Source organism: Chryseobacterium balustinum, from assembly GCF_900168205.1.
GTDB classification, from domain to species: domain Bacteria; phylum Bacteroidota; class Bacteroidia; order Flavobacteriales; family Weeksellaceae; genus Chryseobacterium; species Chryseobacterium balustinum.
This window is the reverse complement of sequence record NZ_FUZE01000014.1, coordinates 1-57,671: the sequence shown is the minus strand read 5'-3', so window position 1 is coordinate 57,671 and position 57,671 is coordinate 1. Positions and strand designations below refer to the sequence as shown.

Below are 57,671 nucleotides of genomic sequence, written 5' to 3'. Positions count from 1 at the left end.
ACGTTCTAAAAATTCTTTTACACTATCACTTTTTTGTAATTCTGTGATGTATTTCTGAGAAAAACTGACCCAAAGTTCAGGATCATGATTAAACCATTTGCGTAGCTTATCAGAAGGCGCAAGATCTTTATTCCATTCATTGATATGAGCATTTTCCTTTGACATTCCACGAGGCCAAAGTCGGTCCACCAACACCCGATAACCATCTGAGGATGGCTTTTCATAAATTCGCTTCATTTTAATTTTCATACAAAAAAAATTTTACACAAAAGTCGTTAGGAATAACTCTTAAGAACGTACATACCATTAAGCTAACAATAGTATTCTAAAGATTGAAATTCGTGACAATATAAAAAGCTGCCCAGGCTACGAATATCAGAGCAATTACCCACACCCAAACCGGTATCGTACGAGGATTTTCGCTTCCTTTGATAATGAAGCTTTGATTTCTTCCTGTATCATACGCGTTGACCATTAAAGGTATCGTGCCATTAACTACTTCATCATCAGAAAGTCCTTCTAAATGAATAATAGGGCCATTACGAACGATAAAAGGTATGATTTTTAGCCCCTCTTTCTGATCAAATTTACTAACAATTCTAAGGAGGTGTTTCCCATCGGCCAATTTTGTTGTATCAAGATTAAAAACTATCGGGGTCTGAAGTTCTGCAATGGGATTCACTTCTTCATCGATGTATAAAAAAACAGTGGCGTTATGTTTTGACATTTTTTTGAAGCTTTAGAAATCCAATATTGTATTTTTGATATGTTTTCTGTTCTTTTCTCCCGGGATGACCAGAAACTTAAAAGAAAAAAATAAAGTCCCAAGTGTAATTATGCCAATACTTGATACAATTACCCAGTCCCAATTTGATTCGGGTCCAGTACCATGTGTTAGATCCTGCGTTATTTTAGGCTGTTGAAGTTTACAGGCGTCACATGCCTGAACATACCCGGCCCAAAATAAAAAAACAAAAAATCCTAATTTTATCTTTTTCATATTATTTTATTTTATCCATAATTACTTTCACTTCATCAGCCGTCACTTTTTTTCCGGTGTTCCCCCAGCTTGTTCTTTCATGATTAATGAGGGCAGCAACTTCTGCCGGTGAAAATCCTGCATTAGTTCCAACAGCAGGCATTGTAGCGTATTCAGGTCGGGGATCATAACCTTTCATTATAATAGTTACATATAATTCCAAATCATCACCTAAAACGACCGGGCTTCCTTTTAATGCTGGGAAAGCTCCCGGTAATCCCTCTCCGTTCGCCTGATGACAGCTCGCACAATTTGTAGTAAACAACGTTGTTCCATCAGGGAGATTATCGCCTTGAGAATTTCCGTCTGCTTTTTTTTCTACTTTATATAAAAATTCTCTGGTCGGTATACTTTTAGGAAGCTCAGTTTGTTTTAAGCTCAATAAATACGCAACCAAATCCTGAGCATCTTTTGAAGGAACGATTTTTCCCTTAATTCCTATTTTAAACTTATCCGGAACATTTACTTCGACATCACCTGTCTGCAATTCGTCTTTTATTAAAAACATCCATTGGTATGATGGCATCACTGATTCAGGGACAACTGATCTCGGATTAAATAAATGCGAATATTGCCATTCTTTACTTGGTTGCCTGCTCCCAATATTGATAAGATCAGGACCTGTCCTTTCAGTTCCCATTAAAGTGGCGGTGTTCTGGAAAAGATTCAACCTTCTATTTCTGGCGTAATCGATGGCAAGACTAGGTCTGCCTCCAAAAACCTGATCCATATCAACATTTCTAACCTGCTGTGTATGACAACCTACGCAACCTTCCCGGATATAAATTTCCTTTCCGTGACTTTCTTCCTCTGTCAGTGCTTTACTTCCAGGTAATGGTTTGTATACTTTCTGATTGTTAAATGCCGGCAAAATACAGATAACCAATGTAAGAAAAAGGAAAAAAGCTAATGCCGATGAAAACAGTTTTTTATGATCGCTAAAAAAATCCATTATGACCTTTGTTGTTTTGTGTGAACTATTTCTAAAATCTCTTGTGGGGTATGAGGAAGACGTATCTCTTTTCTTGGTTTAATCATTCTATAAAAATTATATGCGAAAACGATATGCGAGATCCACATCATAGTTCCTCCAATTGCTCTCCACAACCAAAAAGGCATCATTTTTACCACTCCTTCTATAAAAGGTTTTTTCTCCATCCACATCATTCCTTTTTCGGTAGAGCCAATCATCAAAGAAACAGTATATACCAAAACTCCAATTAATGCCAACCAAAAATGTAATCCTACAGTAATACTTGGCGGTTCATATGAAGTGAGTCTCGGAACCAAGGTATAAGTAAAAGACCATAGCATGAAGGTAATGATCCCATACATCGTTAAATGTGAGTGAGCCACCGTAAAGTCAGTAAAATGCCATAGTAGGTTTGTTGCCCTGAAAGCTTCTGCCGTCCCCTGCATCGAGCCCGTAAAATAAAAGAGAATAGAAACTACGTAAAAAGGCAGTACATAACTCAGTTTCAGACGATGCCAGGATCCGCGAATGGTCATCATGAAATTAATGCTGCCTGCTGCAACAGGGATCACCATTCCAACACTGGCAACAATAGCAATGGTCTGCATCCACCAGGGAATAGCACTGAAAATAAAATGATGCGTTCCAATAAGAGTATAAAACAAAATCTGCGTCCAAAATGCAAGTATGCTCAGACTATACGAATATACCGGACTATTAAGTTCCTGAGGAAGAAAATAATACATTAATCCTAAATTGAAGAACATGAACCACATTCCCACACCCTGATGCATAAAATAACCCTGAGTAATTGTTTCTCCCAAACCGTCCTGCCAAAAAGGAAGATAGGCAACGATCAGGATAACCACCACAAACATCATTGCCGAAACAATATACCAATTTGAAACATAGATTTCTTCTGTCTTACGGAATGCGATGGTATTGATATGATTATAAATACTAATAATAATTCCCACTGCAAAAAGCAGCATGACCGGCCAAATGTATTCCCTGTATTCGCCTCCACTGTTGTTAATCCCCGCCATTAAACAAATACTGCCTAATAAAACAGCTGAATTCATTAATATCAATGTTATGTAACCGATCTTAAGGTTGAAAACTTTCGTATTCCCCACCCGTGGTATAACGTAATACGAAAAGCCAACCATCGCCATAGATGCCCAGCCCCAGAAAACTATATTTGTATGGACCGGTCTAAGTCTTCCAAAGCTTAACCAGCTGATATGATCAGCATCAGGCGCAACAAATTTAATTCCTAGATACTCGCCGACCGTGGTACCGGCAAAGAGCCAGAATACGCTACAACCCAAAAACCAAAGGATCAGTTTTTTTTCATCATTTGGAATAATGATGTTTCTACCCTCTTCTCTTTTAGATTGCAGGAAACGAATGTCGTGCACTTCATTTGCCTCATCGATCAGCCCCCGAGGATCTCTTACCTCTTTATTTTCCGAAAGCTCATCTCCGGAAAGTTGAAATTCAAGTTCTTTTCTCCGTTCTTCCAAAGCGGAGATTTCCCCCGGCTGCAGCCTGCTAAGATGTTCGTATATTCTTTTTAGCTCACTTCTTTTAATTGTATCAGAAATCATCCGGTTTACCCTTATTAAAATTAGAATAAGTGCAAAAATCACAGGAATCAAGAAAAGGACAATAGTGATTTGTAAACCAGGCTCATTGAGAAGTTCATCCATCGTATTAATTTTAGAAAAAATTATTTTTTTGTTTCTCCTAAATTACAATGAGCGAAAATCCTCATGATACGATCTCAATCATACTCAATTTCGGTATTTAATAGTATATTAGATGATTTTTTATAGTCAGCAAATGATTTCTTTCCATCAACTTAATAGTTCGGATAACAGTTTCCACTCGTAAACCTGTTAGATCCGCCATTTGCTGACGCGTTAAGGGAACTAAATATTCTTTATTCGACTTCTTGTGTACATTGTGCATATTTTTGAAATAATCCATTAAAGCTTTAAGCCTTACAGTCGGATCTTTAGAAAAAACATGCTGAGACATCAGCATTTTGTAGTGTAACCTTCGGGATAAACCTGTACTGACGTCTATTGCACATTCTGGATTATCCTTTAGTAAATCAAAAAAATCTTTAGCGGAAATCTCTATAATACTACATTCAGTTAAAGCTACTGCATTGGTAGGATATCTTTCATTTATAAAAAGTAAGGCATCACCAAAGCTTTGAGGTGCCTCAAATATATTCTGGATAAATTCTTTACCGTCTTCACAATAATTGTTTAATTTGATTTTTCCCGAAATAATCTGGAAATAATTTTTGCAAATTGTGTTTTCCTCATAGATAAAATCTCCAACATCGTAATGTTTTGTACTATAATTATATTTTTTTAAATGCTTTTCAGGAATCATTCTGATATATATAATTGTTAATAATGAATAAGTTTAATACTTAATGTAATATTGTTTTCGAAATGCATCAGGCGTAAATGATGTATACTTTTTAAAAAATTTCACGAAATATGACGGATCGGAATAATTTAACGTTTCAGCAATACTTGCAATGGATAAATCAAAATTAACCAAGAGCCTTTTAGCTTCTAAGATGATCCTTTTTCTGATAATTTCTCCTGCCGATAAATTGATCTGCTGTTTGCATATGAAGTTCAATTGGTTAGGAGTAACATTCAGAAAAGCCGCATACTCTTTGGGCAATTTATATTGATGAAAATTAACTTCTACAATTTCTATAAACTGCTTTAATATCAAAGAATTATAATTGGTGTCTGTAAAAACGGTTTCAGTGGTAATTTCTTTACATGCCAGTGCACAAATTTGTAGTACCAATGACGCAATCATTACTTGTGACCAAGGTTGAATGTCAGCCATTTCTGAAATAATTTCCTCAAAACAAAGCTTAATTCTTTTCTGGTTCTGTGCGGAAATTTTGACCATTTGGTCGCTTCCGAATAAATTGAAAAAAGGAAACTGATCAATCAATGATGAATTTATCTTCAGCTGGTCAAAAAAAGTAGTTGAAAAATTGATTACATAACCCTCCGTATTTTCGTCTAATCGCCAGCTGTGAACCTGATCCGGACGCATAAAAAATATTTTATTAGGAATAACATCGTACGAATTGAAATCTATTAAATTTTCACCGCATCCTTTTTCAAAATAGGTAACATGGTAGAAAGAATGCCGATGTACCTTCTCTGTGCCGGGATTCCGCTTTAAGAATTCTGAAAACTTATCAACCGTAAACATTTCACTAATAGAATTACATGTCGACAGACCTCCTATCTTAAACGTTGGATAAACCTCCTTCATAGCTTAGTTATTATAATAATTCAACGATCATAAATATAGCTATTTTTTCGATGATTAACACCATAAATAATTGATAATGCTATGCTACTTTTGGCATAATGAATACACAGAAATTTAACTATGACAATACCATAGTACGTGCCTTTTTGTATGCAACAATAGTTTTTGGACTGATCGGATTCCTGTTTGGTCTCACTGCGGCTCTGCTGTTATTCTATCCAGAGCTGCCGGAATTCATTTTTGGAACTGATGACGAGTCAATAAAAATTTTAAGAAACGGAGGGATACAAGCGTTAATAGATACCAACGGAGCATTCGGTTTCGGCAGAATAAGGATGCTACATACCAATACTGTAATTTTTGCTTTTGTCTGCAACAGCGTTTTTGTCGGAGTATATTACTCTGTACCAAGACTCTTAAAAACAGAAATGTTTAGCAAGACATTAAGCTGGATTCATTTCTGGACTTGGCAATTAATGGTTGTAATAACCTTTATAACTTTCTTTATGGGCATCAATACATCTAAGGAATATGCTGAACATGAATGGCCAATCGATATACTTCTTACGTTTTCATGGGTGATTTTTGGAATGAATATGTTCGGAACTATTGCGAGAAGAAGAGTGAGACATCTATATGTTGCGATTTGGTTTTATTTAGGAACATGGATAGCCGTAGCGATGCTTTATATATTCAATAACCTTGAAGTCCCCTTGTCCTTTACAGGATGGAAGTCGTATTCTGCTTATTCAGGAGTTAAAGATGCCATCGTACAATGGTGGTATGGTCACAATGCGGTAGCATTTATTTTAACTACCCCAATTTTGGGTTTAATGTATTATTTTTTACCAAAGGCCGCTGAACGTCCGGTCTTCTCATACAAGCTTTCAATTATTCATTTTTGGTCATTAATATTTGTGTACATATGGGCAGGGCCGCATCATCTTCAATATACCGCAATACCTGCATGGGCACAGGCTGTAGGAACTGGTTTTTCAATTATGCTGATAGCACCATCATGGGGAGGAATGCTGAATGGATTGCTCACATTGAGAGGATCTTGGGACAAAGTTAGAGAAAATCCTGTTTTAAAATTCTTCGTTGTTGCAGTAACTTGTTATGGTATGGCAACGTTTGAAGGACCTCTTTTAGCAACAAAAAACATTAATAAAATTGGCCACTTTACAGACTGGGTGATAGGTCATGTTCATCTCGGAGCATTAGGCTGGAATGGCTTTATGGCTTTTGGTATGATTTATTATCTGATCCCCATCTTATGGAGAACAAAAATATGGTCGGTCAAGATGGCAAACTGGCATTTTTGGCTAGGCACTTTTGGAATTATCTTCTATGCGGTTCCAATGTACATTTCAGGATTTACGCAAGGATTAATGTGGAAACAGTTTAATCCCGACGGAACATTATTGTGGAAAAACTGGCTGGATACGGTAACTGCAATTATCCCATATTTTAAAATGAGATTTTTAGGTGGCTTGTTTTATTTTTCAGGTGCTGTCTTAATGGTTATTAACTTGGTTGCTACGGTCAGAAAGGGTTCTTTTCAAAGAGAAGTGCCGGCCGAAGCTCCGGCTTTGGCAAATATCAGCAATAAAAGAAAAGAAGGTGAAGGCCTGCACCTTTGGCTGGAAAGACTGCCCGTTTTACTTACCGTATTATCTTTCATTGCGGTATCAATTGGTGGAGCTGTGGAAATAATACCAACTTTAATGCTCAAAGAAAATGTACCTACCATTACCTCCGTAAAACCGTATTCTCCATTAGAATTGGAAGGCAGGGATTTATACATCCGTGAAGGTTGCAATGCCTGCCATTCGCAAGTTGTAAGACCCTTTAGAGACGAGATTGTAAGATTCAACGGCAAAAACGGGCAATACTCGAAGGCAGGAGAATTCGTGTATGACAGGCCGTTCTTATGGGGTTCAAAAAGAACAGGTCCCGATTTACACCGGGAAGGTGGTAAAAACCCAAGTTCATGGCACTATAAACACATGTACAATCCCAGATCTACATCTGCAGGATCTATTATGCCCCGCTATCCATGGTTAATAGCCAATAATCTGGATCGCTCCCAAATGATCGATAAGCTTAAGTTCATGAAAAATACTTTTGACGTGCCATATACAAAAGTACAGATTGATACTGCAGATAAATGGGCTGATAACCAGGCAGCGAAAATTGTAAAAGATATCTTTATAGAAGCGTCTGACCTTAAGGAAGCTTATGCAAAAAGACCTCAGGGAGAATTAGAGAAAAAAGAAATTATTGCGCTTATTGCTTATCTTCAGAGATTAGGCATAGATATCAAAACAACTGATATAAAAACAGCTGATAATAATTAAAATACAAGATGAAATAACTTCCTAAAATTTAAGATCATTTTTTTAAAATTCATGATGCAATATTCTTCGAAACATTACAGATGATCATTTTCCGGTCATTTTATCAGTCGCGTATTTCTGTTACCCAAGTCCAGCGAAATTCGACCATGGAAAAAATGAACGCTTTCTTTCAAAAATAAAATCATTAAAATTATAATAAAACTGAATGTCAGAGATAGATCAACAAACCGTGCGCGGCGGCCAAGCTCAGGTTGTAGAACCAGAATCTTATAGAGATTCCATAGGAACAATGGATCAAACCGGTAAGAGAAAATGGGTTTTCCCAAAAAAGCCAAAAGGCAAATACACCAACTATAGAGAGCTTGTAAGCTATATTCTATTGATTATATATTTTGCAATACCGTTTATTAAAATTAACGGAAATCCTGTCTTTTTATTGAACGTCATTGACGGAGAATATTTTATTATGGGACAGCCTTTCTATCCTCAGGACTTCTTTATCCTTACCTTAGGTGCCATTGCTTCTCTGATTTTTATTATTGTTTTTACCATCGCATTCGGTAGGATTTTTTGTGGATGGATTTGCCCGCAGACAATTTTTATGGAATCCATTTTTCGGAAAATAGAGTTTTGGATCGAAGGTGATCGCAATAAACAGATGAGACTGGACCGGCAGGAATGGAATACTGAAAAAATTTGGAAAAGAATTTTAAAATGGTCTGTTTACATCGTTATTTCATTCATTATCACCCACATTATGTTTATGTATATCGTCGGTTATGAGGATGTGCTCCAAATAATATCAGGCGGGCCATTTGCCAATATTACTAGTTTTATTGTCATGATTCTTTTTACAGCAACTTTTTATTTTGTGTTTGCGTGGTTTAGAGAACAGGTTTGCACTTTGGTATGTCCATACGGAAGATTACAGGGAGTCCTGATTGATAAAGAAACCATCAACGTTTTTTACGATTTTAAGAGAGGAGAAACACGTTCCAAATGGAGAAATGGTGAAGACAGGAAAAGTACCGGAAAAGGTGACTGTATTGATTGCTATCAGTGCGTCGCTGTTTGTCCAACCGGTATTGATATTAGAGATGGCCAGCAGTTGGAATGCATAAATTGTACGGCGTGCATTGATGCGTGTGATGAAGTAATGGAGAAAGTTGGCTTGCCTAAAGGCTTAATAAGATACGCTTCAGAAAGAGAGATTGAAACAGGCAGCCCGTATAAATTTACAGGCAGAATGAAAGGCTTCGCAGTAATCCTGGTCTTATTGCTAGGGTTTCAAGGATTTCTTCTTTCCAGCCGTGAAGAGATGGAGGCAAAATTTATCAAGCCGGCAGGTAGCACATTCTTCGTAAGAGATGGTAAGATTATCAATACATATAATTACACGTTCCTCAATAAAACCAATAGTAAAAAAGTTGTCACTATAAAAGTAATCGAACCGAGAAATGCTGAAATTGGTTATAGTGCTTCTGATAAAATAACTGTCGATCGTGATAAAATATCAAAAGGTACTATAAACATAAGTTTTCCAGAATCACAGATGAATCTTTCCAAACAAAATATTACCATAGGCATATATGATAATAAAAATAATTTAATAGATTCTTATGAGACTTATTTTGAGGGACCTTTCAAATTACAGATCCAGTAAAAGAAGCTAAAGATCAGTATACTAAACTTCATCAGCAGATGACTTATTAAATGGTTATTTTTAATAGATTATACTAACAGTTTTACGATACTCAAAACTTTAAAGATATGAATTGTTCCTAGTTACTATTATTGATTACATATGGTATTGAACTAAGCAAGCCTCATTCAGTTTCTTTTTAAATGATTAAGCATACATACTGAATTAACATAAAGGGTACGATCAATATATACTTTGAATCAGCAACATAAATTTAATAGTTGGTAGTAATTAAATAAAGCTCATACTATACTAATAGCTTTAAAGTTGCAAGGATATGTTGTATTACAACGTTATGTTAAATAAAAGAGTACCAATGACGTGAATATTATCACCATATTGGTACTCTTTGATCCGTAAACGATTTAGTATTCTAGTTTAGATGCAACGAAGCCGGACCGAATTCTTCGAAATAAATTGCCGATTTCTGAACCCCATTCTCTACAAGAAAATTATAATGTTTTTTAATGAATAAAGCCGGACCACAGATATAATATTCTGCTTTATGATCAAGTACTTTTTCTTTTAATACTTCCAGGTCTACCCAGCCTTTATATTTGTTTTTCTGTAGTTCATTCAATTGTTCATAGAAGACGTGTTGGTTGATATTCGAATAGAAATTCGATAATTCAGTAATCTTGTCTTTGAATGCATGCACTGCTTCATTTCTACAACCATGTATCCAGGTAATAGATACTTTATTTTCATCCGCCTCGTTGGTTAGATTTTCTATCATCGACAAAAGCGGCGTCTGTCCAACACCCCCGCTAATGAATACTTTATGTGCTAAGGTCGATTCATTCAATATAAAGGTACCTGCCGGCGCAGAAAGTTCAACAATACTTCCTTCTGTAATGTGGTTATGGAGACGATTGCTAATCATACCGTCCGGATGCTTGCTACCCACTTCTTTTTTAACAGATATTCGATAATATTCGCTATTGGACTTACACGAAATACTGTATTGGCGCGGTTGTAATAACTGAAGCTCTGGTAGGAATAAACGTAAACTAATATACTGACCGGGTAAATGACTTTCTACTGATCCCCCATCAGCAGGATAAAGATAAAAGGACGTTATTTCAGTTGATTCCACAACTTTTTGTTTAACTACAAAAGGCCTCCAGCCGCTCCAACCACCTTTTTGTTCGGTATGCTTTTTATATAATTCTTTTTCCCGGCCACTCATCAAAGAGGCCAATTGGTTATAGGCTACTGTCCAGGCGTCTAATAATTCCACGCTCGCAGCTAGGCCTAGTACTTCCTTAATTGATGCTATTAGATGCCGCCCTACAATGTCATAATGTTCCGGACGAATATCAAGGCTGGTATGCTTCTGACCGATACCATCCACCATCGGCAACAGCACAGATGGATCTTCAATGTGCTCTGCGTACATTAAAACTGCCATGGCAAGGGCTGTTTGTTGCTTGCTGTTCTGCTGATTTCCCATGTTGAATATATTTTTCAATTCCGGGTTGTAATGAAACATACGATCGTAAAAATGTGAAGTTAATAAAACACCATGCTCTTTCAATACAGGTACGGTATCTTTTACTAATTGTTTTTGTTCGATTGTCATAAATAGAAATTTAGTTATTAAAGACAAAAATATCTTTTATTATGATAAAAAAAATTATTTGTTTAAAGTCAATGTACCGTCCAGTAATTGTTTATTGAAAGCACCAATAGTACTTTTATGTAACATATAAGTTATCTGATTACGAATTTTTTTAAATTCATTATGCAATGGACAAGGGTTGCTTTCTGAGCAGTAACTAAGTCCCATTCCGCAGCCTGTAAATATTTCATCACCTTCTAAAGTTATTACAATATCTGCTATAGGCCGGTTCAGCCCGTTTGCATCAAGGTAGAATCCTCCGTTTGGGCCTTTGACAGATAATATGATACCTGCACGACTAAGTCTCTGAAGTATTTTACCAAGAAAATATTCAGGAGAATTAATGTTTTCCGCAATTTCTTTAATTCCTACACGCTTTCCCTCATGAGATTGGCTGGCAATATAAAGAACAGCTCTTATGGCATATTCGCAGGTTTTAGAAAAAAATCCCATATAAATTATTGTTTTTGCTCTTGCAAGTATGTCTTCTATTAATGTTGGCTTGTGACCGATTTATTCATTGATAACAGTACTATACTATCTTTTGTTGCTTTTAGATCATGCAGCATATTCGCTTCCAAAGCTATTATCATGCCTTTATCCAAGGTAAATCGCTCGGAATCTACCCCGAAGTCAATACTACCATCAATAACAGTGACCACAATCGGATACGCTGCTTTATGCGCAATCATTTCCTGACTTTTTTTAAAAACAATCCTTATTTCCTTGGCATGTAAAGTATTGATAAGTACACTGATTGAGGGATCGTTCTCACCGTATTGAATGTCTGTTAAAATTGAAGCTATCTTAATCATAGATTTATTATTATTAATGAAATTAAAGTGGTCTTAATTATTGTTTTGTCTCTCATTAGTTTCAGCGACAACAATTTTAAGATGATACATACCAGTTTTCAAAACTTCACGTTAAAACTTTTGCACTGTAATGCCCTTCATAAATGTGACGAGCTTCATTTTTGATTGTTGGATTGAATTTTTATCAGAAAAAGTCTAGCCATTTTTTCGGCTCTCCATTTAGCTTCTTCAGCGATCCGGCCTTCAAAATGTTTATCTATTGTTGCAGACCAGATATTTAGCCAACGCTCAAAATGCCTTCCATTAAGTGGCATTTGTGCGTGCGAAGGGAATGGACTTCCATTATACGTATGTTCACCAAGTAAAACTGTTTGCCAGAAAGTGTACATTTTTTCCAAATGTTTTGTCCAGTCTTTTATCGCACCAACAAAAATACCACCAATCAATAGATCTCGTTGAACTTCACTATAAAAAGAATCCACCAAAAGTTTAATGTCATCAAAGTTTTTAATGCTGCTTTTCATTAAATAAATTTTTAACCCACATTCATGATGCGGAATGTTATGCAAATATAGAGAAAATAAATAAAAGACAAAAACATCTTTATATATTTTAAGAAGTTGGCTCAAACTAATCGATTTAGATCTCACGCCTGCTAACACTCTTCTATGACGAATTTTACACAGGAAAACAAAAGGATGATTGACATAAACTTGTATATTTTTATAACGATCATTTTTTTTAACTGATTGTAACCTTTCTACCTGTCATTTACTCTAATAAAGTATAAAGTAATTAAGATAAAAACATGGAAAATACTTTCAAAAGTAAAGCGCTTAAACAAGCATTCAATCTGTTAAGGTACACCTTTGTAGTTGTTCCTATAGTTGCGGGAGCAGACAAATTCACTAACTTGCTTACAGATTGGCAACAGTATGTCAACCCTTCAATTGGGAACGTTTTGCCCATTTCTGCTTCGGTTTTCATGATGATTGTAGGTGTAATAGAAATTTTGGCTGGCATTATTGTTCTCAAAAAAGCAGAAATAGGTGGCTATATCGTGGCAGGCTGGTTAACAGTGATAGCAATTACATTATTATTAAGTCTTAACTTCATTGATGTGGCAGTACGTGACTTAGTAATGGCAATTGCAGCTCTTTCAATGGCTAAAATAGCAAAAATTCTAAGCTAAACATGGATCAGTTCGGTCAATTAACAGAAGTTGAAATTATCAACCGTATTTTAAAAGGAGAAAAACCTCTTTATGAAATTATCGTAAAACGTTTTAATTCCTATTTATACAAAATTGGAAGGTCATATAATTACAACCATGAAGATACACAGGATTTAATGCAGGATACTTATATTGATGCTTACAAAAATCTGGGCCAATTCGAAAAACGCGCTGGTTTTAAGACCTGGATAATCAGAATAATGTTAAATAACTGCTATCGTAAAAAACAGAAATTCAGCTATAAAAATGAATTTGCGAATGAGATTATTAATGAAAATGAAACGCCTATGTTCAGCAATTCAATGACCGACATACAAAAAGAAATTCACAGCCGTGAGTTGGGGTACATCATTGAGAATTCTCTGGCTCAAATACCTGAAGATTATCGAATTGTATTTTCTTTAAGAGAAATAAACGGATTGAATGTCTCTGAAACATCTGCACTTCTCAACATCAGTGAAACAAATGTCAAAGTCCGTCTAAACAGAGCTAAGACCATGCTGAGGATTGCAGTTGAAAAATCTTACACAGCGGAGGAGCTTTTTGACTTCAATCTGTCTTATTGTAACCCTTTTAGCAAAAAAGTGATGCTTGAGATTAATCGGCTATAATTAAAGTTATATACTGAACATACTGCAATCCACAATGCTGCTTCGGCAGCATTATACTAGAATTTATAACTAACATAGGAATTGAAAACATTGTCGTCAATCAGTTGCATTATAGTCCTAAAGAGCAATTAAATAAAACCTATGTTAAGAATGTCACGCATTAAACCAATTGTCATGTAGTGAAAAAACAATAATTGCACGAGCCACTGAAAGAGTTTTTAATCTTTTCCGGACCTTAGCTCATTGAAGAGCAGATTTTAACGCATTAAAATAATAATGATTTAAAGATGACATTGGGAATCAGGTTTCAGTCGAAAGTGAATGTTCTATAAACATCAAAAAGAATTTCAAAGTCAATTGACAAACAATGCAGCCAAATTTCAAGAGTATAATACAAGTTTACTGGTTCTTAAAGATCCTACCGAAAGCCGTTATGTAACTTTAAATAGCGCTAAAAGCCCGGGCAGCTTACTATACTCCAAACCCTAAGGATAATAATAATTTTATATGAGTTTGAGTTTGCTTCCAAGTGACTATTATTTAGGCGTTTTAACATTGACCTTTCTCAAATCGGTGGGTCTGGATCTTGTAAACTCACGAAAAGTATCACTGAACGAACTAATTGAACTGTACCCCACCTCATCTGCAATTTCGTTAATGGATTTGTTTGTATTCAGAAGCAGCTCGATAGCTTTAATAATCCTTAGCGTTTTCAGATATTGAAGAAAAGAAATATCCATATCGGTCTTAAAAAGGCGTGAGAGTGAACGTTCACTCAATCCGAACTTTTTACTTATACTCGTAAGGCTATGCTTTTCTTCTATAGTATTTTCAAGATAATTAACAATTCTCAACATTTGCTTGTTCTGGGTAACAGGAAGAATGATAGGTAAAGGTTGCTTATGGGTTCCCGGGAGAATCTTTTTTAACGCTATTAAAAACTCGAAATTTTCGTCCATTGAAGTTACGTGCCTTTCGTCCCATATTTCGGTATATTTAATCATTTGTATCAGGAGCTCAGAGGCGGGATAAATACCTAGCCGACTGAAAAAAGCATCGGAAAAATCATCGTGAGCGTAAAAGTATAGCGATCGTAGCACTGTGGCCGAGTGACCAATCTGAAGGATATGTTCTAAACCTTGAGGAATCCAAAAAAAATGTCTTGCAGGGACAACATAAGTACGATTGTCAATAGTTATATACGCAATTCCTCCCTCCACGTAACTTAGCTGCCCCTTCGTGTGTTTATGAAAAGGGATGAGTTTTTCTGATGCTTCATGCATTATAAATACACTATTATCATATTTATCAATGTCTGGAAGAGCTGCAATAAGTCCCATATAAGAATTCTATAATTTAGAATTATGCAAATATAATAATTTGGCCGGAATTATGTAATACTTGACTATTTTAGATAAAATAAATCTCTTAAGACCTGATAAATTTGCAAGCATAATAATTCGAAAAATTCAGATGAAAATCTATTTAATCGGACTACTAATATTTGGTGGTAGTCCTGTCCTGTTGGCCAACGCAAGCAGTCTCAAAAGTGATACTCTTAGACTAACTTTAAAAGATGCATGGCAAAAAGCTGAAGAGAATAGCCGCCATATAAGAATAAAAAATATGGAAGAAGAAATTGCTAATGCTGAACTAAAGGATGCAAAAATGGAACGCCTTCCGGAAATTGAAGTAAAGGGATCTGCTGAAAAGGCTTCTAATATACCCATCTATGAAAACGGCCTTTTTTCTAAACCATCACAACATGAGATAATCCACACACTTTATAAAGTTGGTGCAGATTTCTACTTGAACATTTATAACGGAAACAAGCTGAACCTTAAAATTAAAGAAAATGCAACACTACAGAAGATAAGAGAAATTCAAAAGAAGAAGGCAATTTCTGATATTCATTATAAAACAGCTGCATTGTACCTTGACCTTCAAAAAATCTTTATTTTCAGAGATTTAATTAAGAATGATATTGGTGATCAAAAAGCGCAACTAAAAGAAATAAAATCACTTTATAAAAACGGTGTTGTTTTGAAAAGTGATTTGCTGAGAATCGAACTTGAACTTTCCCGTCGTGAAATGGCCCTAATTACTATAGAAAATGATATTCTCATAGCCACCCAAAAACTCAATATTATTTTGGGAGTTCCCGACGAGCAGATTATAATCCCCGAATTTCCATTTAGTGAATGGGATGAAAAGGCTACCTATGATGAATATCTGAACAGCGCCTTGGAACATTCTTTTGACTATCATGTTTCAGAACAGCACACAGAGCTTAGCATGCTAAAGCTTAAGCAAGTAAAAACAAATGTTACTCCCAAGATCGGTTTATACGGAGAATTTTATTATGCCAATCCGCAGATTTTCCTTTTCCCCTATAATCCTTATTGGTATTCTTTGGGAGTTGTTGGTGTAAAAGCATCGTTTTCTTTGTCATCCCTTTATCACAACCCTCAAAAAGTAAAAGCTGCAAAAATTGAATTTGAGAAAGAAGAAGAAACTCATAAAGATACTGAAGATAAAGTAAGACAGCAGGTAAAGGAAGCTTACCTGAGATATCAGGAAGCATTGGAACAAATTAAGGTGGCAGAAGTAAATGTTATACAAGCCAAAGAGAATGCAAGGATTATTAAAAATACGTACTTCAGCCAAACATCGCTGGTTACAGATCTATTGGATGCAGACATTCAGTTATTACAAACAAAATTTGAGCTGGAATCGGCTAAGATCCTTGCACAAAACAATTATTACTTATTACAAAATATCATAGGGATTTTATAAAATATGAAAAAGAAATATACTCCTACAGACAAATTAATTACCAAAATAACCGGATGGGTTTCAGGTCTCATTGTTGCTGCACTTGCTATTTGGGGAATCTTTACCCTTTTAAATTTTTACAAATACGAACAGACCAATGATGCTCAGGTTCAGGAATATGTAAATCCCGTTATTTCGAGGGCTGGTGGATTTATCGTTGATGTAAAGTTCGAGGAAAATCAGGAAGTGAAAAAAGGAGACACTCTCTTAATTATTGACAACCGTGAATATATATTGCAGCAAGAACAAACACAGGCTGCCCTTCAAAGGGCTCGCGCTCAAATAGAAGTATTGGAAAGTACTACTCGTACGATGGAAAAGGAGGCTGCTTCAGCACAAGCTAAAGTAGAAGCTAACAAGGCCAAAGTATGGAAGCAAGAACTTGATTATAAGCGATATCAGAGTCTTTACAATGAAGAGTCAGCTACAAAACAACGACTCGAAGATGTAAAAGCAGGATTGGATGTAAACAACAGTGAATATCAAGCTTCCCAGGATACTTACGCAGCGTCTAAATCAAAAATAAAAGATATTCAAGCTGAGAAAACCGTTGTACATGCGGAAATAACAAAACTCGAGGCACTTTTAAACCGTCATAAACTGGATGTCTCTTATACCGTTATTGTGTCGCCCTACGACGGACGAATGGGACGGAGAACAGTTGAAGTAGGACAGATGATTGATGCTGGTGAAACATTAGCTTTTATTGTAAACAACGAAACAGACAAATGGGTAGTTGCTAATTATAAAGAAACCCAGATTAAAGATATGCGCATCGGTGACCATGTTAAAATTGTAGCAGACTCTTATCCTGACAGGGAGTTTAGGGGAACTATTATTTCTCTCTCTCCTGCTACAGGCTCCAGTTTTTCGTTATTACCTCCTGATAACTCTACAGGAAATTATGTGAAGATTGTTCAACGTATTCCAGTAAGGATCAAGATAGATGGGAAAAGAAAAGATATTGATGTGCTGAAAGTAGGCATGAACGTCAATGTATATGCAGGCAAAAAACGTTCTAATGGTTAGAAAGATTCCTTTTTTTAAAAAATGGATTCCGGAATGGCTTGTAAAAATTATTCTTTTTATGATGACACTGCCAGGAATTACTATATTTTTTCTTCCTTTGGCAAATATAAATGCAGCAGCTGGATATTACGGTTGTGAACCCGCGGATATTCAGTTTTCTGTTGCATTGTTTTATGCCGGATATGTTGGATTTTACAGTCTTGAAAGAAGGTTTTTTAGCTTTCTTGCGGCAAAAGAATATTTTCTATTGTTTATGACACTTCAGATTATGGCATGCCTCATCTGTTATTATACGAATGAGATTCATATTCTTTTTCCAGTACGTTTTATTCAAGGAATGCTGTTTGCGTGTAATGTAAATTTATCTCTAAGTTTAATATTTACCAGATTGAGCAGTGAAAGAGGTCGTGAGATTAGCTTCTCAGTATTCTTTGGAATTCTAATATGTGCATTGCCATTTAATAATTTGATTACGGCGGATCTTATTGACTCTTATAATTTTAACAATATCTATAAAGGTGCAGTGTTTTTATATTTTCCAGGATTTATTTTTCTGGCAATAACCATGAGACATTACCGTATCAATTCGAGATTTCCACTTTATAAATTAGATTGGGAAAGCTTTGCTATTTTCAGTACCTTACTTATACTAATCGGATATATTACAGTTTTTGGACAAGAATATTACTGGTTAGAAGATAACCGTATTTTAGGAAGTACAATTGCAATCGGAGCATTACTGGTACTGTTAGTATTCCGTCAAATGTTTAAAAAAAGACCATATATAAACTTGAGTGTTTTCAGATATAGAAACTTTACTGTAGGTCTTGTCATTCTTTTTATAATGTATATCTGTCGTTTTGCCTCAGGAATTACAAATAGTTACTTTATTTCCGTTCTTCATTTTGATCCGTTTTATCTTTCTTACATCAATATCTTTAATCTTTTAGGACTTATTACTGGAATTATTGTCGCCTGTTGTCTGGTTTTGCAGAAAAAAAATATCAGAAGTATTTGGATGCCCGGTTTCTTTACCTTGTTGATGTTTCATGCAGTAATGTATTTTTCATTTGATGTACAGGCTGACGAATTTAACTATTTTATTCCGTTGTTTATCCAAGGGTTAGGAATTGGTCTCATTATGGTCCCGACCATCATTTACATTATCTCTTCGGTGCCACTGCAAATTGGCCCGTCTGCAGCGGCCACAGCATTGGCTATTCGTTATTTAGGATTTTGCGCAAGTATTGCATTGATCAATTACTATGAATTATATCAAAAGAGTAGGCATTACAACGCTTTTCAGGATCGTTTAAGCGCCATAGATCCGTCAATAAAAGACTTCATGCATCGACAGACCATGAAGCTTAATGGAAAAGGAATGCTTGAAGATCATGCCGTAAAGGGAGCTGAAAAATTGCTAAGAGAGAGAGTGAATTTACAGAATCAACTAAGATTTGCAATGGATTATTATGAAATGATGGTCTGGATGCTTTCAATAACATTGGTGCTGATTCTTCTTTTTCCTTATCTCAATCGTACAGTGCTTTACCTGAAATCGAAACGTTTATCACCAGCATAAACATATCAATTTTTAAATTAATTTTATGAAAACAAATAGTACAAAAAAGATCATTTCATTTTTCCTTGTATCATCTTTATTTTTTCTTTTTTCATGCCAGAATGACGACCGGACTTTTCAATTGGATATAGTAAAGTTAGAACAATTTGAAAAAGAAAAATCTCTTCCGGAACAAAAACTTTTTATCAAAGTTTTCAAAGAGGAAAGTAAAATCAGTATTGCAGAGACTGAACTTTATCCCAGTGATTTACCGCTTCCTGCAACTCTGAAAATGTATCCATCACCTGAAATGAACTTGTACGGTACTTCTTATCATTTGGAATTGTGGGGCAATATAACTGGATACATTGATAGGTGTTCTGTTCATATGGATGATTATAAAATCATTTTTCCCATAGATATGGAGGTTAAAGGTGAACATCTCGAAATTTCAATGCAGGGCAGCTGGAAATAACTCTAAAATTTTAAAATGGAACAAATTATATTATTGCATGATGTAATTTCAGAATTGCTGAACGAAGGATATGCTCTGGATTTCGACATCATGAAATCTATGCTTTCAGGATCGACTGACACAAAAAAAATTACTAATCTCAACACATCTGAATTTGCTATTGATAAGATATACATTTGCTACGAAACCGAATATGACTCTGAAATAATCTATGTATTTGCTGTATCAAACACTAAACACAATATAAAAGGAATAGCCACTTCGATTAGCACCGTTGAGAATGACATTAATTTCTCCGAAATGATCGAGAAAATTAAAACAGGCTTAAAAGAAATTTCTGCATTTTGTTTTGGAAAAAAAAGCAAAAAAAATTCTTGGTAACTGAATACATCAATGTACGATTGTAAAAGTTACAAACTCACTTTGACTGAAATTATGTATTTTCGTAATAAACTACCATGAAAAAACTGATCCTCACCGCTAGCCTGTTTACTCAATTTTGCGTTGCTCAACAATCGGATGTAAAATATATCAACAGTTGCGCAACAAGTGTGCGTATGGAAAATATATACGTGCAATATCCTTACCTTAAAGCTGAAGCCAAAGCTTTAATCTTAAACTTTCAGATCTCACCAAAAGCGGAAAAATAAGTACTTCCAAAAATCAGATCTATGAGATCCCTGTAGTAGTTCATATTATCAGTGATGGGAGCAATTTAGGGAGCTCCGACAACAGAACCGATCAGCAGGTGATCGAATGGATTAACTATACAAATGAAGTTTTTGCCGGAACCGCTCCCGGGATTCTGGGAGAAGCTGATGGCGGTACGGTAATTCCCGTAAGGCTTGTTCTCGCAAAGATCGCTCCGAATTGTACTCGCACTAACCTCTCGTCGAACAACCAATACCTTCAGTATGGAGTCAACAGTGCCACAGGATATAATGGCGTTCATGAATCGACGATAACGCAATTATCAAGATGGGATCCTACAAAATATTATAATATTTATATCGTAAATAAACTGGCTACAGGTACATTCCTTGCAAGCGGATATGCCAGTTTTGCAGGAACGATACCAATGTTTGATGACAGTTTTTTAATAGGGAACGTATGCTCTACCGGCCAGGCTACCATGGCCCATGAATTTGGGCATGCATTAGGACTGTGGCATACCCAAGAAGGCTCAAATGGAAGCGCCTGCCCTCCCAATGCTGATTGTACGCTAGACGGAGATATGGTTTGCGACACCGATCCTATGTCCGATTTATTAGGGAGCCTGTGTGCAACTGGAACTGTTAACAGCTGTACCGGAAATATATTTAACGGCGTAGAACAGAATATCATGGCATATACAGGTTGTAACCGAAACAGATTACTGTTGGCCAAAAGAACAGGGCTATTGCTCAACTTCTGCAATATAAAAGTAACCTGCTCAATTCTCCTGTACTGCTTACCCAACCTTTGCAAAATAATTTCAATTTAACCCCGACCTGTATACCCACGATATGCCCGGAAGCACCGGAGATCATCATTCGGGAATAGCCATGGTCAAATTTGGAGATATTAACAATTATACCGAAACTTACAATTTATCAAATGCGCAGTTTTATGCTGATTATTCTAATAATTATTGTCTTGGCACGGCATTCACGTATTCCTCTAAATACTCCTACCGAACTCTCAGTAACGGTAGCTACAATTATCATCACATCGTTAAAGCCTATATCTATTATAATCACAATGGAATTTTTGAAGAAAATACAGAAATGGTTTTCAGTCAGACCAATATTCCGGGCTCTACTACAGTTACAGCGATTGTAAGCTCACCTTTAGGGGCCGTTTTAAATACGGTATTATATGAGATCCCCGAAATATGATACGATTATCACAGGAGCGATAAAATGAAAGTTTTCAATACGTTTAACCTACAGAAGAATCTGGTTCAATATTATCGTAAAGCCAACTATTTTCGGATTTATATAAGCTATAACATTATGTATAAACTTTGAATGTTCGCACAATAGATTATTCGTTAAAAAACCCTTTACTTAAATTTAAAATAAACACACAAAAATATATATATAATTGATATATCAATTATATTTGCATCAAACAAATCTATATGAATATTAAAAATCCAACTGGAACAGTACTTTATTCCATTGAACAAGCAATTAAAGAATATCGAAAAGTATCACAGAAAAATATTTCTAAAATTATAAAGGACATCACCATAGATCAATGTTTAGTGCTGATGATACTTAACAAGAATGCGAAAATTTCTCAAAATGAATTGGCAAATCTTATATTTAAAGACAATGCCTCTATTACAAGGATGATCGAATTAATGGTAAAGAAGGAATACTTAATTAGGACTCTTCATCAAGAAGACCGCAGAAAATTTAATCTTGAAATAACTGACAAAGGGATAAAAACCATTGAATTAATAGAACCTATTGTTCAACTAAACAGACAGACCGCTCTAAATGGTTTGTCATTGGAAGAAATATCCTTGCTAGATAAAATGCTCAATAAAATAATTACCAATTGCAAAAAATAAAAGCGATGAAACAGATTCTAACACTTGTATTACTATTAATGGTTACTTTAACATTTGCACAAAAACCAAACCTTAATGAAATAAAACAACAATTAAGAGTACTCGAAAAAAAAAACTATTTAAGCGGCGTTATTCTTATTGCAAAAAATGGCAAACCAATATATAAGGAAGCATTCGGCTTTGCTAATCTCCCAGACAGCATTCGTAATAAAACTAACACAAAGTTCAATTTAGCGTCTATTAACAAAATGTTTACGGCAATGGCTGTAATGCAATTGGTGGAAGCTGGTAAAATTTCACTTTAGGATAAAATAAGTAAATATCTTACAGACTATCCAAATGAGGCTGTTGCTGACTCAGTAACAATTCATCAGCTCTTAACCCACACTTCAGGAATGACCAGTTTTTGGGAGGAATACGATAAATTAGCAAAAGAAAAATTCAAGACAGTTTCTGATTTCCTTCCATTGTATGTTAATAAAAAACTAGCCTTTTCTCCAGGTTCTGATTTCCTCTACAGTAATTCAGGATATATGGTCTTAGGTTTACTCATTGAAAAAATAACAGGGGAAAACTATTTTGATTTTGTAAAAGAACATATTTATAATCCTGCAAAAATGATGGACACAGATTCTTATGAGTTAGATGAAGCTGTTTCCAATCTGGCTACCGGATATATGATGTCATTAGAAAAACCCGGGCAATGGAAGAACAACATTTTTTTAAATCCGACAAAAGGAACACCTGCCGGCGGCGGATATTCAACAGCTGACGATCTGCTAAAATTTGCCAATGCTTTACAAAACAACATCTTACTTAGCAAAGCGAGTGTAACTCTTTCTACGTCAGGAAAAGTGAAATATAGAGCAGGAATGTATGGCTACGGGTTTGAAGAAAATACCATCAACGGGCAGCGCATTATTGGACATACCGGCGGACACGATGGTGTTGCCAGTGAACTGATGATTTTTCCTGATCTGGATTATACTGTGGTAATACTTACAAATGGAGAGGTTGAAAATTATTGGGAAGTGAGCAATCTGATCAAAAAACAATTGGTGGGTTCGACGCCGGCAATTGACAATTTTTTCTACACTAAAGACGTCATCAAGATAATATGCAACAAAGGTTATCAAGCTGGCATCAAGGAAATAGAAAATAATTCAAAGAAATATTCATTAAGAGAAAATCTTATTGAAAGATATGGTTATAAGCTATTATTTGAAAAAAAGTACAGTCAGGCAATAGATCTATTTAAATTAAATATTCATAGTTTTCCAGACTCTGCTTATGGTTACTACAATATCAGTGAAGCATATACAGTGTCAAAGCAGAATAAAGAAGCACTTGAATATCTAAAGTTATACATTGAAAAAGAGCCGGAAGACATTGATGCTAAATTAAAATATAAATTGCTAACGAAATAACTACCGCTTTAGGCAACTTAATTTCTAATATTGAAGAGAAAAATTTTAGGAAATCATTACATATAATGCTTATTGGAAAAGGAGAAGAAGATCATAATTCAAATTTCAAATCTGTTCTAAATGTGGCAAAAGATGATCAATGAACTGTTTTGATTTAAGACCTTTAAAGAAATCTATTTTACAGAAAAACGTACAGCATTGGTTGGACAAAAAGGAGCAATCATACGAAGTATAAATTGAACTCTGGACAGAACATAATTATTTTTAAATTTGCTGAATGGAAAGATTAGATCTCCTTATACTAAAGTACTTATCACAAGGTCTAAAGATCGGTGAAATCCCTAAGCAACTTGAAGACGACGAATCACTCGTTGTTAGTAAAAGCAGCATTGAAAAAAGACTTACAACCATAAGAAAAATATGCGGTGCTAAAACTCCTTTCCAGCTCGCCGTGATAGCAAAAGAGAGAAAATTAATTTAGTAAACCAAGATTGACTTTGTAATGATTGTTATGTTATTGTAAATGACGAGCAGACTGACATTATGATGAAACGGACTTTGGAAAAATAAGTTGCTGACACGGCGCTAGAATTATTGGGAATGATGAGTAATAAAATCCATTGCTAACAAATTGCTGAAAAAATATTTAAACAAATCGAATGACAAACAATGAACTGTTAACCAGGGTTTGCGCTAGGATGAGGAAAATAGTTTTTCAGTTGAGGCTTATCAATAATATAGACTTTTGTGCTTCGATTTGTCTTTGTAGAAATTGCTTTTCTCCAGACGTTTAGCCCCAAGACATTCCCTTCCTTATTATTGACCAATATCTTAGACTATGATGGAACAATTAGACAGAATTTAATGCTAATGTTTTTCCAGCATCTCTTTGATCCCATTGGACGATCGTAAATTTATTTTTTAAAATATTGGTGAAGGATTCCGCGTTTTTCATCATCGAACTTCCGGGACCGCCCGACAAAAACAGCAGGATGGGTTTATGAGCATCATCTGTTTTAATTTCTATCACTTGTTTTATTCCGCCGATTTCTACGGTGAGAAGGGTGTCCATTTTTACGGTTTGCAATTGTGATAAACAAAATACAGACATTAGTAAAAAAACAAAAACACTTACTTTTTTCATGGTTTCAAAATTTTAATTTGACATTAATAATCTGATGCAAATATGCTGTAGAGAATCCTGAAAAAAGTCCGTGTAAAAAAAGTCGGACTCATTTTAATAAATAAAATGAGTCCGAGTATTAGCAATCCAAAGTTCGAGTATTTACAATCAATTAATTATCAATTTTTTATGAATTCGATTGCCGTTTGATCCGTTTATTTTTTAAATGAAGTATGAAAAGAAGATTTTGAATTGAAGCCCACCTCATATAAGATTTCTAAAACCGTTACTTCTTTTTTTGTGGGATCTTTTAGAATCGTCATTGCTTTTTTAATACTATATTCATTCACAAAATCAAAAAAATGCTGATTGATATGATGGTTGATCAAAACAGATAACTCACGAACCGGAATTTTCACCTGATCTGCCAATTCCTGAATCTTTGATGATAGCCTTGATCAACCTCTGAATGGAAGAGTTATACAAGCGGGGAATTTTGATAGATCACACCAAGAGATGGAATAGTCCATTTTATCTATATTTTTCAGCAGTATTCTTTTTTCGGCTCTTTAATAGCCCAAGTTTTATCGGTATTTGACTGCGATCAAAGTATAAATTGTGCTGTATATATAGTAACCTCTCATTCATAAGCAGAATCAGAATTAAACTAAAATTCAATTGATTATAATTTAGCAGGATTTACATCCTTCTTTTTTCGCAAGACCACTGTGCAGGTTAAACAGATTAATTTGGAATAAGGTAATGAGCGATTACTATTTTTTAAAAAAATAATTGAGCGCTCCTTCCAGTTGTGAATCATGTTGAAGTGGGTAAAGAATATCGTTCAGGTTTCTCTCAATAATAACATCTGGCTTCATCCCAATTCCAACAAACTCTTCCCCATTGGGCAGTGTCACTTTTTTTGTGCAAATCCAGGCAGTTGTGTTACCAGGCAGTTCGATCTGTAATGGCTGGCCTGTACTCCCGTTGCTGTAGTCGCCAATTCTCTTGATATTTTTTTGATCGTAGAGATAAATTAGAAAATCTTCTGCAGCAGATGCGGTATTGCTATTGGTCAATAAAACGGTATGAGCTGTCAACTTAATATCCGTATGAAGAATAGTCGTCTTATACTCATAGCTGTGAAATTTGGATCCGAGATAAGCTTTATATAAACTGGTCGCTTCTTCTTTAGTTATTCCCCATTGAGGCTTACCGCTGATTGTATCTTGTGCAGTCAGGAAGGATCCAATAGCTCTCTCCGTTGGAATAATTTCCCTGCTATAGTTTTTTGCACCAAAGATGGTATCTGTCTTAACAAAATATTTAGCAATGTTCAGAGCGTTTTTCCCACTTCCGCCACCATTGTTGCGCACATCAAGGATGATTTTTTTAGCTTTTCTAAGTTCGTCGAGTTTCGATTCAAAATCTGTCACAACAGTCGCATCGTCGAAAGTTCTAATGGCGACATAGGCTATATCATCATTCAGCCATTTAAACTCAAAATTTCCTTTTTGCGGCAATGGTTTAGAACTCAGTTCTGTCTCTTCCGTCTTCGAATGGATCAGATGCAACTTTTTAATTTTCCCTTTCGGTGTTTTTATCTCGATATCGTACTCCTCCCCTTCCACTCCTGCCAACAAACTGTAGCCTGCTGTGGCATTGAGGTCGTTTTCAGTAGAGGTCGAAATATAAGGATTAACGTATACTTTTGAAGCTTTTCACCGTGATGCTGATTTTAAACCAATGTTAATCATTTAATTAACAATAGTTATCTAAATTTATTATCTCTTAAAGCGGAGAATTTAAAGTCCTATTATTTACAATGAGTTAATAATCAACTGTTTCTAAACGCTACTGGTGTTTGGTTTGTGTATTTTTTAAATGAAGTGTGAAAGGAAGATTTTGAATTGAAACCCACTTCATATAAGATTTCTAAAACCGTTACTTCTTTTTTTACGGGATCTTTTAAAATCGTCATTGCTTTTTTAATACGGTATTCATTCACAAAGTCAAAAAAATGCTGATTGATGTGATGGTTGATTAAAACAGACAACTCACGAACCCGAATTTTCACCTGATCTGCCAATTCCTGAATCGTTAATGAAGGTTCTAAAAATGGCTCTTTTTCTGTCATGAAATTTTTAAGTTGTTCGATCTGAAAACTTTTTGTGTCGTCGGTTTTATTTTCAGGTTCAATATTTTCAGTAAAATTTTCTGCAGGTTCTAATGTAGAGTCAATTCTGCGAAAAAGTTCAGGGTGGTTCAATGCCTTCAATATAAACCAGCAGGCAGCCAATAAAAATGAAGTTCCTGCCAAAATATGTATCCAAATAAACAGGTCGTTGTATGCAGTGTATCGTACTGTATTTTTAAAAATAATACATACATGAATAAAGAGTAAAATCATTGTAAGCTGAGACAGCCATCTGTATAACAAAGTGTTAGGATTAGTATAATTCTCGAGATAAACCTTCTTGTATTTTTTGAGGATCATGAATACGCCAACTACGTAAAACAAATACTGCAGTTCCGCAATAATCTGATAAAAAAACATTTCAGGAGAATCCCATATATGTTTAAAGAAATATTCTTTTGCGGGACCTTCTGCAAGATAAAGCCTAGGAACTAAAATTAAATTGGCAACAATGAAAGGAATAAGATGCAGTAAGTGCTTTCTTTTTAAAGTAAAATCAAAATAACAAATGGCATTAACGTACAGATAGAAGAGAGGCATTACCAAAAGGTATGCAGACATTTTGAAAGTTTTCAGGTTGTAACTATCAGTAAAATAATGCATAAAAAGTCCGCTCATATCAATTGCATTAATGATAAGGAAGGCTGCAAATAATCTGTTTTCCAGTTTCCTGTCAGTTAATACGGCAAGCAACACCGATATAAAAACATTCAGCGCTGCAATAACTTCCAGGAAATTCGATTTGTCCATTAGTTTTTTTGCAAAAATAAGATATACGATTTAAAGGGAAGTGAAAATTACTAATCGCTTTAAATGTTATATTAAGAGTTATCAAAATTTCAATGAACTGCAATTGCATCTTGTGAGGTTTCTGACTTTTTCTATGCAGATTACCATTCAGGCAGGCACAAGGAAAACTGTAATCAATACCTTGAAAACAATAAGAAAGAACATTGATGAAAGCTTGAGATATTTTTGCGGAGGGTTTGTAATCTCAGATTACGGATACCCAAAAAGTTTTTTTCCGCAGGGGCAACAGAATATATTTGCTATAGAAAATCGGATAGCCTCACGGGCAATGTTGAACTTGGAATTGGCTCGTGATTACATCAGAAAAAAAATAAAAACGATTGATGAGAATATCTTTTCGATAGTAGTAAATGACTGAACCGAAATACTTATTTAATACCTGTAAAGTCAAAAAGTAAATCTTTTAACATTGAGGAAGTAATTCAAGAAAATTAAGAAATCACTTCAAAAGAAAACAGTATTAAGAAGATTAAGACTCAGAAAATATTTACCGTTTTTGTGGCAGAGCTATTAGTATGGATAACTTAGTATACATATCATCGTACCGATCGGAAAAGCATTTTCTGAATCTCACATTTAGTAAAATTACTTAAAGTATTTCTGGAAGGAAATTCTAATGATGTAATGAGGAAGAATTCTACCTTTGAATGCGAAAATGATTTTATTGCTAATAAGAAAGTTAAGATCTGTTATTCTTTCACTATTTTAGTTTGTTGTATTATCTTCCCACCTTTATCTGAAAGTTCTAATAGATAGACACCTTTAGCAAAATGCTCCATAGTAATTTGTGATACGTTTTTAAACGATCCTAATTGTTGACCAACCATATTGTAAAGTACTGCATCAGCCTTTATTGACAAATGGAGTACGTTTTTTACAGGATTTGGGTAAGTTGCAATACTTTTCCTCACAGTCTCTTCTGTGGCGAGAAATGCTTGACAGTTTGAACTATAAGAGGCTGTGGCATCTTTGTGCCAGTTGCTTCCTATCGCATTGATGTTATCAATTTGGATGCACTGAAGATTAGGGTTTGCAGTTGAAAAGAACCATCCTAGGCCAGTATTATTTCCGCTTTTAATATTTAGACTCGTCAGTTGATTGTCTGAGCAAGTTAAATAAGTTAGAGCCGTATTATGACTCAAATCTAAAGTAGTTAAATGATTAGCAAAACAGTAAAGTTCCGTAATGTTTACAAATGCTTCAATACCAGTAAGATTTGAAATATTTTTATTACCACAAAATATTGAACCATTAAATGCTATTGCTTCCGAAACTTGTATCTGCCCGTCACCGTTAGTGTTTATTGCTGAATTGTTTAGTAAATAATTTTTAAAGTTAACATCAGGAATATTAACATTTTGTGCCTGAATTAAGTTAATACAGAAAAGGACTAAAATAATTAATAATTTTTTTTTCATATGGATAATTTAATATAATATTTTTAACATACTGGGTTTATGAATCGATAACCGTAAATATTTCATCAACTACTATGTCGCAAATATAATAATAACATCAGCCTTCTAAAACATATTTAAATTTAATATTTATAAATTGAAAAAAAAAGCACAGTTATAATAATTATGAGAGAACATTCTATCGTTTTTGATATTTTGATGAAATGAATAAAAGCATCAAAATTCTATCGGAAAATATAAAAGATATTAACCAGTCCCCTAACTCGAAGATTATCAATATCCTTATAAATTTATAGATGATCGATTAAGCTTATTAGAAAATTTACAAAAAATAAACTGAAATCCCATTATCCCTATCGTATAGAGAAGAATAATTAAAAGTTCGGAAATTTATCAAGGGAAAGTCTTTGCACTTAAAGCAACATCAAAAAAAATCTTTCAGCTGCAAGAGTAATTTAGATTTATATCGCTAACGACCCAAAAACAACCGGACAATTACCAGCACATTCAGTTAGCCAAATCAATGGTTTTACCTTCGACTCCCTCTCTTTCCACAAAGTTACCGTAGCAGAAGTGCTACGGTTTTTTATTTGTAGTTTTTAATTCAAATCTCCAAAAACGATTTATATTTGATATGTATACGTTAGATAACTCTTTTAATTTGAATATTGATGAAATCAACCTTGTTAACAAGGAAATAGGGCATTCTGGTTTTGGAAACAAATAACCAGGCAATGGTTCTACCGAAAGTAGAAAGTACACACCTGAATATTATAAATCCCGAACCGGGAACAATGGCTTATGATACAGTTACCAAACAGCTTGCTGTTTATAACGATTAGGGTATGGTCATTCCGGAAACTTTAGACTAAATTTTAAATTCATTCAAAACCACCTCCTAGGGTTGTTTTTTTATGTGATTAATTAAAAGAATTACGTGATTTATCCAGTGCATTCATAATAATACCATACATAAAAACGCCTTACAAAAGTAAAACAATTCATAATTTTCATCATGAGAGTGTATTTCAAGAACTTTAAATACATTCTGTTGATACATGCTTTTTGTACATAATCCTAAAGTATGTAATCTAATTCTGAGGCAACTTTTCTAAGGTGGATACTCCAATTTTCATTATGCGATGTTCAGAATAAAGAATTTATCTGAATAATCATGCTTTTAAACTGCGCTTTATAAAAAATATCCCCGAATGAAGCGGGGATAATTACTTTAGTTTGAGATAATTTTTAAATATTTTATGATAATGGATATACAGATATGCCTCCTAACTAGGTTTCCAGAACCTTAATATTTCGCATGTTCATATATTGTTCTGATTGAGTAGTAAGTGAAAGTGGATCCTTTTCTAAAATGACAATATCTGATTTACTAATTTTCACTATAAACTTTAAAACAAAAATCAGTTGACTACCATAGGGAATTAAGTTTAAAAAGGGTCGTAAAGTTTCAATCATGTCGGATATATTTACATCTTTTAATAATGAAATAGCTTGTCCAACACCATTTCCATCTTTGTTATCTCTTAATAAGATTAAGACATTCAACAGTATATCAATTGTAGAGATCGTTTTTTTATCAACAACTTCTAAATCTTTTATTGCTGATATCATTTTATCTAAGTTGACATTTTTTAAAAATTCAAGAATTACCTGTTCTAAACCAAAACTATTTGAAATAGCAGAACCGATTTTCTTAGTATTATCTTCTATATTTCTTGAAAGAGAAGTTGTAGAATTTTTAACTTTTGAAACACTTTTTTGTACTTCATTCTCTAAATCGTTTTTCTTATCCAACAATTCGTTTTTGGCTACATGTAAAGTATTTCCAAGTTTAGTAATTAGTTTATCAGGTTTTATTTTCATTTTATGTTTTTAGATTATTTATATCAATATGTTTTTTTGAAAAATTAATAAGATTAATGTAAAAAGTATTACTGATTTCTCATTTCAGTATCTAAAAATTCATCATGACTACAAAAATCTACATGAAGAACATAATGATTTATACTTGGATGATCAATACCTTCGTTATAGCTTTCTTGTTGTATTAATTTGATATGATTTAACATCGAGGGTTGTAAAATTTTCACTTCTGGGATATTGGAAGATAATAGTGAAACACTTTGCATAAAATTTGTGAACTTCTTTGCAGTGCTAGCATGAGGTTTATCATATTCTCCATTAAGATTTAAATGACCTCCAATGGATGGACATGAATTAAATTGTTTTTGCTTTAAATAATTTGTATCCCCAAAATAGCTAGTAACTATTATTTTTTTTTTATATTGTTCTTCAGAATATTTCATTAAAATACTGTGAGCTTCTCCAACTAATTTATTAGGTATATGAACAGCTAAAGTTTGATAGTTTATTCCATCAAATTCATAATCAATTGCTAAAGCTTTAAAGGTTTTGTCTGGTGTCAGCACAACTTCTTTAATACAAAACGTGTCTCTTGAATCTTCAAGTACATATGCATATAAATTTTGTACTGAAATACTCACATTATTCACGTTTTTTCCTTCTGAAGAACAGACCAAATAATAAGTATTACCTTCAAATTCAATCTTTTTTTCAAAATAATCACCTTCAGCAATTACAAATACTTTAGGTAAAGGACGATTTTTATAAAGTTGCGCTAGTTGTAAATTTAAACCTTCACGTTTAATTTCTATATTTTTGTCTACTTTTTTTGATTTATATGACTTTTTTTCTGAAATATGATTAAATCGTTTTGAAAAATTAGCATTTGCTTCTCGAGAATAGAATCCAAAAATCATTACATCTCCATAATCCGTATTCTTCTTTTCTCCATTAACAACATTTCTATTTATATTCGGTAAAATTGTATGATAACCATCTCCTATTGTACTATTATCTGTATGATGATCAACCATATTTTCTTCTTCATTATCAGAGATAATTTCATCCTCTGATACATTACACAAATCCGATATCAAATTATTAAAAATATTTTCAATTAGGTATTCGTAATAATTCCAAAATAAATTGTTATAGGGAATATATAACCCATTTAAAAAATTTATATCCAACGATACTGAGTCGCTTTCAATAACATTTTTAATCCTTAGAACTAATTGTTCATAATTGTAATTTGTTTCAACAAAAAAATTATAATGAGATAATAAAATTTCCTTTAAGTCATTAGTTAATTGTCCTTTAATATCTAAATTTTCCATAATCATAAATCTTTAATATTATTAAAATTCTCCTACTCTATTCGCTTTTCAGAATCCGCGGTTTTATAATTAAGATTTTATATTGAAAACAACACGAGGTTGTTTGTATAAATATTTGTTAGCTGTAGCGGCACTGTCTTCATTCTGAATTACAGTAATTGTTTTACCTTCATTGCCTTTATAATCCATACCAAAATGAGCATTTTCATTTTTTAGATACATTTCTATAGAAAAGAATGGTTTGTCTGTAATATATAAACGAAGTGTACTATTGATAGTGGTTACATAATGGAAATCATGAGATTCATCTAGTTCAACAATCAAATGAGGCCAGTTTTTGATGGTTTGAGATTGTAACAATATACCATAGTAACTATTGTTAGCATTAAAAACAAACCAAAACTCGTTTTTGATTACATCTAAGGCTTCTAATAGAATTTGAAGTTCATCTATATCTTTTCCAGAAACTTCTGCTTGAACAATTGCTATTTCACATTTTTTCTTAATTTCAGCTAACAGAGTAGCAGAATTATATTCTGATTTATTATCTGATAAATTATCCATAAGATTTTTTAAATCTTGTTTAATAGATGAGTTATTCTCTAATTTAAATTTTCCAAATTCATGAATTCGTTCGTTTCGTTTTTTATTTAAAACTAACTTTTCAAAATCTACAATACTTAAAGTAGGACCAGCGCTAAAAATTCCAAACAAGAAAGCTAGAATCCAAGAATTATCTATTTTAAAATACTGTATAGTCTCTTTCTTGTTTAAATCGGCATGAGGAAATAGGTAATTAATAGGAAAATTTCTAAATCTTACTAATTCTGTAATATAATCTAATAATAATTGAGGTATCTCTGGTGACTTAGAAATGAAATTTGGTAAGTGACTATATTTGTTTTGTTCTAATATTAAGTTATGTAATTCTAAATCATATTTCCATTTTTTCAACTCTTGTAATACTTTATTGTCATTCATTATTAGCAAGCGTCCTAATTGCCAAGCTGCCGAATAAGTCATGTCAAACATATTTGTATCTTCATTAAATAGTATCAAATAATCTGCATGATCAGGAACATCATCTATTGATTTATCTTTAAGAGTTTGTAAGATATTAAACGATGAATTCCTTTTTGTGAACGGACCTTGGTACCAAGAAATAATTTTCCCTCCTGCTTTTAATTGGTGTTCTAAAGGAATTTTAGCAGCATCCAATAATCTAGTAATGGGATCTTTATCAATTTTTAATTCGCTTGCACTTTCTTTTAGTGCTGGAGATTTAATAGAAGTTTTAAATGGTTGTAAATCTAGTTCATGTAAATAACCTTTTAAATTTTTACCGTTATATTCTAGATATTCTAAAATAAAACTATTATCAACTTGATCTTTCTCTAATTGCTCAAATTCCTTTATGTTATTTTTCTTATCCCACTTTTGCCAACGTAGATTTCTATCTTTTAAATATTGTTCATTTTTCTCTATTAATTCTTTGAGCTCTGCATTAGCATGTAATTTTATTTGTTCTAAAGAATCTATTTTAGAATCTTTGAGACCTTTTGCAAAAGAATCAAACTTAGGATGGGTCTTTAATTTATTTAAATCAATTTGATATAATTCGGCAGTAATACTTTCAAAAGACCATTCATGTAAAACTACACAAGTGGTTGAAATATGATTTAAATCCTGAATCATTTTATATTTCTCACCAAGCTTTTCCGCATAATAACATACAAATACTTTGTACTTTGTATTAGGTTCAACCATTCTATTAGCTATAAGAATGGAAGTTTCGGTTGGGAGATTTAAATCCTTAATCTCTGAATGTTTTTGTACACGTACATGAGCTATATTTCCTACTAAATCAATATCTGGATAAAAACTTGTTTTTTTAGTGCTAGATAAAATTTTTAAGGGCTTGGATTCATTTGGATTCTCTATTGATCCTAATAAATCATTTGTATTTAATTCTTTTATGAGAAATTCGCCATTAGAGATTTCCTCTTCTTTAAGTAACACTAAAAATAGATAAGGTAATCTCTTATTGTTACTCCTAACTTCATATTCCCAAGGAAATGTACTTCGTCTGAACTGAATATGCGGAAAGGTGCCTGCAAAATTCCCTTTATGTTCTTGAGGTGGATATACCGTTAAAACTTCATTTTGAGGAATAGTATGATTATACCCTTCAACATGAAAAACAACATCTTTTTTATTTGTAGTACAAACATTGTTATCAAATTCTACATTGATATGATATTGACCTGACGCTATTGTTGGAATATTTGAAGTTGCAATTCCAATTGATTTTGTTTCCATATTATATTGCTACTTCATATGTACCTAAATATGATTCCTTGTATTTATAAACATTGATATCACTCACTAAATCCGTAAAATCAATTTCTTCCTCGTTCAATATTCCAAAATCCAACATCGTAGTATTATTTAATTTTTTGTTTCTAATAAAATTTATATCAAGTGGTTTATTATCAAGCTGAATATCTTTTTCTAAAGAATCATACAACGAAACCTTTACTTCTTTAATCTCTGAAATAACTTTAGAAAATTCTAATCTTATTCCTTTAAAAACGTTGTTTAATAAATTATCGTTTGAAAGTGCCTCAGTTTCTGAAATACTATTTTTTGTATTCCATATTGATTTTGGAACTGATTTATAAATTGGAGATAACACAAAAGATTTAAAATCTACTGTCGCACCTTTAACCTCTAGGTTTAATTTATTTACAAGAGCGTCAGAATTATCAAACACCGGATATATAGGAGCTTTTTCTTTAAGTTCTTCCTTAGATAATTGAGCTCCTTTAATTTCTGTTATTGGAATTTCAGAATATACTTCTAGAGAGAATGTTTTAGGATTCACAACGATACATTCTGTACCATCTACGTTCTTTATTTTCTTAATTATTCCTGACGTTATATTGTACGGCGGAGACCTGTTTTTCCCGCACTTGCATTAAAACCCTGTGAATTGCAGCTTGAAGGAAACTTTGACTTTTCTTATCTTTTACTTGGTCATATCATCTGATAAATTGATTTATACTAACATCTGACGAATTGGTTTATATAAGAATCTGATTAATCGATTTATAAAAGAATCTGATCAATTGATTTATACCAACATCTGATGAGATGATTTATACTAAGAGAATAATAAGGATCAAAATTTCAATGAACTGCATTTGCATCTTGTGAGGTTTCTGACTTTTTCTATGCGGATTACCATTCAGGCAGGCACAAGGAAAACTGCAATCATTTCCTTAAAAACAATAAGAAAGAACATTGATGAAAGCTTGAAATATTTTTGCGGAGGGTTTGTAATCTCCGATTACGGATACCCAAAAAGATTTTTTTCCGCAGGGACAACGGAATATATTTGCTATAGAAAATCAGTGAGCCTCATAAAGAATTGTGGTAATTAATTATGATCTGCTTATGATACACTATTAGTAAAAAGGCTGATATGATTGCGATTACTTAATATGAAGGAAACCGTCCTAAATTGGGATTGTAAAATGATTTACTACCGCAAATATTATTTTTTAAAAAAAAATATACATAAGAAAGCACGAGGCATGTAAAGACATTATCATTCAATTTTTAAGTATGGATGTTCGAAATATTTTGTTTGCAAGAACCAGAAGTGCCTGAAAAAATTATTGGAAATTGTTTAATTAATTTTAATATAAACGCAAAACCTTTTAAATATTGATGTTAGATAAATGATATTGCAGAAGGCTGTTGAATGCTTCAATCGAACAATAATGCTAAATAAGGAAAACAAATAAATTAGATTATTTACTACTTTGTATTGCATAGTATTAATAGATAAACATATCTTTGCATAGAAGGTTATTTAATTTTCCAAAAGAATAAATATTTATATATGAAAAATTATAAAAAACTAATCCTAATTTTCACTGTATTCATACTTTCAGTGAATAATGTATTTGCTCAGACAAAAAAAATAAATCAGATTGATTCTCTGATGAAATGGTCTAATCAGGCTGGCTTTTTTAATGGGAATGTGCTCGTTTCAAAAAATAATAAAATAATTTATAGTGCTTCTTTCGGATTTGCTGATGCTGCAAAAACAGAAAAATTAACGATCGATTACAGATTCAATATTGGCTCTATTACTAAAGAATTCAGTGCCGTAGCATTAATGCAGATGCAGGAAAAAGGCAAATTGAAATTAGACGATAAGGTCTCTAAATTCATTCCCGAATTACCCAAATGGGCCAATGAGATTAGTATTGAAGATTTATTACGATATACAAGTGGAATCCCCAACGTTAACTGGAAAAAAATTAAGAATGACAAAGACCTTTTTGAAGGTTTAATGCTCATTGACTCACTTGATTTTAAATCTGGCACCCATTACGACTATAACAACAATAACATTTTTTTGAGGCAGTTTATTGTTGAAAGATTGACAGGTATGCCTTATAAAAAATACGCAGAAAAATATATCTTCAAACCTTGCAATATGAATTCGTCTATCCTGACTCCTTTTGAAAATGAAGACGATATTGCAAGGGGATTTAATAATACTTTGATTCAGGATAAAACTGATCTGCCGATAACTGGGGGAACTTATTTAACAACTTTAGATCTTTTGAAATGGGCAGATTGTCTTCATAAGAATAAAATAATCAGTGCAAAATCGGTTTATGAATTGGGACAGCAATTTGATTTGCCGGAAACTCAGTCAGCATTAGGACAGGCAAAATATTATGATAAAAAATTGAGAATACATCAACATGATGGAAGAGCCGGAAACTATGAAGCCATTTTAGTTTCAGACATTGAAGAAGAATTTACCATTATTCTGTTAGATAATAATTACAACGGAAAAGTTTTTGAAATATCAGATGCCATTACAGCAATACTGAAAGACCAGAAGTATAACTTTCCACAAAGAAATTAATTAAAAAGGATACTTCATAAGACCCTCTTATGCTTATCAATACAGGCCTTAATGATTATTTAAAATAATTGAATCAAAATTTTTGCACCCTCATTTTTTATCTTTGCCATTTTTAAATTTTAACAATAACCTTATATAACCTCAACTTAATATGATCCCTATTTTGAAAAAGTCATTAGCTGCAATTTTATTATTTTTCTGCAGCATTTCAGTTTTCTCACAAACAGACAGCATTAATGTATTTATCCAAAATCAAATGCAGAAACGTAAAATTCCGGGATTGGAATTGGCGATTGTGAGTCACGGAAAAATTATAAAAACAGGCTATTACGGATTGGCGAATATTCAGGATTCTATCGCTATAAGTAATAAATCTGTTTTTACCATAAATTCCATTATGGTTGTAAACTCTCATCCGCATTATCACTATTAACACTTGCAAAATAGAATTGAGCATTTGCGTTAATCTAAATTTGGTCAATATTTATGACAATTTGTTTAACCAGAAAAATAACGCTAATTTAGCCCGAAACCTCTTATAGCAAAGGGAAACGCTGTACGTTATTACAATAAAACTTCGATAACTATAAAATGAAAAAAATAACATTCTTACTTCTTACATTATTCATCACAAATTACAACTATGCTCAAAACACAGTACTTGACAGTTTAGTTCAAAAGAATGGTTTTCCTTTCCAAACTGATAAAAACATTTCATTTCAGGGAAAAGGATGGGATGTTTTGCTCAATGAAATAAAACAATCTAATTCTGTTTTGTTGGGAGAAACTCATTTTACAAACGAAATTCCTTATTTTACAAATGCTATTATCAATGAGGTTAAGTTTGACAACTATTTTCTTGAGGTTGATCCTTATTCAGTAGATATCATCGAAACAAAAGTTAAATCTCTGTCTCCTGAGCAGCTTAAGTCTTTTGTTAAAAAATACAGTACAAACTTTTCTTTTTTGGAGTATGAACCAGAATTTGATTTGTTTAAGAATTTAGTTAAAGGTAAGACCAAAATATATGGTGTCGAACAAATCAGCGTTTTTGCAGACCAGATGATCATTTCAGGTTTAAAGGAAACTTCGAAAAATAAAAAGGCGATTGAGGTCTATGAGCAAATGCTTCATAACTCCAAACTAGCTGCGTCTAAAGATGGTATGGAAAAATACTACCTATTATCTGAAGACTGCCTTCAAAAAATAGATTCGTTGTTGAAGTTAAAACTTTCTGACAAAGAGCGAAAACAAATTGAAGACTTAAAGTTAAGCAGAGAGATCTATGTAAAAAGAAGTCATCCGTTAAGGATTCAATTGCTGAAAAATATATTGCTAACGCAACTGCCCGATTGGAAAAACAAGAAAAATCTTTTCAAATTTGGTGCAGTGCATCTACCAAAAGGAGAAACCATCTTAACAAAAACCGATATTTATGATATTGGCAATTTAATATCGAATATCGAAGAGGCAAATCATAGGAAATCCTTACATATAATGCTCATTGGAAAAGGAGAAGACGAAAATGATGACACTAGTTTTAAATCTTTTCAAAATGTGATGAAAGAGGAACAATGGTACTGTTTTGATTTGAGACCTTTAAAGAAATCTATTTTACAAAACAAGCTAAAAATAGATGATGTATACTTATCGAGAGTTATAAAAGGTTATGATTATCTTATTTATATTCCTAAAGTAACTAAAAGTAAAGAAATCTCGATAGAATAACAATGTACATCATTGCTTGGACAAAAAGCAGCGATCCTACGCCAGTGTAAATTGAACTTGAGAGAACATAATTATTTTTAAATTTACTGAATGGAAAAATTAGATATCCTTATACTAAAATACTTGTCACAAGGTCTAAAAATCGGTGAAATTTCTAAGCAACTTGAAGACGACGAATCAATCATTGCTAGTAAAAGCAGCATTGAAAAAAGGCTGACAACCATAAGAAAAACATTCGGTGCTAAAACCCTTTTCCACCTCGCCGTTATAGCAAAAGAGAGAAAATTGATTTAGTAAACCAAGATTGACTTTTTAATGATTCTTGCGTTATCGTAAACGACGAGCAGGCTGACATTATAATGAAAAGGATTCTGGAAAATTAATTGCTGACACAGCACTAGAATTAACGCATATATTTATATCATCTGTAATCTCAATGATATATCAAACCACAACAAACAATAAATGAAGAAAATTGGATTAGTTGGAGGAATAAGCTGGACATCGACATTAGATTATTACAAATTTATAAACGAGGGAGTCAATGCAAAATTAGGTGGATTAAATTTTGCCGAGTGTATGATCTACTCACTGAACTTTGGAGACATCTACATTCAAAGTTGGGACAATTCATATGATCTGCTGCTCAATGCCTGTGAAAATTTAAAGAAAAGCGGAGCAGACGGAATTGCACTGTGTGCAAACACTGCGCATCTTTATGCTGACAGACTTCAGCAAGAAGTTAATTTGCCAGTGATCCACATTGTTACAGAAACAGCCAAAACAATCAACAAAAATGGATTTAAGAAGATTGGACTCTTAGGTACAAAGTTTACCATGGAGATGGACTTTTACAGAAACAAATTTGAATCATTTGGACTTGAGGTTTTAAGCCCTGAACAGTCGGAAATCAGGGAATACATCCAATACACATTAAGAGAAGAATTGGGCATTGGATTTATTAACCCTGAAACAAAAGAAAAGTATAAAGAAATTGTAAAAGATCTGATATACAGAGGAGCAGAATGTATTGTGCTGGGCTGTACAGAAATACCGATGCTGGTAAGCCAGGACGATTTTGAAATTCCTGTGTTTGACACTACAAAAATCCATTCACAAGCTATTGTAGAGTTCATAACTTCTTAATAAACATACGAGTTTTGCCAAAAAAGCAGATTATGTGTAATAAACTGAATACTTGGGAATCTTATTTTGCTTGTAAAAGTAGACCTCCGAAATGTTATCCTACTACCCTGTTACCAAAAAACTCACACATGAAATAATAATTAACAAAACAGACAATTAATTAGATGATAAAATTTGCTTATACCATCCTATACGTACAAGACGTAAAAAAATCAATAGAATTTTACGAAAACGCATTTGGATTTACAAGAAAATTTGTAACGCCTGACAATGACTATGGCGAACTTTTGGTTGGAGAGACAACGCTTTCGTTTGCTTCGATGACGTTAGCCAAATCAAATTTAAAGGAAGGCTTTACAGAAAGTAATTTGACAGCTAAACCATTTGGAATTGAAATTGGTTTCACCACAGACAATGTAGAAGAAACATTTTTGACAGCTGTAAATGCAGGAGCAACAATTGTTGAACATCCTACAACAAAACCGTGGGGACAAATTGTAGCCTATGTCCGTGACATTGACGGATTTCTCATTGAGATATGCACGCCAATGGGCTAACAGAATACTTCAGACGATAAGTTTCTTTACTCAACAATTTGATAAAATTTGAAAGTGAAGAATAGTAAATAATTTGTTAACTTTTTAGTTAAACGTCTTTCTGTACTCCAAAGGTGAAACATTGGTCTTAAATCTTGAAAAGTTTGCTGAACGATTGTGAATGTTCAAAGCCCAGTTCGTAAGCAATTTCCGAAACGGAAAGACTCGTCGTCGATAATTTTTCTTTCGCTTTTTCTATAACTGCATTCTGAATGTATTGTTGGGTGTTTAACCCTGTCAATGAACTTAACATATCGCTCAAATAGCGTTGTGATAGCTTTAATTCCGTACTGATATATTTCACGGAGGGTAAACCGTTTTTCAGACTGTTTTCTTCTTCAAAATAGTTGTTTAAAAGGTTATCCATAGAAGTGATGATATCGTGATTGATTGCTTTCCTCGTCAAAAATTGTCTGTTGTAAAAACGATTGCTGTAATTTAATAACAATTCTATCTGTGATACCAGAACATCCTGACTGAAATGTATTTATGAGAAAAATTTCCAATACAATTATATAATTTTGGATTGATTTTAGTAAATCTAATTATAACTTAAATATCATTTAATACCTTTAAAATATTATCTATATCTGCCAATAAATGGTTTGAATAGAGTCCTGTCAAGTCACTTAATGAGACAACTATTTATTAGTTGTCTCTTTTTTTATAGATATAAAAAATTAGTATTTTTTCTCTTTTGGTTTATTATAACTTTTTGATACTAAAATATAGGAATTCCAATAATAATTATTACCTTACTTGGTTTTGTTGACCTTAAATTGGCTAGATAAACTACTTTAACAATTTCACAATATTCATCTTATAAAGTTTGCCAATAGGAATTTGGTAATTCGAAATAAATATAATGTTTCCTTCAACACTATTAATCTGCTTCGGAGCAACTGCAAAAGATTTATGAACTTGCACAAAATCATTTTTGGGCAATTGTTCTAAAAAAGTAGAAAATTTTTCACGAATGGTAATTGTTTCGGTCGTGGTTACTATTTTGATGTAGTTTCCTGTTGCTTCGATGTATAAAATATTTTCTGTTTCCAGTTGAATGTGTTTTTTATTGCTTTGGACAAAAATGCGGTTAGAAGCCTCACTTTTTTCATTAGTTACAACCTTTTGATCAACAGAACCTATCGCTTTATTTACAGCTTTTAAAAATCGTTCAAAACCAAAAGGTTTGAGCAAATAATCTGAAATATTGTGTTCGTATCCTTCCAAAGCAAATTCGTTGTAAGCAGTTGTTACAATTACTTTTGGTAGATTTTGCAATGTTTTCAGAAATTCAAAACCTTTCAAAACAGGCATGTTCAAATCTAAAAAAATTAAATCTACTTTGTTTTTACTCAGATAATCAAATGCTTCCAAAGCATCATAACAGTTTTTCATCAACTGCATATTCGGCAATAAATCGCAATATCCTTTAATGATGTCGTGGGCAATAGGTTCGTCATCGATAATTAAATAGCTTATCATAATTGTTTCAGAATTAGTTGGGCTTGATATACATTTTCTGTTTCCGAAAAAGTCAATTCGTGCTGATTAGGGTAAATTAATTCTAATCTTCTTTTCAGATTTTTCAAGCCAATTCCGTATTGATTTTCAGTTTTTTCAAAATTGTTTTCAATCGAAAAAAAGATTTCGTTTTTAGAAGTGGCCAAACTTATTTTTATATATGCATTCTCTCTCAAATTTTCAACTCCGTGTTTGAAGGCATTTTCTAAAAGGATGATAAACAACAAGGGAGCAACTTTTAGATTTTTATCAATATTACAATGAAAATCAACGCTTATCAGTTTATGGTAACGCATTTTGTGGAGTTCGACATAGTTTTTCAAAAAATCAATTTCTTCCTGAATCTTTACTGTTTCTTTTTCGCCTTCATAAATGCTATAACGCATCATATCTGAAAGTTTCAATATCAATCCTTGTGCTTTTTGAGGGTCTTTTGCTACCAAACCATACAAATTGTTGAGCATGTTGAAAAAGAAATGCGGACTGACCTGGCTTTTTAAAAGCATTAATTCGGCTTTGGTTTTTTCATTTTTCAGTTTGGAAATAAAAATAATCTGACGAACTAGCCAAAAAACACCCAAACCAAATAGAAACAAGTAATAAAAAACAACAAGAAATACGACATTTGGATGGTAATTTCCTAAAAACATAACGGATTTATCTCCCTTAAAAATCACTTCATAAACCGTGATTATTACAGGAACAATTGCCATTAATAAAAGCGCAATCACAATCCATTTATTATTTTTTTTCAGAATCATCATACTGCAATATTACAACTATAAATTGCCCACCGCAATAACGTTGACAAACAACCCTTACAGCGTTTTGAATCTATGAAAATGAGTGATAAAAGCAATTTGAGTTGATGCAAATACTGTTTGTCCAATTGCAGAAGTCTTTTGTCACAAAGGTTTTGAAAACGAAATCAGCTATTTTAGGTTTGCTGAAATTAAAATTAAAGAAAATGAAAAAACGAATTTTTAGATATTTAAAACATATTGTAATTACCTTTCTGATATTTGGTGTTTTAGCAATCTCATTTTGGGTTGTATCACGATGCAAGTTTTCGGTATGCAGAAAATCCTGAAATGATGAATTGGGATAAAGATGGCCCATATATTTTTGATAAAAATGAAAGCGTTGTAACTGTAAATTACGTTAGAGGAAATCAAGATGACGGATTTTATTTAGACCAGAAAGATTATCCTTTGGATTCAAAAATTCCTGTGTCTTGTTATTTCCCATTAGATTCTACCCGTTTTGAATTTACCATCAACAACAAAATCGAAATTCCGAAAAACACTTACGACGACAACGCTAAAATTTTAGCTATTTCTGATATTGAAAGCGGTTTTAAAACCTTTCGAGATTTTTTGATTACCAATAAAGTCGTTGACAATAAGCTAAATTGGACATTCGGAAATGGGCATCTTGTTTTGCTCGGAGATTTTGTGGACAGGGATTTTTCAACCACGCAAGTCCTTTGGTTTATTTACAAATTGGAACAAGAAGCAAAAGAAAAAGGCGGAAATGTTCATTACATTTTGGGAAACCACGAATTGAAAAATATGCAGGGAAATTTTGAAAATACTTCGCTCAAATATTATCACGTTGCTTCTATTTTAAAAAAGCAACAAACCGAATTGTATAGTACCAATTCATTTCTTGGAAGATGGATGTCGAGCAAAAATTCAATTGAAAAAATCAACGAAATTCTCTTTGCCCACGGTGGAATACATCCAGATTTAGCAGGTTACAAAACAAATTTGGACGAAATCAATCAAATTATTCGTAGCAATTATTATAAACCTTACTATCCGAATCCGCAGAAAAATTTGGAGCAATTGTTAATTTCTTCTCACAAAGGAATTGCATGGTACAGAGGTTATTTTAAAGATAATTTGACCCAGGAAGAAGTAGAACGAGGATTAAATAAATTCAGTGCAAAATCAATCGTTGTTGGGCATACACTACAATCAAAAGTCAATAGAAAATACAAAGAAAAAGTAATAGGAATTGATGTAAAACACCCAAAAGATTACTCTAAAAGTATTCCCAACCAAAAATCAGAAGGTCTGTTGATTGAAGGAAATAAATATTACAGAGTTTTGCATAATGGAGAAAAGAAAGAGATATAGAATGAACCTCTTTATATTAAATCTCCAAAAAGCCCTATTCAATCTAATTGTGCTTGCATTGCAGGTGTTTTTTTGCTCTTGGCATTGATTTATCTTAGACCAGTTAAACCTTAAAATGAGTTTCCGTTGCATTCGTAGCACGCAACGCAAACTAAACTACTACCCATTTTTTTATTTAATGGTTTCTAATTTCTGAATCATTGCTTTTGCCGATTCTGAATTTGGGTCTAACGCTAAAGCTTTCTGATATGATTTTAATGCATTTTCTTTATCGCCGTTTATGAAATATGCTTCACCCAGACTATCCCAATTGTTTGCATTATTTGGAGATAATTTTGCGTTTTCCTGAAATACTATTATCGCATTATCAACGGATTTTTCTTTCAAAAAGGCGTAACCAATTTTGTTTAAAATAGCCTCTATATTTTTTATGTTAGTTTTATTAATCGCATCAATGTATGCATATACAAAAGCTTCATTCTCATTTGTATTAATATTTGGGTGTACACCTTTTCCTTCCCAGTTTGTTTTTGTAATTGGATGAATGGATTGGATGTAAGGCACTGATATTGTAAATTCCTCGTTTATATTAATTCGTTTTGTTCTATTAGCACCGCCCTTAGTAACTTCACCTACTACAATAGCTTTATTTAGATTTTTTAAAGTGTAAGCAAAGGCTTCTGCTGCAGAAAATGTTTGCTTGCTCGTTAAAATGTAAATTGGTTTGTTCGAGCTTCGTTTTCCATTCACATTTGCAAGCGAATACAATTGGGTTTTTGTGTCTGTTTTTCGTTCATAGAAATCACTTAATAAAACAGGTGTTTCATCAAAGAAATAGCTTGATAATAATTGCATCATACTTGGAACACCTCCTCCATTTGTGCGTAAATCAATAATAATTGCTTTGGTATTGCTTAGAAAGTTCATCGTAGCTGTTGCGGTTTCTTCAGCATATTTTACATCTGAAAACATTCGTAAATTTAAGTAACCTATATTTCCGTCCAATATTTTTGCTTCTGTAAATCCGTAATTAATTTCGGCCATTTGCATACCCATTTTTTTCTCTGCTTCCAATTTCTTTTCTTCCGAAACAACAAGCTTTCCTTGGGCAATACGCTCTGGTTCAAATTGAACTTTAAGGTGTAAATCCTTACTCACACTTTGCAAATCTTCGGTTAGTTTTTTAGAAAATTCAGCTGGACTGGTGATTTTGTCATACGTTTTAGATTTCAAATTCTTATCCAGCTCAGTTATCATTTTTTTGGATAAATCTAAATCGATATAGGATTCCGCAAGATGCGTTTTTATTGAAGTTATAATCTCCCTTTTTTCTTTTGTTTGCAATGAGTTTTTCTCTTGTGCTTTTGCATTCTGTAGGTTTTGTAGGATTAATAATAGCATTAATAGCATCGTTTTAAAATAGACTTTCATAATATTCTAATGTTTAAATTTTGAGCAAACATATAAGTAAACGAAAACGCTTTAAAATATTAATCATAAACATGTTCGCAATCACCACAGACAATTGATTGGTGTACACAAATCAAATTGATGCAGAAAGAAATATTGTTTGTGCTACTTTTGAGTAAGTTGGTGCCTATTGCTGTTGAAAAAGGTCAATTATCGCTAATTTTGACTTATGATTGCATTTCTCAAAAAATACAAAGCCTTCTTATACGGATTGCTAATTCATCGGGTATTAGTCATTATTTTATTGTATTTTGATTTTATTTATATTGACAATTCAGCTGTATTGGCAAATACGTTGAGCTTTATTTTTAGCTGGATGCTAATCTCTCTGCCCATTCATTATTTTTCGTTTTTAAAACAGCATAAAACAATTAGTCTAAAGTTAATTGTATTGATTTTTATTTTTTTAGCTATAATTATCAATGATATAAATTCCAAAATAGCCGACAATCCTCTAACCTTTGCGGGATTAATAAGTATTGGGCTCTATTTTTTTTCCATTATAGCACCTTCCTATTTTAAGAAATACGCATTGATTATCATTGGGTTTTACATTTTAGCTTTTGGGTATTTCTATTACATCAGAGTTTATATTGATGATGTAAATCGCTACCTCCAGCAAGAAAAAGAAATTAAAATCATCTTGACCGTTCCTTTTTTTGTTTTGCTGCTAATGTGGTTCTATCAGCAATGGAAATGGTTAAAAACTCTCGAAGCAAAAAAATCAAAAGCAGAATTGTCTTTATTGAAAAGCCAGATTAATCCACACTTTTTTTTCAATACCTTAAATAATCTGTATGGTTTAATAATCGAAAAATCAGATGACGCACCAAATGTTGTTTTAAAATTATCTGACATCATGCGTTATACCATTTATATGGGAAAAGAAGATTTGGTGCCATTAAAGGATGAAATAGAATATCTAAAGAACTACATTGAATTACATAAAATACGGTATCAAAAAACAGTTGATATTGTTTTTAATCATTCTCAGGATACCGATTATCAAATTGCTCCATTACTATTCATTATTCCTTTAGAAAACGCATTTAAACACGGCGTGGAAAGTTTGACAGAAGATGCTTTTATCCATATTAATATGAGAAGTATGAACGACATTATTCATTTTGACATAGAAAATAATTTTGAAGAACGAGAAGCCAATACGACAGTTGGTATTGGAATAGATAATTTAAAACAACGTTTAAAGTTATTATATCCCAATAAACACCAAATTCAAATTGAGGTTAAGGATGATATATATAAATTTACGCTTAAAATAGAAACAGTATGATTTACTATTTAATCATTGATGACGAGCCAATAGCACATCGTATTATTGAAAACTATTGTGAGAATTTACCACATCTGCAAAAGAAAGGAAATTGCTATAATGCCTTTGAAGCGATGCAGTTTTTAAATGAAAATGCGGTAGATTTGTTGTTTTTGGATATTAACATGCCCAAACTATCTGGTTTCGATTTTTTAAAAACACTACTCAATCCACCTAAAATAATTGTGACCACAGCCTACAAAGAATTTGCTTTAGAAGGTTATGAACTCAATATTTCTGATTATTTATTGAAACCATTTAGTTTTGAACGATTTGTAAAAGCGATTAACAAAACTATTTCTACTCTTCAAAATAAGAAAGATATACCGGCCTTATCAACTACTGAAACCAAAGCAGATGCCGGTAGTATTTTCTTAAAAGGCGATAAAAAGCATCATCAAATTCATTTTGAAGATGTATTATTTATTGAAGCTTATGGACATTTTATCAAAGTTTATTTAAAGAATGATATGATTGTTAGCCCTCAAAAAATTTCAGATTTTGAAAAGTTGCTTCCTAAATTAGAGTTTATAAGAACTCATAAATCCTTTATAGTTGCTAAAAATAAGATTAAACAAATTGAAGGAAACAGGATATTAGTTGATATGCACAAAATACCAATCGGACAAACTTATAAAGATAACATCAATAAACTGCTAAGTTGAATCTTCAATCCCGAAACGGACAGTGCAAGACTCCAATTTGTGATGATCTACTCTGGAAAGAAAGTGAATGAATTACAGCTTAAAAGCTGGCTTGAAAAAAGGCTAAATGAGAAAAATGTCAAACTTTTAAACAATTCTGAAAACTAGATTGAAATATAGTTCAAAAATGCCATTCCAAAATTTGAATGGCATTTTTTCAATTGATATATTTTAAGATAACATATCTGGAGTCTGAGCGAAAAAGTAAGGTCGCAGGATGTCTTCAAAATTATACAATCCCTTCAGTTTGCCTTTAAGGTTCTCAGCGACAAACAATGCACCACTTCCAAATGCTTCCCGTGATATGGATTCGTGGACAAGCCGAACGGTCTGGTAGGGAAACCCAAAGATAACTTCGTGTTTTCCAACGATACCGCCAGCCCTGACAGAGTTGATGCTTTCTGTCTCTATATCCAAAGTTTCCGCAATTTTCATTGCTGTTCCAGACACGCCGGATTTGGCTTTGAAGTGTTCTTCGACCACTTCAATATCAACACTAGGCGCTATATTTTTTAACAGCGATGCCGCAAACAACAGGTAGTTGACGCCTAGCGTAATATTCGGTGACCAAAAAACCACAGTGTCCCTTGCAAATTCTTTCAGAACTTTGATCTCATTTTCTCCGTAATGCGAAATGGCTGAGATGATCTTGATCTTTTTACGGGCTGCGAACTTGCCATAAAGATGAATGCTTTCTTCATTGGAAAAATCAATAACAAAGTCTACAGGATGATCCTCAAGTAATGTTTCAATGTCCGTGCTGCTTTGAGAATAGATCATTGCATCATCAGATGCTGAGATCCCAAGAATATCTTTTGCAGAAAGCTTATTCAGCGTATCAGTTTTCTTCAGAACCCACTCCAATGAAAAATCCTTGTGCTGAAGAATAACATTTGCTACCGCTTTACCTGCCTTCCCAAATCCTAATAATCCTATTTTCATAATTACAATTTTTATATTTTTAATTGATGATTTCGAATAATTGACCGTAGTAAGATACAAAAAAATTGAAAGACCGTTTTTTACCATACTTTTAGGATACAGATCTTATTGATTTCGCAGATATAGAGATGCCTATGCCTTATCATTTTGGTATATATGTAATAACAAAGTGTGAATTATAATTAAGATCATAACGCAATAGAAAGCGATCAAAATTAGTTTTCAGTTATACTCATTCTTAAAAGCTTGCCTATAAATTATACCACTTTCACAGCATTTTCTAACATACATTACTATAAACGTTAGCGAACTTTGCAAATCAATATACTTATGTAATACCATTTCAAATGCAAAATTCGATCAATACAATTCTTTTAACCACCGACTTCACAGAAAAATCGCAGAATGCATTGTTGATGGCATTGAATATCGCGTCAAGGCATCACTCACGTCTTATTGTACTGCACAATATTGATAATTTTTTTGTGATCGACAAGACCGGAAAACAATTATTAGGTGCCGACATTGTAAAAGGCGATGTACAAAGAGCCGAAAATGCCTTGCGTCAAATGGAAATATCTCTTAAGACTAAGTATCCAACATTAATCATTGAAACCATCCTTAAAAATGACAGTCTTATACATGGCATTAATGAAGTGATCGAAGATCAGGATGTAGACTTGGTGGTCTGTGCTACCTCTGGAAAACAAAACTTTGTTCAGGTTATTGTTGGTTCATTGTCTTACGAGATCCTGACAGGTTCAAACACTTCCGTACTTTTAGTTCCGGAAAATTGCAAAAAATATAAATTTGAAAAAATACTTGTTCCTGTACGGGTACTGGACGATCTTTCAGATAAGATAGATCTTTCGGTAACCATTGCCGAAAAGAATAAAGGCGTCATTAATCTTTTAGGAATCAGCGATCAGGAAGACGTCAGTAAAATTAAAAGTGCCTATCTGGAAGTAAAGAGAACACTTGAAGAAAGTTCACAGGAATACAGATCTCAGTTTGTTATGACCGACGAAAAGGCAATACAGATCTCAGAACATTCCAAGGATGACGAAGCAGACATTATCATTCTCAATTACCGGGATGAAAACAGCTGGAAATCATTTTTCCTAGAAAATTTCTTCAAAAAAATAATCAGCAACACGGAAATTCCTTTATTTTTTCTAAAGAATAAATATGAAAAGAAGCAAAGTTTGTCAAATGCCAATGCCGGTTATGATATCACGCTTCCGCATCCGGGATAAAATCAATTTTATGATCACAATACAAAAATATTCAGAAAAAGATAAAATAGCAGAAAATCAGAAAGAAGACATTGTAAAATTTCTCTTTGAACATCTTGAACAATATGGCGATCCACAAGGCGACATTGCTGCCGCAGTCAACTATTCCTTAGGCCATCAAAACAAACCTGGCGGAACCATTGTCACAGCAACAGATCAAAACAGTCAAAGTCTTGTGGGAGCAGTCGTCTTGAACAAAACCGGAATGGGCGGTTATATCCCTGAAAACATACTTGTCTATATCGCAACCGATAAGAAAGTACGCGGACAGGGAATTGGCAAACTTCTCATGCAAAACGCCATTGGCTCTTGTGAGGGGGACATCGCACTCCATTGTGAACCGGAAAATCCCGCCATGCAGCTTTACAAAAAGCTGGGTTTTACCAGCAAGTACCTTGAAATGCGATTAAAAAAATAAAATGTCATACATCACTCTAAATTCAAATAAACTAAAATATAATTACCATTATCTGGATCAGCTTTTCGCAGGACACAACATTGAATGGGCGGTAGTGGCCAAACTATTGTGTGGAAACGAGAAATTTCTGGAATGTCTGCTGGAATTTTCTGATAAGGAAATATGTGACTCAAGACTGACGAACCTGAAGCACATCAAAAAAATATCACCCAAAACACAAACTGTCTATATAAAACCGCCAGCCAAACGATTGGCAAAAAGCATTGTAAAATATGCCGACGTCAGTTTCAACAGTGAAATTGAAACCGTCAAAGCACTTTCGAAAGAGGCCGTGCTGCAAAACAAGATTCACAAGATTGTCATCATGGTAGAGATGGGAGAATTGCGGGAAGGTATTATGGTCAGGGATCTCTCCCGTTTTTTTGGTAAAGTGAGAAAATTCCCAAACATCGATGTTGTCGGGGTCGGAACCAATCTTAATTGCCTGAATGGTATTTTACCGGATGAGAAAAAATTGATAAAACTCCATAGTTTTAAAGAGATCATCGAAGAATCACATCAAACAAAAATACCTTTCATCTCTGCAGGATCATCGGTCACCATTCCTTTGATATTTCAGAATAAGATCCATTCCGGAATCAATCATTTCAGAATTGGAGAGTCTTTATTTTTCGGAACAGATGTCTACAACGACTCCACTATCAGCGGGATGTACCAGGATGTTTTCAAACTCACCGCCGAGATCATAGAAATTGCACAAAAGCCAATGGTACCTGCAGGTAATGCCGGAACAAACCTTACCGGCGAAACACCGCAACATGATTTATCAAAAAAAGGAAAAACATCTGTAAGAGCTATTGTTGACGTGGGTGTGCTGGATATTGACCACAAACAGATTGAGCCAATTACACAGGATGTAGAGATCATAGGTGCAAGTTCGGATATGATGATCCTGGATCTCTCGGATAATCAAAACAATTTAAAAGTCGGTGACAATGTAGACTTTAGCATGAGCTATCTGGCTGTTTTGCGTGCGATGAATTCCGAATATGTAGATAAGTTGATTGATCACGAAATCCAACCTGCAGAGTTTAAAATTTTGGAAAACACAAATTAACTTTTATTTACTTTTGCTAAAAATCGCAATTGAATTAATATCCATATATTTGATTATAAATAGAAGAATCTGATTCCAAACATACTTTCTTTGACATTAGGCAGGCTCGACCTACGTTCAGCCACGAGGAATGAATTTCTGATGATGCCTTTTTCTGCTTTTAATAGTAAATTAAAGTCAGGATTGCATTATAAAAATAAATTTTATGCGGTCTTGCTTTTCGAAAATGCAGATGGCTCGATAATCATCGATGATCGGGAATTTGAGTTAAAATCACAAACTTTTTTTTTCATTAACTATAATCAGGTCTACTACTTCAAAGACCACGAATCTAATGAAGGTGAAGTCATTTTATTTACCAAATCATTTTACAACCACGTCTATACAGGTAATAAAATGATTAAAAGCGACACTGCACTTCATAACGTTTCCCCATTTATTTCATTAAAATCTGAAAACTTGTCAGATATTAAGCAGACATTTAAGGAACTTAGAAGTGAATATCAATCTCACCGGCAATCCAGAAAAGAAATACTATGCCTGCTTCTGAAAGTTTTTGTGCTGAAGTATATTAGAAATTCATCCAAAAAAGACCTTATCAACCGTTCTGTAGATCACAAGAAGAAATTGGTAGATGATTTTAATGATCTTGTAAACCTGCATTATAAGGAATTGAAAACCACTTCAAAATATGCTGAGAAATTAAATATAAATTCCAGCTATCTTAATACATTGGTAAAAGAAATCCTTGATATAACAGCGGGGCAGGTCATCAAAAACCGAATTATTCTGGAAGCAGAAAGATTATTGCTTCACACCTCACTGTCAATCATCGAGATTTCGTATGAATTGGGCTTCAATGATAATTCTCATTTCGGAAAATATTTTAAATCTGTCAGGGGTATATCTCCCAATAATTTCCGGATAGTTCAATTAAAATAACAGATCCTGAATTATATTGCATCCTATGTTTGTTTCTAAGAATGTAATTTTTCGTTATCAAACCGAACCTTATATCTACACTTTCTTCGTCTTCATAATCTTTTGGAATAATACTTTTGTCCCATGCGTAATCATCAACATCGGACAAGCTAGCAATATATTCAACCTTATCTCTTAAATTCTGTAAGCCAGACTTTGTCATTGGAAAGTTCATCACAAAACTATCACCATTAAAAAGCCATGAATAATAAAATTGGTCTTTAGCATCAAAAATATTTATTATATCATATGCATAATAATCTTTTGTGAGAGGTATTTGTGCAGAATAAAATACGGATATAGTAAGTCCGAGGGTTATTAGAGCTTTTTTCATGATGTATTCTATTAGTTTTCACTAAATTAAGAATATTCTACTTAAATAAAAAAAATATTTATAGCTAAATTTTAACAGTGGAAATGTTTAAATATAACCCTCATAATTATAATGGTCTTTTGGGATTAACATTAAGTTTAAATTTCTTATTTAATTAGCAAATCTTAAATTAACAATTTAATCAGCCAAGCGAAGAAAAGTAGTTTGAGCAACCGAAAAGTGATAATTAGAATGATATTTCTACGTTACTACTATGACATCAAATTCAACGGTGAATAATCTAGCAATCTTTTTTCAAAGTATAATATAGCCTAGAATCGGGTAATGTTTTAGAAATATGGTTGTTTCAAATTCCGCAAAAATGCAATTCCTCCTTTTGGTCGGAAACACATTTTTGCCACCTCCGAATTTCCAAGCTCTCTCAAAAATAAATTTTCAACCAAAAAAAACTCCCAAGCCCACAAACTCAGGAGGTTTCCAAACCAACCATAAACCTAATCCCTTACTAAATATCCAAAACCTTATTATCTTAACAGATTCGAACTCCATATATTTATGTCATAACTTCATTTATCCTTACCATCAAACTTCTAAAACCAATGTCCTCAAGATTTACTCGGCCAATATTCAATCCCAACCATCACTCCCTTTCATATCAACAATCGCAGGCGTCAAATTTCCTGAAGGATGATTATGAGCTGCAATAGTCCGTAAGCATTACAAAGAAGGCCTGCCTGCATCACAATCCTAACATCAATCAGGATAGATGAAATTCCGGATTCAGATATTTCAGATAATTGATTCAATAATTAAAAAGAAGATAACACTGAATGTTCAATAGCTTTAATCAATTAAATTAGTTAATGTTGATAATATTCAATCCGGCTTCAACTAGTCTCGATTGAGATACATCAATTATTCTCTTAATGCTCAACTTTGCTTCATCACTTTAAAACATTAAAATAATGCAGAACAAAGAAAACAAAGTTGCTCTGGTATCAGGTGCCAATACCGGTGTGGGATTTCAGATTGCCAAAACCCTTCTCGAGAATGGTTACACCGTATATGTAGGTTCTCGTGACCTTAAAAAAGGCGAGTCTGCTGTTAGAGAACTGGGAGGATCGGCAAAAGCTATTCAGCTGGATATTACAGATTCAGAATCTATCGATGCAACAGTAGAGATTATAGAAAAAGAATACGGATACATGACCTTATTGGTTAACAATGCTGCAGTTTCTCATGCAGGTGAATCAGGTCGTACAATGGAGGAAGTATTAGGAGCTCAGCGTGCAAGTATAGCACCGATAAGTGAGCTAAAAACGGTTTGGGATACGAATGTGTTCGGAACATTAGCCTTGACGCAGGCATTCTTACCTCTGTTGCATAAAGCCAATAGTGCTAGGATTGTGACCGTTTCCAGTGCTTTGGGATCCCTTGGTATTAATGCTAATACGGAAAACCCTTATCGCTCAAATTTTGATGCAGTCTATGGCGCTTCGAAAACAGCTCTTAATGGAATTTTCCTTTCGCTGGCTATAGAATTGGAGAATACCAACATCAAAGTTCATTTGGTAAGTCCAGGATTTACGGCTACAGCGCTCAATAATTTTCAGGGAACGGATTCTGTAGAAGAAGGCTCAAAAGAACCGATCAGGGTTGCTTTAGCTGAAGGTCTTCCGACAGGAAGCTTCACAGGTCCCGCCGATTTTAGCGGGAAGGACAATATTCTTCCTTGGTAGTTTTAACATAAAACCTATGATCTTTGGTCATAGGTTTTTTATACATTTATAGCATGAAATCTAATGACGATAAACTGGTACGCTTCATCTCGATATCGGAGAGCCATCAGGCTTTCGGACTGCCTGCACCCCAGCATCCGCTGATCAGTCTTGTCCATTTTAATAAGGATAATCCTTTTAATACGGCAATGGCTCCGATCTATGATATTCTGAGTTTTTATAAGATCACGTTCATCACAAGAAATAAAGGAAGATTGAAATACGGTCGGAATTACTATGATTACGATGAAGGTAGTATGCTGTTCCTTGCACCTGACCAGCTGGTAGGAAGCACCGACTACAACAGTGAGACCTATTGTTATATTTTACTGATTCATCCTGATTTTCTGCTGGGTCATCCTATCGCACGGAAAATAAAGCAATACAGCTACTTTTCTTATGCTTCCAACGAGGCGCTGCATCTTTCGGATAGCGAAAAGGAGATCATCCTGTCAGTTTATCGAATCATGGAGCAGGAACTGAACAGCCGTGTGGATGAGTTCAGCCAAGAGATATTGCTTGCTCAGCTTGAGCTGCTGCTTAGTTATGTGAATAGATTTTATAAAAGGCAGTTTATCACCAGAAAAGTGGTTAACAACGATATACTCCAAAAGACAGAGAGTATCCTTGAGGATTATCTAAATAATCAGCTATCATTGCAGCAGGGTCTTCCGACCGTGCAATATGTGGCAGATCAGCTTAAAATCTCATCCGGATATCTGAGCGACCTGCTGCGCTCATTAATTGGACAGAATGCCCAGCAGTACATCCGGGGTAAAGTCATCGAAAAAGCAAAAGAGCGACTGACTAATACCAATCTAACAGTAGCTGAGATAGCCTATGAATTGGGATTTGAGCATCCACAGTCTTTCAGCAAGATGTTTAGGCTAAGGACGGGGCTCTCTCCACTGGAATTTCGTAATTCATTTGACTGATATATATTTTAAAGTCCCTACTTTTTAGTAGTATCCCGAACTTGTTTTCCGATTAAAACTTCATCAGATAGCTTCTTATCTGGCAATTACTCCTACACAGCTGAGCAGAATAAGAGCTGAACTTTAATTATTCTTTGAGTATACGTAAGGAATTATCAGAAAGAAAAATTCTCGCCGTCAAGCTTTAAGCAGAACATTCATTTTTAATAATTTAAGCTTATGGAAAAATATTACTAAGAGATCAAAAAACCTTTGCCAAAACAAATCCGATGAACAATGCCAGTATAAATGCAAGGATGATCTTTATGTAATCAGTTTTGCTGCTTTGCAATTCCTGACTCAGTCTGATATTATCCTGATTCAATGTTTCCAGGCGAACCTTCATAGAGGCTGTCTTTTCATTGATGGCAGACTGCATATTCTTTTCATGCAAGGCTGCGATCTCTTTTTTGTAGCTATCCATTTCTTCCTTTCTCTGCTTCTCCTGTTCGGTGAAGTTCTTCTGTGTGTCCTGAAGCTGTTTGACTGAAGATTCCTGAAGTTTCTGGAATTCTTCGTTTCTCTTAGATAGTTGTTCAGTTAAAGTTTTAACCTGTTCAGAAAACTGCTTGGAAACATCTTTCTTGACCTCATCGATTAAAAGGGCTCTTGAATTGGAACGTTCGTGAGAAAGTTTTTCTGCTATGGCATGCAATCCCGCACCATAATCGTAAGGCAAATGAAAACGTTTGTCTGCCAACTTATCCAGCAATGTTTCATCGACTGTATGACCAATGCTGTAATGGTTACTGTATTAAGTTCAATGAACAACTCTGAGAGCTGAATATTATTAAACGTTTCCATACTTTGGCGATCACCTCCGCCCCTTACCAATGCTACTATATCATAGTCCAAAGCTGAAATATCCTTCAGTTTGGATATAATTGCCGTTGAGGAGGTAATATTACAGCTGTAGTCATCAATTTCAAAATACTGTCCAGAAACATCAAGTCCCTCAGAAAAATCCTTTTGAACAATGGCATTATTACCATAAATATTGGCGATCCTGATCTTTTCACCTTTCAGCATCTTATCTCTGATGAGGGTTTCAAGATCCCTTGATCCTGCCTCCAGCTTTTTCTGGATCAGCTCATACCTTTGCAGTTCTTCTTCAGAGATCGATCTTTCTTCCTGCTGGATAATTTCATCCACTACAAATCGTAATTCAATAGATGAATTCTTGACGTTCTTTTCAATATACCCTCTGAGCGTGTAGATCTCATTGTTGGTGATCTTGCTTCTTAATAAAGAAGAGATGCGTATTCCAATGGAAATGTTATCACCTTCTGAAAACAGAAGGTCATAAAAATAATTACCGTAAGCTTTACCGCCACCAAAAGAATATCTACCCTTCAGATAGATAAGATTGACTGTAGCGTTCAGCTTCAAAGCATTGCTAAAGATTCCTATGACGGATCCCGGCGAATAGACCGGATAACTGACCTCGTTGCTTTCCATGTATTCTTTGTCGTTTTAAAAACAAGTCTTGTCACAAAGATATTGTTAATTGAAAGAAAATAAAACTGCTACTCTAAAAGGTATAATATAAATGTATTTTTTAGCATCCATATTTGTTTATACAGTAGGAAAAACATTGAAAATCAATCGACATTTTTCTTAACAAAGTTAAGAGTTGGGATCCTTAAGAAGTTGAAAATGAAGAAGTGCCGAATATTGAATCTTGAGGTCCGGTCGAAAGATTTGTACTCCTGTAAGAAAATGACGGTAAAGTTCAAACCTGTTTTTGATCACATAATATTCCCTTTGAAAATTCACAGTATGCATTTTACTCTCGCCATAGCCATCGTTTTTATAAACGGTCAATCTCGTTAAATTATATTTGATGTTTAAGACCAAGCCAATATCAGAGTCAAATTGTTCTTTTGAAGAATATAATTCTG

General features: G+C 33.6%; 60 protein-coding genes and 2 pseudogenes (1 of these 62 running past the window's edge). 32 read left to right on the top strand and 30 right to left on the bottom strand.

Going from position 1 to position 57,671, the window contains the following annotated elements; all coding sequences use genetic code 11:
* The 7 genes from B5X64_RS14945 to B5X64_RS14915 form a co-directional block, all read right to left on the bottom strand.
* Window positions 1–237: the 5' portion of a DUF488 domain-containing protein gene (locus B5X64_RS14945; protein WP_249414639.1), read on the bottom strand. It extends 114 nt beyond the left edge of the window; only the first 237 of its 351 coding nucleotides appear in the window; the start codon lies at window positions 235–237; the stop codon falls past the left edge of the window.
* A gap of 88 nt (window positions 238–325) precedes the next feature.
* Window positions 326–727, bottom strand: coding sequence for a cytochrome C (locus tag B5X64_RS14940; protein WP_072408650.1), 402 nt, complete (start codon window positions 725–727; stop codon window positions 326–328).
* Between the two features lie 12 nt (window positions 728–739).
* A complete protein-coding gene (locus tag B5X64_RS14935) occupies window positions 740–1,000 on the bottom strand; it encodes a hypothetical protein (protein WP_072408649.1) in 261 nt (86 codons plus the stop codon).
* A gap of 1 nt (window position 1,001) precedes the next feature.
* The gene (locus B5X64_RS14930; RefSeq protein ID WP_079466012.1) at window positions 1,002–1,991 is read right to left on the bottom strand and encodes a cytochrome c; all 990 of its coding nucleotides are present in this window, start codon (window positions 1,989–1,991) and stop codon (window positions 1,002–1,004) included.
* Window positions 1,991–3,724, bottom strand: a complete 1,734-nt coding sequence (locus B5X64_RS14925; protein ID WP_079466011.1) for a cbb3-type cytochrome c oxidase subunit I — start codon at window positions 3,722–3,724, stop codon at window positions 1,991–1,993. Before B5X64_RS14925 ends, B5X64_RS14930 begins: the two co-directional genes overlap by 1 nt.
* A gap of 97 nt (window positions 3,725–3,821) precedes the next feature.
* The gene (locus B5X64_RS14920) at window positions 3,822–4,421 is read right to left on the bottom strand and encodes a Crp/Fnr family transcriptional regulator (RefSeq protein ID WP_072408644.1); all 600 of its coding nucleotides are present in this window, start codon (window positions 4,419–4,421) and stop codon (window positions 3,822–3,824) included.
* A 33-nt stretch (window positions 4,422–4,454) separates the two neighbouring features.
* A complete protein-coding gene (locus B5X64_RS14915; RefSeq protein WP_072408643.1) occupies window positions 4,455–5,339 on the bottom strand; it encodes an AraC family transcriptional regulator in 885 nt (294 codons plus the stop codon).
* A gap of 98 nt (window positions 5,340–5,437) precedes the next feature.
* Between B5X64_RS14915 and ccoN the strand changes: the two genes are divergently transcribed.
* Both ccoN and ccoG read left to right on the top strand, forming a co-directional pair.
* Window positions 5,438–7,699, top strand: coding sequence for a cytochrome-c oxidase, cbb3-type subunit I (ccoN, locus tag B5X64_RS14910; RefSeq protein WP_079466010.1), 2,262 nt, complete (start codon window positions 5,438–5,440; stop codon window positions 7,697–7,699).
* 205 nt (window positions 7,700–7,904) lie between these two features.
* Window positions 7,905–9,362, top strand: coding sequence for a cytochrome c oxidase accessory protein CcoG (gene ccoG, locus B5X64_RS14905; RefSeq protein ID WP_079466009.1), 1,458 nt, complete (start codon window positions 7,905–7,907; stop codon window positions 9,360–9,362).
* A gap of 412 nt (window positions 9,363–9,774) precedes the next feature.
* On the opposite strand, the gene hmpA is transcribed toward ccoG, so the two are convergent.
* The 4 genes from hmpA to B5X64_RS14885 all read right to left on the bottom strand — a co-directional run bounded on the left by hmpA (window position 9,775) and on the right by B5X64_RS14885 (window position 12,361).
* The gene (gene hmpA / locus B5X64_RS14900) at window positions 9,775–10,983 is read right to left on the bottom strand and encodes an NO-inducible flavohemoprotein (protein ID WP_079466008.1); all 1,209 of its coding nucleotides are present in this window, start codon (window positions 10,981–10,983) and stop codon (window positions 9,775–9,777) included.
* A 54-nt stretch (window positions 10,984–11,037) separates the two neighbouring features.
* Window positions 11,038–11,475, bottom strand: coding sequence for an RrF2 family transcriptional regulator (locus B5X64_RS14895; RefSeq protein WP_079466007.1), 438 nt, complete (start codon window positions 11,473–11,475; stop codon window positions 11,038–11,040).
* A gap of 38 nt (window positions 11,476–11,513) precedes the next feature.
* Window positions 11,514–11,837, bottom strand: coding sequence for a cupin domain-containing protein (locus tag B5X64_RS14890; protein WP_317047193.1), 324 nt, complete (start codon window positions 11,835–11,837; stop codon window positions 11,514–11,516).
* 155 nt (window positions 11,838–11,992) lie between these two features.
* The gene (locus B5X64_RS14885; RefSeq protein WP_079466037.1) at window positions 11,993–12,361 is read right to left on the bottom strand and encodes a group III truncated hemoglobin; all 369 of its coding nucleotides are present in this window, start codon (window positions 12,359–12,361) and stop codon (window positions 11,993–11,995) included.
* Window positions 12,362–12,645: 284 nt separating this feature from the next.
* Between B5X64_RS14885 and B5X64_RS14880 the strand changes: the two genes are divergently transcribed.
* Both B5X64_RS14880 and B5X64_RS14875 read left to right on the top strand, forming a co-directional pair.
* Window positions 12,646–13,029 carry a hypothetical protein gene (locus tag B5X64_RS14880; RefSeq protein ID WP_072408622.1) on the top strand — a complete coding sequence of 128 codons (384 nt, stop codon included), beginning with the start codon at window positions 12,646–12,648 and terminating at the stop codon, window positions 13,027–13,029.
* Window positions 13,030–13,031: 2 nt separating this feature from the next.
* Complete coding sequence (locus B5X64_RS14875; protein WP_072408620.1) at window positions 13,032–13,682, top strand: sigma-70 family RNA polymerase sigma factor; 651 nt, start codon at window positions 13,032–13,034, stop codon at window positions 13,680–13,682.
* Between the two features lie 536 nt (window positions 13,683–14,218).
* On the opposite strand, the gene B5X64_RS14870 is transcribed toward B5X64_RS14875, so the two are convergent.
* The gene (locus B5X64_RS14870; RefSeq protein WP_228418938.1) at window positions 14,219–14,965 is read right to left on the bottom strand and encodes an AraC family transcriptional regulator; all 747 of its coding nucleotides are present in this window, start codon (window positions 14,963–14,965) and stop codon (window positions 14,219–14,221) included.
* 190 nt (window positions 14,966–15,155) lie between these two features.
* Between B5X64_RS14870 and B5X64_RS14865 the strand changes: the two genes are divergently transcribed.
* From B5X64_RS14865 to B5X64_RS14810, 11 genes and pseudogenes are all read left to right on the top strand, one after another.
* A complete protein-coding gene (locus B5X64_RS14865) occupies window positions 15,156–16,478 on the top strand; it encodes a TolC family protein (protein WP_079466005.1) in 1,323 nt (440 codons plus the stop codon).
* Window positions 16,479–16,481: 3 nt separating this feature from the next.
* Window positions 16,482–17,546 (top strand): HlyD family secretion protein, encoded by a 1,065-nt coding sequence (locus tag B5X64_RS14860; RefSeq protein WP_079466004.1) that lies wholly within the window; start codon window positions 16,482–16,484, stop codon window positions 17,544–17,546.
* Complete coding sequence (locus B5X64_RS14855; protein ID WP_164463425.1) at window positions 17,539–19,128, top strand: MFS transporter; 1,590 nt, start codon at window positions 17,539–17,541, stop codon at window positions 19,126–19,128. The genes B5X64_RS14860 and B5X64_RS14855 overlap by 8 nt, the downstream gene beginning before the upstream one ends.
* A 25-nt stretch (window positions 19,129–19,153) precedes the next feature.
* Window positions 19,154–19,582, top strand: coding sequence for a hypothetical protein (locus B5X64_RS14850; RefSeq protein WP_079466002.1), 429 nt, complete (start codon window positions 19,154–19,156; stop codon window positions 19,580–19,582).
* Window positions 19,583–19,597: 15 nt separating this feature from the next.
* On the top strand, window positions 19,598–19,963 hold the full coding sequence (locus tag B5X64_RS14845) for a hypothetical protein (RefSeq protein ID WP_079466001.1): 366 nt from the start codon (window positions 19,598–19,600) through the stop codon (window positions 19,961–19,963).
* 77 nt (window positions 19,964–20,040) lie between these two features.
* The gene (locus tag B5X64_RS14840; RefSeq protein ID WP_079466000.1) at window positions 20,041–20,232 is read left to right on the top strand and encodes a hypothetical protein; all 192 of its coding nucleotides are present in this window, start codon (window positions 20,041–20,043) and stop codon (window positions 20,230–20,232) included.
* 182 nt (window positions 20,233–20,414) lie between these two features.
* Complete coding sequence (locus B5X64_RS23345; protein WP_420808113.1) at window positions 20,415–21,065, top strand: M43 family zinc metalloprotease; 651 nt, start codon at window positions 20,415–20,417, stop codon at window positions 21,063–21,065.
* 22 nt (window positions 21,066–21,087) lie between these two features.
* Window positions 21,088–21,459 carry a hypothetical protein gene (locus B5X64_RS14830; RefSeq protein ID WP_079465998.1) on the top strand — a complete coding sequence of 124 codons (372 nt, stop codon included), beginning with the start codon at window positions 21,088–21,090 and terminating at the stop codon, window positions 21,457–21,459.
* A gap of 245 nt (window positions 21,460–21,704) precedes the next feature.
* Window positions 21,705–22,142: a MarR family winged helix-turn-helix transcriptional regulator gene (locus B5X64_RS14825; protein ID WP_079465997.1), complete on the top strand. Its 438-nt coding sequence runs from the start codon at window positions 21,705–21,707 to the stop codon at window positions 22,140–22,142.
* A 5-nt stretch (window positions 22,143–22,147) separates the two neighbouring features.
* Window positions 22,148–23,569: pseudogene (locus tag B5X64_RS14815) on the top strand (serine hydrolase).
* Between the two features lie 277 nt (window positions 23,570–23,846).
* Entirely contained in the window at window positions 23,847–24,050 is a 204-nt protein-coding gene (locus B5X64_RS14810; RefSeq protein ID WP_079465994.1) for a hypothetical protein, read from the top strand.
* A gap of 369 nt (window positions 24,051–24,419) precedes the next feature.
* Here the strand turns inward: B5X64_RS14810 and B5X64_RS14805 are convergent, their stop codons facing one another.
* From B5X64_RS14805 to B5X64_RS14790, 4 genes and pseudogenes are all read right to left on the bottom strand, one after another.
* Entirely contained in the window at window positions 24,420–24,713 is a 294-nt protein-coding gene (locus tag B5X64_RS14805) for a hypothetical protein (protein ID WP_228418934.1), read from the bottom strand.
* 194 nt (window positions 24,714–24,907) lie between these two features.
* Window positions 24,908–25,141: pseudogene (locus B5X64_RS14800) on the bottom strand (helix-turn-helix domain-containing protein); the annotation flags it as partial.
* A gap of 324 nt (window positions 25,142–25,465) precedes the next feature.
* The gene (locus B5X64_RS14795; RefSeq protein ID WP_228418946.1) at window positions 25,466–26,323 is read right to left on the bottom strand and encodes a S41 family peptidase; all 858 of its coding nucleotides are present in this window, start codon (window positions 26,321–26,323) and stop codon (window positions 25,466–25,468) included.
* A 206-nt stretch (window positions 26,324–26,529) separates the two neighbouring features.
* Window positions 26,530–27,639, bottom strand: a complete 1,110-nt coding sequence (locus tag B5X64_RS14790; RefSeq protein ID WP_079465991.1) for a helix-turn-helix domain-containing protein — start codon at window positions 27,637–27,639, stop codon at window positions 26,530–26,532.
* A gap of 112 nt (window positions 27,640–27,751) precedes the next feature.
* Between B5X64_RS14790 and B5X64_RS14785 the strand changes: the two genes are divergently transcribed.
* On the top strand, window positions 27,752–28,057 hold the full coding sequence (locus B5X64_RS14785; protein ID WP_123920868.1) for a hypothetical protein: 306 nt from the start codon (window positions 27,752–27,754) through the stop codon (window positions 28,055–28,057).
* A 331-nt stretch (window positions 28,058–28,388) separates the two neighbouring features.
* On the opposite strand, the gene B5X64_RS14780 is transcribed toward B5X64_RS14785, so the two are convergent.
* On the bottom strand, window positions 28,389–29,117 hold the full coding sequence (locus B5X64_RS14780; protein ID WP_079465989.1) for a T9SS type A sorting domain-containing protein: 729 nt from the start codon (window positions 29,115–29,117) through the stop codon (window positions 28,389–28,391).
* A gap of 713 nt (window positions 29,118–29,830) precedes the next feature.
* On the opposite strand from B5X64_RS14780, the gene B5X64_RS23190 reads away from it, so the two are divergent.
* Window positions 29,831–29,959 (top strand): hypothetical protein, encoded by a 129-nt coding sequence (locus B5X64_RS23190; RefSeq protein WP_262707286.1) that lies wholly within the window; start codon window positions 29,831–29,833, stop codon window positions 29,957–29,959.
* A gap of 448 nt (window positions 29,960–30,407) precedes the next feature.
* Here the strand turns inward: B5X64_RS23190 and B5X64_RS14775 are convergent, their stop codons facing one another.
* From B5X64_RS14775 to B5X64_RS14760, 4 genes are all read right to left on the bottom strand, one after another.
* Window positions 30,408–31,001 carry a hypothetical protein gene (locus B5X64_RS14775; RefSeq protein ID WP_079465988.1) on the bottom strand — a complete coding sequence of 198 codons (594 nt, stop codon included), beginning with the start codon at window positions 30,999–31,001 and terminating at the stop codon, window positions 30,408–30,410.
* Between the two features lie 68 nt (window positions 31,002–31,069).
* The gene (locus B5X64_RS14770; protein WP_123920870.1) at window positions 31,070–32,338 is read right to left on the bottom strand and encodes a hypothetical protein; all 1,269 of its coding nucleotides are present in this window, start codon (window positions 32,336–32,338) and stop codon (window positions 31,070–31,072) included.
* A gap of 69 nt (window positions 32,339–32,407) precedes the next feature.
* Entirely contained in the window at window positions 32,408–34,657 is a 2,250-nt protein-coding gene (locus B5X64_RS14765; RefSeq protein ID WP_079465986.1) for a hypothetical protein, read from the bottom strand.
* A 1-nt stretch (window position 34,658) separates the two neighbouring features.
* Complete coding sequence (locus B5X64_RS14760) at window positions 34,659–35,222, bottom strand: hypothetical protein (RefSeq protein ID WP_079465985.1); 564 nt, start codon at window positions 35,220–35,222, stop codon at window positions 34,659–34,661.
* Window positions 35,223–36,245: 1,023 nt separating this feature from the next.
* Here B5X64_RS14760 and B5X64_RS14750 point away from each other — a divergent pair.
* The 6 genes from B5X64_RS14750 (at window position 36,246) to B5X64_RS14725 (ending at window position 40,720) form a co-directional block, all read left to right on the top strand.
* Window positions 36,246–37,289 (top strand): serine hydrolase domain-containing protein, encoded by a 1,044-nt coding sequence (locus B5X64_RS14750; RefSeq protein ID WP_079465983.1) that lies wholly within the window; start codon window positions 36,246–36,248, stop codon window positions 37,287–37,289.
* 163 nt (window positions 37,290–37,452) lie between these two features.
* Window positions 37,453–37,722 (top strand): serine hydrolase, encoded by a 270-nt coding sequence (locus tag B5X64_RS14745; protein WP_164463428.1) that lies wholly within the window; start codon window positions 37,453–37,455, stop codon window positions 37,720–37,722.
* A 158-nt stretch (window positions 37,723–37,880) separates the two neighbouring features.
* Window positions 37,881–39,017: a hypothetical protein gene (locus B5X64_RS14740; RefSeq protein WP_079465981.1), complete on the top strand. Its 1,137-nt coding sequence runs from the start codon at window positions 37,881–37,883 to the stop codon at window positions 39,015–39,017.
* Window positions 39,018–39,107: 90 nt separating this feature from the next.
* On the top strand, window positions 39,108–39,311 hold the full coding sequence (locus B5X64_RS14735; RefSeq protein ID WP_079465980.1) for a helix-turn-helix domain-containing protein: 204 nt from the start codon (window positions 39,108–39,110) through the stop codon (window positions 39,309–39,311).
* A 171-nt stretch (window positions 39,312–39,482) separates the two neighbouring features.
* Window positions 39,483–40,163 (top strand): aspartate/glutamate racemase family protein, encoded by a 681-nt coding sequence (locus tag B5X64_RS14730; protein ID WP_079465979.1) that lies wholly within the window; start codon window positions 39,483–39,485, stop codon window positions 40,161–40,163.
* Window positions 40,164–40,327: 164 nt separating this feature from the next.
* Window positions 40,328–40,720: a VOC family protein gene (locus B5X64_RS14725; RefSeq protein WP_079465978.1), complete on the top strand. Its 393-nt coding sequence runs from the start codon at window positions 40,328–40,330 to the stop codon at window positions 40,718–40,720.
* 127 nt (window positions 40,721–40,847) lie between these two features.
* On the opposite strand, the gene B5X64_RS14720 is transcribed toward B5X64_RS14725, so the two are convergent.
* The 3 genes from B5X64_RS14720 to B5X64_RS14710 form a co-directional block, all read right to left on the bottom strand.
* Window positions 40,848–41,165: a helix-turn-helix domain-containing protein gene (locus B5X64_RS14720; RefSeq protein WP_338030745.1), complete on the bottom strand. Its 318-nt coding sequence runs from the start codon at window positions 41,163–41,165 to the stop codon at window positions 40,848–40,850.
* 386 nt (window positions 41,166–41,551) lie between these two features.
* Complete coding sequence (locus B5X64_RS14715) at window positions 41,552–42,244, bottom strand: LytR/AlgR family response regulator transcription factor (protein ID WP_079465977.1); 693 nt, start codon at window positions 42,242–42,244, stop codon at window positions 41,552–41,554.
* Window positions 42,241–43,047 carry a sensor histidine kinase gene (locus tag B5X64_RS14710; RefSeq protein ID WP_167370496.1) on the bottom strand — a complete coding sequence of 269 codons (807 nt, stop codon included), beginning with the start codon at window positions 43,045–43,047 and terminating at the stop codon, window positions 42,241–42,243. The genes B5X64_RS14715 and B5X64_RS14710 overlap by 4 nt, the downstream gene beginning before the upstream one ends.
* Window positions 43,048–43,374: 327 nt before the next feature.
* Between B5X64_RS14710 and B5X64_RS14705 the strand changes: the two genes are divergently transcribed.
* Window positions 43,375–44,424: a metallophosphoesterase gene (locus tag B5X64_RS14705; protein WP_228418932.1), complete on the top strand. Its 1,050-nt coding sequence runs from the start codon at window positions 43,375–43,377 to the stop codon at window positions 44,422–44,424.
* Window positions 44,425–44,595: 171 nt separating this feature from the next.
* Here B5X64_RS14705 and B5X64_RS14700 read toward each other — a convergent pair whose 3' ends face one another.
* Window positions 44,596–45,855 carry a S41 family peptidase gene (locus B5X64_RS14700; RefSeq protein WP_079465976.1) on the bottom strand — a complete coding sequence of 420 codons (1,260 nt, stop codon included), beginning with the start codon at window positions 45,853–45,855 and terminating at the stop codon, window positions 44,596–44,598.
* A 322-nt stretch (window positions 45,856–46,177) separates the two neighbouring features.
* Here B5X64_RS14700 and B5X64_RS14695 point away from each other — a divergent pair, with 322 nt between their 5' ends.
* Complete coding sequence (locus tag B5X64_RS14695; RefSeq protein WP_228418930.1) at window positions 46,178–47,188, top strand: sensor histidine kinase; 1,011 nt, start codon at window positions 46,178–46,180, stop codon at window positions 47,186–47,188.
* On the top strand, window positions 47,185–47,892 hold the full coding sequence (locus B5X64_RS14690; protein WP_079465974.1) for a LytR/AlgR family response regulator transcription factor: 708 nt from the start codon (window positions 47,185–47,187) through the stop codon (window positions 47,890–47,892). The genes B5X64_RS14695 and B5X64_RS14690 overlap by 4 nt, the downstream gene beginning before the upstream one ends.
* A 210-nt stretch (window positions 47,893–48,102) precedes the next feature.
* Here B5X64_RS14690 and B5X64_RS14685 read toward each other — a convergent pair whose 3' ends face one another.
* Window positions 48,103–48,873, bottom strand: coding sequence for a 4-hydroxy-tetrahydrodipicolinate reductase (locus tag B5X64_RS14685; RefSeq protein WP_079466035.1), 771 nt, complete (start codon window positions 48,871–48,873; stop codon window positions 48,103–48,105).
* Between the two features lie 347 nt (window positions 48,874–49,220).
* Here B5X64_RS14685 and B5X64_RS14680 point away from each other — a divergent pair, with 347 nt between their 5' ends.
* From B5X64_RS14680 to B5X64_RS14665, 4 genes are all read left to right on the top strand, one after another.
* The gene (locus tag B5X64_RS14680) at window positions 49,221–50,129 is read left to right on the top strand and encodes a universal stress protein (protein WP_079465973.1); all 909 of its coding nucleotides are present in this window, start codon (window positions 49,221–49,223) and stop codon (window positions 50,127–50,129) included.
* 10 nt (window positions 50,130–50,139) lie between these two features.
* Entirely contained in the window at window positions 50,140–50,586 is a 447-nt protein-coding gene (locus B5X64_RS14675) for a GNAT family N-acetyltransferase (protein WP_079465972.1), read from the top strand.
* Window position 50,587: 1 nt separating this feature from the next.
* Entirely contained in the window at window positions 50,588–51,703 is a 1,116-nt protein-coding gene (locus B5X64_RS14670) for an alanine racemase (protein WP_079465971.1), read from the top strand.
* Between the two features lie 90 nt (window positions 51,704–51,793).
* Window positions 51,794–52,645 carry a helix-turn-helix domain-containing protein gene (locus B5X64_RS14665; protein WP_123920872.1) on the top strand — a complete coding sequence of 284 codons (852 nt, stop codon included), beginning with the start codon at window positions 51,794–51,796 and terminating at the stop codon, window positions 52,643–52,645.
* On the opposite strand, the gene B5X64_RS14660 is transcribed toward B5X64_RS14665, so the two are convergent.
* On the bottom strand, window positions 52,599–53,018 hold the full coding sequence (locus B5X64_RS14660; protein WP_079465969.1) for a hypothetical protein: 420 nt from the start codon (window positions 53,016–53,018) through the stop codon (window positions 52,599–52,601). The genes B5X64_RS14665 and B5X64_RS14660 overlap by 47 nt on opposite strands.
* Window positions 53,019–53,983: 965 nt before the next feature.
* Between B5X64_RS14660 and B5X64_RS14655 the strand changes: the two genes are divergently transcribed.
* Entirely contained in the window at window positions 53,984–54,757 is a 774-nt protein-coding gene (locus B5X64_RS14655; protein WP_079465968.1) for an SDR family NAD(P)-dependent oxidoreductase, read from the top strand.
* A gap of 53 nt (window positions 54,758–54,810) precedes the next feature.
* Window positions 54,811–55,731, top strand: coding sequence for a helix-turn-helix domain-containing protein (locus B5X64_RS14650; protein ID WP_079465967.1), 921 nt, complete (start codon window positions 54,811–54,813; stop codon window positions 55,729–55,731).
* A gap of 241 nt (window positions 55,732–55,972) precedes the next feature.
* Here B5X64_RS14650 and B5X64_RS14645 read toward each other — a convergent pair whose 3' ends face one another.
* The 3 genes from B5X64_RS14645 to B5X64_RS22835 form a co-directional block, all read right to left on the bottom strand.
* Entirely contained in the window at window positions 55,973–56,449 is a 477-nt protein-coding gene (locus tag B5X64_RS14645; RefSeq protein ID WP_139377611.1) for a hypothetical protein, read from the bottom strand.
* On the bottom strand, window positions 56,413–57,159 hold the full coding sequence (locus B5X64_RS14640) for a hypothetical protein (protein WP_123920874.1): 747 nt from the start codon (window positions 57,157–57,159) through the stop codon (window positions 56,413–56,415). Before B5X64_RS14640 ends, B5X64_RS14645 begins: the two co-directional genes overlap by 37 nt.
* Window positions 57,160–57,396: 237 nt before the next feature.
* On the bottom strand, window positions 57,397–57,671 hold a 275-nt coding region (locus tag B5X64_RS22835), incomplete at its 5' end, for a hypothetical protein (RefSeq protein ID WP_167370495.1).

What these genes read in the sequence shown, in the direction of transcription:
- B5X64_RS14890 (WP_317047193.1), bottom strand. Translation starts at nt 11,837, where the DNA reads ATGATTAAGATAGCTTCAATTTTAACAGACATTCAATACGGTGAGAAC.
- B5X64_RS14770 (WP_123920870.1), bottom strand. Translation starts at nt 32,338, where the DNA reads ATGGAAAATTTAGATATTAAAGGACAATTAACTAATGACTTAAAGGAA.
- B5X64_RS14870 (WP_228418938.1), bottom strand. Translation starts at nt 14,965, where the DNA reads ATGCATGAAGCATCAGAAAAACTCATCCCTTTTCATAAACACACGAAG.
- B5X64_RS14675 (WP_079465972.1), top strand. Translation starts at nt 50,140, where the DNA reads ATGATCACAATACAAAAATATTCAGAAAAAGATAAAATAGCAGAAAAT.
- B5X64_RS14940 (WP_072408650.1), bottom strand. Translation starts at nt 727, where the DNA reads ATGTCAAAACATAACGCCACTGTTTTTTTATACATCGATGAAGAAGTG.
- B5X64_RS14825 (WP_079465997.1), top strand. Translation starts at nt 21,705, where the DNA reads ATGAATATTAAAAATCCAACTGGAACAGTACTTTATTCCATTGAACAA.
- B5X64_RS14875 (WP_072408620.1), top strand. Translation starts at nt 13,032, where the DNA reads ATGGATCAGTTCGGTCAATTAACAGAAGTTGAAATTATCAACCGTATT.
- B5X64_RS14920 (WP_072408644.1), bottom strand. Translation starts at nt 4,421, where the DNA reads ATGATTCCTGAAAAGCATTTAAAAAAATATAATTATAGTACAAAACAT.
- B5X64_RS14765 (WP_079465986.1), bottom strand. Translation starts at nt 34,657, where the DNA reads ATGGAAACAAAATCAATTGGAATTGCAACTTCAAATATTCCAACAATA.
- B5X64_RS14880 (WP_072408622.1), top strand. Translation starts at nt 12,646, where the DNA reads ATGGAAAATACTTTCAAAAGTAAAGCGCTTAAACAAGCATTCAATCTG.
- B5X64_RS14725 (WP_079465978.1), top strand. Translation starts at nt 40,328, where the DNA reads ATGATAAAATTTGCTTATACCATCCTATACGTACAAGACGTAAAAAAA.
- B5X64_RS14700 (WP_079465976.1), bottom strand. Translation starts at nt 45,855, where the DNA reads ATGAAAGTCTATTTTAAAACGATGCTATTAATGCTATTATTAATCCTA.
- B5X64_RS14690 (WP_079465974.1), top strand. Translation starts at nt 47,185, where the DNA reads ATGATTTACTATTTAATCATTGATGACGAGCCAATAGCACATCGTATT.
- B5X64_RS14790 (WP_079465991.1), bottom strand. Translation starts at nt 27,639, where the DNA reads ATGGACAAATCGAATTTCCTGGAAGTTATTGCAGCGCTGAATGTTTTT.
- B5X64_RS14855 (WP_164463425.1), top strand. Translation starts at nt 17,539, where the DNA reads ATGGTTAGAAAGATTCCTTTTTTTAAAAAATGGATTCCGGAATGGCTT.
- B5X64_RS14935 (WP_072408649.1), bottom strand. Translation starts at nt 1,000, where the DNA reads ATGAAAAAGATAAAATTAGGATTTTTTGTTTTTTTATTTTGGGCCGGG.
- B5X64_RS14685 (WP_079466035.1), bottom strand. Translation starts at nt 48,873, where the DNA reads ATGAAAATAGGATTATTAGGATTTGGGAAGGCAGGTAAAGCGGTAGCA.
- B5X64_RS14830 (WP_079465998.1), top strand. Translation starts at nt 21,088, where the DNA reads ATGCCCGGAAGCACCGGAGATCATCATTCGGGAATAGCCATGGTCAAA.
- B5X64_RS14710 (WP_167370496.1), bottom strand. Translation starts at nt 43,047, where the DNA reads ATGATGATTCTGAAAAAAAATAATAAATGGATTGTGATTGCGCTTTTA.
- B5X64_RS14670 (WP_079465971.1), top strand. Translation starts at nt 50,588, where the DNA reads ATGTCATACATCACTCTAAATTCAAATAAACTAAAATATAATTACCAT.
- B5X64_RS14660 (WP_079465969.1), bottom strand. Translation starts at nt 53,018, where the DNA reads ATGAAAAAAGCTCTAATAACCCTCGGACTTACTATATCCGTATTTTAT.
- B5X64_RS14735 (WP_079465980.1), top strand. Translation starts at nt 39,108, where the DNA reads ATGGAAAAATTAGATATCCTTATACTAAAATACTTGTCACAAGGTCTA.
- B5X64_RS14775 (WP_079465988.1), bottom strand. Translation starts at nt 31,001, where the DNA reads ATGAAAATAAAACCTGATAAACTAATTACTAAACTTGGAAATACTTTA.
- B5X64_RS14885 (WP_079466037.1), bottom strand. Translation starts at nt 12,361, where the DNA reads ATGAAAAGCAGCATTAAAAACTTTGATGACATTAAACTTTTGGTGGAT.
- B5X64_RS14680 (WP_079465973.1), top strand. Translation starts at nt 49,221, where the DNA reads ATGCAAAATTCGATCAATACAATTCTTTTAACCACCGACTTCACAGAA.
- B5X64_RS14750 (WP_079465983.1), top strand. Translation starts at nt 36,246, where the DNA reads ATGAAAAATTATAAAAAACTAATCCTAATTTTCACTGTATTCATACTT.
- B5X64_RS14730 (WP_079465979.1), top strand. Translation starts at nt 39,483, where the DNA reads ATGAAGAAAATTGGATTAGTTGGAGGAATAAGCTGGACATCGACATTA.
- B5X64_RS14860 (WP_079466004.1), top strand. Translation starts at nt 16,482, where the DNA reads ATGAAAAAGAAATATACTCCTACAGACAAATTAATTACCAAAATAACC.
- B5X64_RS14895 (WP_079466007.1), bottom strand. Translation starts at nt 11,475, where the DNA reads ATGGGATTTTTTTCTAAAACCTGCGAATATGCCATAAGAGCTGTTCTT.
- B5X64_RS14740 (WP_079465981.1), top strand. Translation starts at nt 37,881, where the DNA reads ATGAAAAAAATAACATTCTTACTTCTTACATTATTCATCACAAATTAC.
- B5X64_RS14780 (WP_079465989.1), bottom strand. Translation starts at nt 29,117, where the DNA reads ATGAAAAAAAAATTATTAATTATTTTAGTCCTTTTCTGTATTAACTTA.
- B5X64_RS14930 (WP_079466012.1), bottom strand. Translation starts at nt 1,991, where the DNA reads ATGGATTTTTTTAGCGATCATAAAAAACTGTTTTCATCGGCATTAGCT.
- B5X64_RS14925 (WP_079466011.1), bottom strand. Translation starts at nt 3,724, where the DNA reads ATGGATGAACTTCTCAATGAGCCTGGTTTACAAATCACTATTGTCCTT.
- B5X64_RS14705 (WP_228418932.1), top strand. Translation starts at nt 43,375, where the DNA reads ATGATGAATTGGGATAAAGATGGCCCATATATTTTTGATAAAAATGAA.
- B5X64_RS14840 (WP_079466000.1), top strand. Translation starts at nt 20,041, where the DNA reads ATGAAAAAACTGATCCTCACCGCTAGCCTGTTTACTCAATTTTGCGTT.
- B5X64_RS14915 (WP_072408643.1), bottom strand. Translation starts at nt 5,339, where the DNA reads ATGAAGGAGGTTTATCCAACGTTTAAGATAGGAGGTCTGTCGACATGT.
- B5X64_RS14865 (WP_079466005.1), top strand. Translation starts at nt 15,156, where the DNA reads ATGAAAATCTATTTAATCGGACTACTAATATTTGGTGGTAGTCCTGTC.
- ccoN (WP_079466010.1), top strand. Translation starts at nt 5,438, where the DNA reads ATGAATACACAGAAATTTAACTATGACAATACCATAGTACGTGCCTTT.
- B5X64_RS14845 (WP_079466001.1), top strand. Translation starts at nt 19,598, where the DNA reads ATGGAACAAATTATATTATTGCATGATGTAATTTCAGAATTGCTGAAC.
- B5X64_RS14850 (WP_079466002.1), top strand. Translation starts at nt 19,154, where the DNA reads ATGAAAACAAATAGTACAAAAAAGATCATTTCATTTTTCCTTGTATCA.
- B5X64_RS14805 (WP_228418934.1), bottom strand. Translation starts at nt 24,713, where the DNA reads ATGAAAAAAGTAAGTGTTTTTGTTTTTTTACTAATGTCTGTATTTTGT.
- B5X64_RS14715 (WP_079465977.1), bottom strand. Translation starts at nt 42,244, where the DNA reads ATGATAAGCTATTTAATTATCGATGACGAACCTATTGCCCACGACATC.
- hmpA (WP_079466008.1), bottom strand. Translation starts at nt 10,983, where the DNA reads ATGACAATCGAACAAAAACAATTAGTAAAAGATACCGTACCTGTATTG.
- B5X64_RS14650 (WP_079465967.1), top strand. Translation starts at nt 54,811, where the DNA reads ATGAAATCTAATGACGATAAACTGGTACGCTTCATCTCGATATCGGAG.
- B5X64_RS14655 (WP_079465968.1), top strand. Translation starts at nt 53,984, where the DNA reads ATGCAGAACAAAGAAAACAAAGTTGCTCTGGTATCAGGTGCCAATACC.
- B5X64_RS14810 (WP_079465994.1), top strand. Translation starts at nt 23,847, where the DNA reads ATGGAAAGATTAGATCTCCTTATACTAAAGTACTTATCACAAGGTCTA.
- ccoG (WP_079466009.1), top strand. Translation starts at nt 7,905, where the DNA reads ATGTCAGAGATAGATCAACAAACCGTGCGCGGCGGCCAAGCTCAGGTT.